Annotated in this window: 53 protein-coding genes (2 of these 53 only partly in view); 29 read left to right on the top strand and 24 right to left on the bottom strand. The window is 61.9% G+C overall.

What is annotated here, in order from left to right:
• The 4 genes from dusB to B9Z52_RS06105 all read left to right on the top strand — a co-directional run.
• Positions 1–110, top strand: partial view of a tRNA dihydrouridine synthase DusB gene (gene dusB, locus B9Z52_RS06120; RefSeq protein ID WP_108412946.1) — the end only. Its footprint begins 922 nt before the window's first position; only the last 110 of its 1,032 coding nucleotides appear in the window; the start codon falls outside the window, past its left edge; its stop codon occupies positions 108–110.
• A complete protein-coding gene (locus B9Z52_RS06115; protein ID WP_108412945.1) occupies positions 107–346 on the top strand; it encodes a Fis family transcriptional regulator in 240 nt (79 codons plus the stop codon). Before dusB ends, B9Z52_RS06115 begins: the two co-directional genes overlap by 4 nt.
• Before the next feature lie 99 nt (positions 347–445).
• Positions 446–2,032, top strand: coding sequence for a bifunctional phosphoribosylaminoimidazolecarboxamide formyltransferase/IMP cyclohydrolase (purH, locus tag B9Z52_RS06110; protein WP_108412944.1), 1,587 nt, complete (start codon positions 446–448; stop codon positions 2,030–2,032).
• A 90-nt stretch (positions 2,033–2,122) separates the two neighbouring features.
• Positions 2,123–2,770, top strand: coding sequence for an HAD family phosphatase (locus B9Z52_RS06105; RefSeq protein ID WP_108412943.1), 648 nt, complete (start codon positions 2,123–2,125; stop codon positions 2,768–2,770).
• 9 nt (positions 2,771–2,779) lie between these two features.
• Here the strand turns inward: B9Z52_RS06105 and B9Z52_RS06100 are convergent, their stop codons facing one another.
• Positions 2,780–3,682, bottom strand: a complete 903-nt coding sequence (locus B9Z52_RS06100; protein WP_108412942.1) for a LysR family transcriptional regulator — start codon at positions 3,680–3,682, stop codon at positions 2,780–2,782.
• A 94-nt stretch (positions 3,683–3,776) separates the two neighbouring features.
• On the opposite strand from B9Z52_RS06100, the gene B9Z52_RS06095 reads away from it, so the two are divergent.
• Complete coding sequence (locus tag B9Z52_RS06095; protein ID WP_108412941.1) at positions 3,777–4,751, top strand: sodium-dependent bicarbonate transport family permease; 975 nt, start codon at positions 3,777–3,779, stop codon at positions 4,749–4,751.
• A 34-nt stretch (positions 4,752–4,785) separates the two neighbouring features.
• Here B9Z52_RS06095 and B9Z52_RS06090 read toward each other — a convergent pair whose 3' ends face one another.
• On the bottom strand, positions 4,786–5,064 hold the full coding sequence (locus tag B9Z52_RS06090; RefSeq protein WP_108412940.1) for a hypothetical protein: 279 nt from the start codon (positions 5,062–5,064) through the stop codon (positions 4,786–4,788).
• Between the two features lie 178 nt (positions 5,065–5,242).
• Between B9Z52_RS06090 and B9Z52_RS06085 the strand changes: the two genes are divergently transcribed.
• Both B9Z52_RS06085 and B9Z52_RS06080 read left to right on the top strand, forming a co-directional pair.
• Positions 5,243–6,805, top strand: coding sequence for a multicopper oxidase family protein (locus tag B9Z52_RS06085; protein ID WP_108412939.1), 1,563 nt, complete (start codon positions 5,243–5,245; stop codon positions 6,803–6,805).
• Positions 6,806–8,035, top strand: a complete 1,230-nt coding sequence (locus B9Z52_RS06080; RefSeq protein WP_108412938.1) for a YHYH protein — start codon at positions 6,806–6,808, stop codon at positions 8,033–8,035.
• Here B9Z52_RS06080 and B9Z52_RS17830 read toward each other — a convergent pair.
• On the bottom strand, positions 8,023–8,832 hold the full coding sequence (locus B9Z52_RS17830; RefSeq protein ID WP_158270512.1) for a MipA/OmpV family protein: 810 nt from the start codon (positions 8,830–8,832) through the stop codon (positions 8,023–8,025). The two genes, B9Z52_RS06080 and B9Z52_RS17830, sit on opposite strands and share 13 nt — an antisense overlap.
• 168 nt (positions 8,833–9,000) lie before the next feature.
• Between B9Z52_RS17830 and B9Z52_RS06070 the strand changes: the two genes are divergently transcribed.
• Positions 9,001–10,485: an ATP-binding protein gene (locus tag B9Z52_RS06070; protein WP_108412937.1), complete on the top strand. Its 1,485-nt coding sequence runs from the start codon at positions 9,001–9,003 to the stop codon at positions 10,483–10,485.
• Complete coding sequence (locus B9Z52_RS06065; RefSeq protein WP_108412936.1) at positions 10,482–11,165, top strand: response regulator; 684 nt, start codon at positions 10,482–10,484, stop codon at positions 11,163–11,165. Before B9Z52_RS06070 ends, B9Z52_RS06065 begins: the two co-directional genes overlap by 4 nt.
• 19 nt (positions 11,166–11,184) lie before the next feature.
• Here the strand turns inward: B9Z52_RS06065 and B9Z52_RS06060 are convergent, their stop codons facing one another.
• Genes B9Z52_RS06060 through B9Z52_RS06045 form a run of 4 tightly spaced genes read right to left on the bottom strand, consistent with a single transcriptional unit; the run spans position 11,185 to position 15,852 of the window.
• Positions 11,185–12,723 carry a cryptochrome/photolyase family protein gene (locus B9Z52_RS06060; RefSeq protein WP_108412935.1) on the bottom strand — a complete coding sequence of 513 codons (1,539 nt, stop codon included), beginning with the start codon at positions 12,721–12,723 and terminating at the stop codon, positions 11,185–11,187.
• A gap of 1 nt (position 12,724) precedes the next feature.
• Positions 12,725–14,278 (bottom strand): cryptochrome/deoxyribodipyrimidine photo-lyase family protein, encoded by a 1,554-nt coding sequence (locus B9Z52_RS06055; protein WP_108413012.1) that lies wholly within the window; start codon positions 14,276–14,278, stop codon positions 12,725–12,727.
• A 1-nt stretch (position 14,279) separates the two neighbouring features.
• Complete coding sequence (locus B9Z52_RS06050; protein WP_146182797.1) at positions 14,280–14,816, bottom strand: hypothetical protein; 537 nt, start codon at positions 14,814–14,816, stop codon at positions 14,280–14,282.
• Between the two features lie 34 nt (positions 14,817–14,850).
• Entirely contained in the window at positions 14,851–15,852 is a 1,002-nt protein-coding gene (locus B9Z52_RS06045; RefSeq protein WP_108412933.1) for a MerR family transcriptional regulator, read from the bottom strand.
• A 114-nt stretch (positions 15,853–15,966) separates the two neighbouring features.
• Here B9Z52_RS06045 and B9Z52_RS06040 point away from each other — a divergent pair, with 114 nt between their 5' ends.
• Both B9Z52_RS06040 and B9Z52_RS06035 read left to right on the top strand, forming a co-directional pair.
• Positions 15,967–16,491: an Rrf2 family transcriptional regulator gene (locus B9Z52_RS06040; protein ID WP_108412932.1), complete on the top strand. Its 525-nt coding sequence runs from the start codon at positions 15,967–15,969 to the stop codon at positions 16,489–16,491.
• Positions 16,492–16,497: 6 nt separating this feature from the next.
• Entirely contained in the window at positions 16,498–16,668 is a 171-nt protein-coding gene (locus tag B9Z52_RS06035) for a DUF2256 domain-containing protein (protein ID WP_108412931.1), read from the top strand.
• 60 nt (positions 16,669–16,728) lie between these two features.
• Here the strand turns inward: B9Z52_RS06035 and B9Z52_RS06030 are convergent, their stop codons facing one another.
• From B9Z52_RS06030 to B9Z52_RS06020, 3 genes are all read right to left on the bottom strand, one after another.
• Positions 16,729–18,405: a cation acetate symporter gene (locus tag B9Z52_RS06030; protein ID WP_108412930.1), complete on the bottom strand. Its 1,677-nt coding sequence runs from the start codon at positions 18,403–18,405 to the stop codon at positions 16,729–16,731.
• Positions 18,402–18,710, bottom strand: coding sequence for a DUF485 domain-containing protein (locus B9Z52_RS06025; protein ID WP_108412929.1), 309 nt, complete (start codon positions 18,708–18,710; stop codon positions 18,402–18,404). Before B9Z52_RS06025 ends, B9Z52_RS06030 begins: the two co-directional genes overlap by 4 nt.
• A 148-nt stretch (positions 18,711–18,858) precedes the next feature.
• The gene (locus B9Z52_RS06020; RefSeq protein ID WP_108412928.1) at positions 18,859–19,872 is read right to left on the bottom strand and encodes an AraC family transcriptional regulator; all 1,014 of its coding nucleotides are present in this window, start codon (positions 19,870–19,872) and stop codon (positions 18,859–18,861) included.
• Between the two features lie 98 nt (positions 19,873–19,970).
• On the opposite strand from B9Z52_RS06020, the gene B9Z52_RS06015 reads away from it, so the two are divergent.
• The 10 genes from B9Z52_RS06015 (at position 19,971) to B9Z52_RS05970 (ending at position 30,232) form a co-directional block, all read left to right on the top strand.
• A complete protein-coding gene (locus B9Z52_RS06015) occupies positions 19,971–21,578 on the top strand; it encodes a carboxyl transferase domain-containing protein (RefSeq protein WP_108412927.1) in 1,608 nt (535 codons plus the stop codon).
• Between the two features lie 10 nt (positions 21,579–21,588).
• A complete protein-coding gene (locus tag B9Z52_RS06010; RefSeq protein ID WP_108412926.1) occupies positions 21,589–22,371 on the top strand; it encodes an enoyl-CoA hydratase/isomerase family protein in 783 nt (260 codons plus the stop codon).
• 89 nt (positions 22,372–22,460) lie between these two features.
• Entirely contained in the window at positions 22,461–24,458 is a 1,998-nt protein-coding gene (locus tag B9Z52_RS06005; RefSeq protein ID WP_108412925.1) for an acetyl/propionyl/methylcrotonyl-CoA carboxylase subunit alpha, read from the top strand.
• Positions 24,459–24,607: 149 nt separating this feature from the next.
• Positions 24,608–25,528: a glyoxylate/hydroxypyruvate reductase A gene (locus B9Z52_RS06000; RefSeq protein WP_108412924.1), complete on the top strand. Its 921-nt coding sequence runs from the start codon at positions 24,608–24,610 to the stop codon at positions 25,526–25,528.
• A gap of 9 nt (positions 25,529–25,537) precedes the next feature.
• A complete protein-coding gene (locus B9Z52_RS05995; protein ID WP_108412923.1) occupies positions 25,538–26,446 on the top strand; it encodes a hydroxymethylglutaryl-CoA lyase in 909 nt (302 codons plus the stop codon).
• Positions 26,447–26,449: 3 nt separating this feature from the next.
• Entirely contained in the window at positions 26,450–26,962 is a 513-nt protein-coding gene (locus B9Z52_RS05990; RefSeq protein ID WP_108412922.1) for a YbaK/EbsC family protein, read from the top strand.
• Positions 26,959–27,216 carry a DUF1289 domain-containing protein gene (locus tag B9Z52_RS05985; protein ID WP_108412921.1) on the top strand — a complete coding sequence of 86 codons (258 nt, stop codon included), beginning with the start codon at positions 26,959–26,961 and terminating at the stop codon, positions 27,214–27,216. The genes B9Z52_RS05990 and B9Z52_RS05985 overlap by 4 nt, the downstream gene beginning before the upstream one ends.
• A 35-nt stretch (positions 27,217–27,251) precedes the next feature.
• A complete protein-coding gene (locus tag B9Z52_RS05980) occupies positions 27,252–27,893 on the top strand; it encodes a 2-hydroxychromene-2-carboxylate isomerase (protein ID WP_108412920.1) in 642 nt (213 codons plus the stop codon).
• Positions 27,894–28,031: 138 nt separating this feature from the next.
• Positions 28,032–28,790, top strand: coding sequence for a metallophosphoesterase (locus tag B9Z52_RS05975; RefSeq protein WP_108413011.1), 759 nt, complete (start codon positions 28,032–28,034; stop codon positions 28,788–28,790).
• Positions 28,787–30,232 carry a bifunctional serine/threonine-protein kinase/universal stress protein gene (locus B9Z52_RS05970; protein ID WP_108412919.1) on the top strand — a complete coding sequence of 482 codons (1,446 nt, stop codon included), beginning with the start codon at positions 28,787–28,789 and terminating at the stop codon, positions 30,230–30,232. Before B9Z52_RS05975 ends, B9Z52_RS05970 begins: the two co-directional genes overlap by 4 nt.
• 6 nt (positions 30,233–30,238) lie before the next feature.
• Here B9Z52_RS05970 and B9Z52_RS05965 read toward each other — a convergent pair whose 3' ends face one another.
• Entirely contained in the window at positions 30,239–30,511 is a 273-nt protein-coding gene (locus B9Z52_RS05965) for a sodium/substrate symporter small subunit (RefSeq protein ID WP_108412918.1), read from the bottom strand.
• Between the two features lie 225 nt (positions 30,512–30,736).
• On the opposite strand from B9Z52_RS05965, the gene B9Z52_RS05960 reads away from it, so the two are divergent.
• From B9Z52_RS05960 to B9Z52_RS05945, 4 genes are all read left to right on the top strand, one after another.
• Entirely contained in the window at positions 30,737–32,497 is a 1,761-nt protein-coding gene (locus B9Z52_RS05960; RefSeq protein WP_108412917.1) for an MFS transporter, read from the top strand.
• A 90-nt stretch (positions 32,498–32,587) separates the two neighbouring features.
• Positions 32,588–32,776 (top strand): hypothetical protein, encoded by a 189-nt coding sequence (locus B9Z52_RS05955; protein WP_108412916.1) that lies wholly within the window; start codon positions 32,588–32,590, stop codon positions 32,774–32,776.
• A gap of 201 nt (positions 32,777–32,977) precedes the next feature.
• Entirely contained in the window at positions 32,978–39,127 is a 6,150-nt protein-coding gene (gene uvrA / locus B9Z52_RS05950) for an excinuclease ABC subunit UvrA (RefSeq protein ID WP_108413010.1), read from the top strand.
• A gap of 136 nt (positions 39,128–39,263) precedes the next feature.
• Positions 39,264–39,707 carry a transposase gene (locus B9Z52_RS05945; RefSeq protein WP_108412915.1) on the top strand — a complete coding sequence of 148 codons (444 nt, stop codon included), beginning with the start codon at positions 39,264–39,266 and terminating at the stop codon, positions 39,705–39,707.
• A 128-nt stretch (positions 39,708–39,835) separates the two neighbouring features.
• On the opposite strand, the gene B9Z52_RS05940 is transcribed toward B9Z52_RS05945, so the two are convergent.
• From B9Z52_RS05940 to B9Z52_RS05930, 3 genes are all read right to left on the bottom strand, one after another.
• Complete coding sequence (locus tag B9Z52_RS05940; protein ID WP_108412914.1) at positions 39,836–40,990, bottom strand: class I SAM-dependent methyltransferase; 1,155 nt, start codon at positions 40,988–40,990, stop codon at positions 39,836–39,838.
• The gene (locus B9Z52_RS05935) at positions 40,987–41,781 is read right to left on the bottom strand and encodes an HAD-IIB family hydrolase (protein ID WP_108412913.1); all 795 of its coding nucleotides are present in this window, start codon (positions 41,779–41,781) and stop codon (positions 40,987–40,989) included. The genes B9Z52_RS05940 and B9Z52_RS05935 overlap by 4 nt, the downstream gene beginning before the upstream one ends.
• A gap of 92 nt (positions 41,782–41,873) precedes the next feature.
• Positions 41,874–42,962 carry an SPOR domain-containing protein gene (locus B9Z52_RS05930; protein ID WP_108412912.1) on the bottom strand — a complete coding sequence of 363 codons (1,089 nt, stop codon included), beginning with the start codon at positions 42,960–42,962 and terminating at the stop codon, positions 41,874–41,876.
• Positions 42,963–43,128: 166 nt separating this feature from the next.
• Between B9Z52_RS05930 and B9Z52_RS05925 the strand changes: the two genes are divergently transcribed.
• Both B9Z52_RS05925 and B9Z52_RS05920 read left to right on the top strand, forming a co-directional pair.
• Positions 43,129–44,106, top strand: a complete 978-nt coding sequence (locus B9Z52_RS05925; protein ID WP_233251842.1) for a tripartite tricarboxylate transporter substrate binding protein — start codon at positions 43,129–43,131, stop codon at positions 44,104–44,106.
• Positions 44,106–45,035 carry an alpha/beta fold hydrolase gene (locus B9Z52_RS05920; RefSeq protein WP_108412911.1) on the top strand — a complete coding sequence of 310 codons (930 nt, stop codon included), beginning with the start codon at positions 44,106–44,108 and terminating at the stop codon, positions 45,033–45,035. The genes B9Z52_RS05925 and B9Z52_RS05920 overlap by 1 nt, the downstream gene beginning before the upstream one ends.
• A 12-nt stretch (positions 45,036–45,047) precedes the next feature.
• Here the strand turns inward: B9Z52_RS05920 and B9Z52_RS05915 are convergent, their stop codons facing one another.
• From B9Z52_RS05915 to argS, 9 genes are all read right to left on the bottom strand, one after another.
• On the bottom strand, positions 45,048–45,833 hold the full coding sequence (locus B9Z52_RS05915) for a YecA family protein (protein WP_108412910.1): 786 nt from the start codon (positions 45,831–45,833) through the stop codon (positions 45,048–45,050).
• A 15-nt stretch (positions 45,834–45,848) separates the two neighbouring features.
• A complete protein-coding gene (locus B9Z52_RS05910) occupies positions 45,849–46,319 on the bottom strand; it encodes a putative toxin-antitoxin system toxin component, PIN family (protein ID WP_369907856.1) in 471 nt (156 codons plus the stop codon).
• Complete coding sequence (locus B9Z52_RS05905; RefSeq protein WP_199222043.1) at positions 46,316–47,635, bottom strand: class I SAM-dependent RNA methyltransferase; 1,320 nt, start codon at positions 47,633–47,635, stop codon at positions 46,316–46,318. The genes B9Z52_RS05910 and B9Z52_RS05905 overlap by 4 nt, the downstream gene beginning before the upstream one ends.
• Positions 47,636–47,648: 13 nt before the next feature.
• Entirely contained in the window at positions 47,649–49,187 is a 1,539-nt protein-coding gene (locus B9Z52_RS05900; protein WP_108412908.1) for an RNA polymerase factor sigma-54, read from the bottom strand.
• A 37-nt stretch (positions 49,188–49,224) separates the two neighbouring features.
• Positions 49,225–49,983, bottom strand: a complete 759-nt coding sequence (gene lptB / locus B9Z52_RS05895; protein ID WP_108412907.1) for an LPS export ABC transporter ATP-binding protein — start codon at positions 49,981–49,983, stop codon at positions 49,225–49,227.
• Entirely contained in the window at positions 49,980–50,603 is a 624-nt protein-coding gene (gene lptA / locus B9Z52_RS05890) for a lipopolysaccharide transport periplasmic protein LptA (RefSeq protein WP_108412906.1), read from the bottom strand. The genes lptB and lptA overlap by 4 nt, the downstream gene beginning before the upstream one ends.
• A gap of 134 nt (positions 50,604–50,737) precedes the next feature.
• Positions 50,738–51,370, bottom strand: a complete 633-nt coding sequence (locus tag B9Z52_RS05885; protein WP_108412905.1) for a thiol:disulfide interchange protein DsbA/DsbL — start codon at positions 51,368–51,370, stop codon at positions 50,738–50,740.
• 36 nt (positions 51,371–51,406) lie between these two features.
• A complete protein-coding gene (locus tag B9Z52_RS05880) occupies positions 51,407–52,060 on the bottom strand; it encodes an SPOR domain-containing protein (RefSeq protein ID WP_108412904.1) in 654 nt (217 codons plus the stop codon).
• A gap of 6 nt (positions 52,061–52,066) precedes the next feature.
• Positions 52,067–53,764, bottom strand: coding sequence for an arginine--tRNA ligase (gene argS, locus B9Z52_RS05875; RefSeq protein WP_108412903.1), 1,698 nt, complete (start codon positions 53,762–53,764; stop codon positions 52,067–52,069).
• A 176-nt stretch (positions 53,765–53,940) separates the two neighbouring features.
• On the opposite strand from argS, the gene B9Z52_RS05870 reads away from it, so the two are divergent.
• Positions 53,941–54,237: a PsiF family protein gene (locus B9Z52_RS05870; RefSeq protein ID WP_108412902.1), complete on the top strand. Its 297-nt coding sequence runs from the start codon at positions 53,941–53,943 to the stop codon at positions 54,235–54,237.
• Positions 54,238–54,313: 76 nt separating this feature from the next.
• On the opposite strand, the gene B9Z52_RS05865 is transcribed toward B9Z52_RS05870, so the two are convergent.
• Positions 54,314–55,234 (bottom strand): LysR family transcriptional regulator, encoded by a 921-nt coding sequence (locus B9Z52_RS05865; protein ID WP_108412901.1) that lies wholly within the window; start codon positions 55,232–55,234, stop codon positions 54,314–54,316.
• 184 nt (positions 55,235–55,418) lie between these two features.
• On the opposite strand from B9Z52_RS05865, the gene B9Z52_RS05860 reads away from it, so the two are divergent.
• Positions 55,419–55,777 carry the 5' portion of a malate synthase G gene (locus tag B9Z52_RS05860; RefSeq protein ID WP_108412900.1) on the top strand. Its footprint extends 1,873 nt past the window's final position, so 359 of the gene's 2,232 nt are visible here — the first part of the coding sequence; it begins with the start codon at positions 55,419–55,421; its stop codon lies off the right edge, out of view.

Genomic DNA, 55,777 nt, shown 5'->3' with positions numbered 1-55,777 from the left:
CGGCACAACAGCAGCTGGATGCGGTGGCGAGCTTTCTGGATGGCCTGGCCAGCCAGATGGACCGCTTGCCCGTCATGGCAGCGCAGCGGGTTTTGGAGACATTGGCATGAGCGAACCACAATCGATTGAACACTGCATCCGGGGCAACCTGGAAACCTATTTCCGCGACTTGGACGGAACCGATCCGACCGGTCTGTACGACATGCTGGTCAAGCTGGTGGAAAAGCCCTTGCTCGACGTGGTGATGGCCCAATCTGGCCAGAACCAGTCGCGCGCCGCCGAATGGCTGGGCCTGAACCGCAACACTTTGCGCAAGAAATTGCTGGAGCACGACCTGCTCAAATGAATTCAGGCTGAGCGCATGCCCAGCCGCTGCACACCACAGGCCGAAACCGTGTACCTCGGCCACCCACTGCGTACCTTTTAAATTTTCAAGAAAGTCCCCATGAGAGCACTCATCTCTGTCTCTGACAAAACCGGCATCGTTGATCTGGCCAAAGCACTGCACGCTTTGGGCGTGGGCCTGATCTCCACCGGCGGCACCGCCAAGCTCTTGGCTGAACAAGGCTTGCCTGTGACCGAAGTGGCCGAAGTCACCGGTTTTCCAGAAATGCTGGACGGTCGTGTCAAAACCTTGCACCCCAAAGTGCACGGCGGCTTGCTGGCCCGGCGCGACACGCCCGAGCACATGGCCGCTTTGCAGGCGCATGGCATCGAGACCATCGACCTGCTCATCGTCAACCTCTACCCCTTTGAAGCCACCGTGGCCAAGCCCGGTTGCACACTGGCCGACGCCATTGAGAACATCGACATCGGCGGCCCCGCCATGGTGCGCTCTGCCGCCAAAAACTGGAAAGACGTGGGCATCGTCACCGACGCCAGCCAATACGCGGACGTGATTTCCGAGCTGAAGTCCAACGGCAAACTCAGCGACAAACTGCGCTTTGCTTTGTCCGTGGCCGCGTTCAACCGCATCAGCCAATACGACGGCGCGATCAGCAACTACCTGTCGAGTGTGAACTTTGAAGCTGAAAAACTCAGCGAAGACTACGTGCCCGAGCGTGCCCAGTTCTCAGGCCAGTTCAACGAGCAATACGTGAAAGTACAAGACCTGCGCTACGGCGAAAACAGCCACCAGCAAGCCGCCTGGTACCGCGACTTGGCACCTGCCGCTGGTTCGCTCGCCACCGGTGTGCAGCTGCAAGGCAAAGAACTCAGCTACAACAACATCGCCGACGCCGATGCGGCGTGGGAATGTGTGAAGAGCTTCGAGACCACAGCCTGCGTCATCGTCAAACACGCCAACCCCTGCGGCGTGGCCGTGGGTGCGAACCCGCTCGAGGCCTACAGCAAGGCCTTCCAAACCGACCCCACCAGCGCGTTTGGCGGCATCATCGCCTTCAACCGTCCCGTGGACAAAGCCGCCGCCGAAGCCGTGAGCAAGCAGTTCGTCGAAGTGCTGATGGCCCCTGACTTCAGCGCCGAAGCACTGGAAGTGTTCAAGAGCAAAGTGAATGTGCGCTTGATGAAAATCGCCTTGCCCGCCCACTACGGCAACGTGCGCAACGCTTTGGAAACCAAACGCGTGGGCTCAGGTCTGTTGCTGCAAAGCGCCGACAACCACGAGTTGGCTTTGGCAGATCTGAAGATCGTCACCGTCAAACAACCCACACCTGAAGAACTCAACGACCTGCTGTTCGCCTGGAAAGTGGCCAAATTCGTCAAATCCAACGCCATCGTGTTCTGCAAAAACGGCATGACCATGGGCGTGGGCGCAGGCCAAATGAGCCGCCTCGACTCCGCCCGCATCGCCAGCATCAAGGCCGAAGCCGCCAAGCTGAGTCTGCAACACACCGTGGTCGCGAGCGACGCCTTCTTCCCCTTCCGCGACGGCCTCGACGTGGTGGTGGACGCCGGCGCGACCTGCGTGGCCCAGCCCGGTGGCTCGATGCGCGACCAGGAAGTGATTGACGCGGCCAACGAGCGCGGTGTGGCGATGGTGTTCACCGGTGTGCGCCACTTCAGGCATTGATGGATGGGCTTGTTTTGAACCGATCCAGGCAAGGCGTGCATAAAGCCAGCCCTGCTGTTGGCACCTCAGCACAAACCTGATGATCCCCGCATGACATTTGAAGCCATTTTGTTCGACTGTGACGGCGTGCTGGTGGACAGCGAAGCCATCACCTGCGGCGTGCTGCGCGACATGTTCGAGGAGCAGGGTTGGCGCATGACGCTGGCCGAGTGCATGCAGCGCTTTGTGGGCCACACGGTCAAAAGCCAGCGCGTGACCATCGAGGCCAATACCGGCGAGCCGCTCACCGATGAATGGCTTCAAGCGTTTTTTGAGCGTCGCAATGTGCGCTTGCAAGAAAGCATCACCGCCATCGAAGGCGTGCACGAGGCCGTGGCGCATCTGCACGACCACTGCCAAGGCCGCATCGCGGTGGCGTCGGGTGCCGACCGTTTCAAGGTCGAGATGATGCTCAAGCAAGTGGGCTTGCACAGCTTTTTTGATGGCCGCATTTTCAGCGGCCACGAGATGCCCCGCAGCAAGCCGCACCCCGATGTGTACCTGGCTGCTGCTGCGCATTTGCAAGTCGACCCTGCGCGCTGTTTGGTGGTGGAAGACACCACGGTGGGCATCACGGCGGGTGTGGCCGCTGGCGCCACGGTGTGGGCTTATGCCGCACCACCAGCGGCGCACGAGCCGCTGCTGCAAGCTGGGGCTGCGCGGGTGTTCACGGGCATGCACGCCTTGCGCCTGCGCTGAAGGCAGGCTTCATTCCTTGGCCCACAGACGGGCTTGCTGCACCAAATGGGCTTGGAACACGGCGGCAATGGGCGAGATCTGTTTGGCCTTGGGGTAGACCAGATGCCATTGCGATGGGATCGGTGTCCCGTTCACGGGTAAGACGCAGAGTTCCTGACGCAGCTCGCTGTCTTTGAGTGCGTGCCTGGAAATGACCGCCACGCCCAAGTGACCTGCCACGGCTTCCTTGATGGCTTCGTTGCTGCCCAGCTCCAAACGAGAGGAGGGATCGAAGCCTTGTGCTTCAAAAAAGCGATCGGTCGCCAGCCGTGTGCCCGAGCCTTTTTCGCGCAAGAGGAAGCGCTCTTTTTGCAAAGCGCCCAGTGATAGACGTTTGCGAGTGGACAGGGCGTGCTCCCGAGGGGCAATCAGCACCAAGGGGTTGCTCATGAACACCTGGTCTTCCAGCGCCATGTCTGCGGGCGGTGTGCTCATCACATACAGATCATCGCGGTTCTCGCGCAAGCGCTGCACCACGCCATCGCGGTTGAGCACTTCCAGCGAAATGTCGATGTGGGGGTGGCTCTCGCAAAAGCGGCCCAGCAAACGCGGCACAAAGTACTTGGCGGTGCTGACCACCGCGACACGCAGCCGCCCTTGTGTCAGGCCTTGCATGGCGTGGATGGACTGTTCGAAGTTTTCCCATTCCCCCACGATGCTGCGCGCCGTCTGGGCCAAGCGGCACCCGGCATCGGTCAGGTGCAATTGGCGGCCGATGATGTCGTACAGCGGCATGCCAACCGATTCGCTGATCTCGCGCAACTGCATGGAGGCGGTCGGTTGCGTCACATGCATGGCCCGGGCTGCGGCGCTGACGCTGCCCGTTTCCGCCGTGGCCAGAAACAGGCGCAATTGACGGAAAGTGATGTTCATAGATTTTTATTGATGTATCTGTATTGAAGAATCGATTTTACCGAATGCATTCAAACCGACACAATCGCGGCCACTGTTGCATTGGAATGAAACGATGAACCCCTTGGTGGACCCGGCGATCTTGTTTTTTGTGTTCGGCGTCTTTGCCGGTTTGGTGAAATCGAACCTGGAGATCCCGCCGGCGATTTCCCGATTTCTGTCTTTGTATTTGCTGATGGCCTTGGGCCTCAAAGGCGGCTTTGCGCTGGCGCAGTCGGGGCTCACGCCGCAAGTGGCGGTGAGCCTGTCGCTGGCCGTGTTCTTGGCGGTGTTGGTGCCTTGGTTGAGTTACCAATGGCTGCGCCGCTTGCTCAGTGGTTTTGACGCAGCGGCGCTGGCAGCGACCTACGGCTCGGTCAGTGCGGTGACTTTCATCACCGCCATGAACCACCTGGAAACCCATGGCTTGGCTTATGGTGGGCACATGGCTGCGGCCATGGCCCTGATGGAGTCACCGGCCATCATTTTTGCGGTGCTCATGGCCAACCGTTTGCGCGGCCAGATGGCCCAGACCGCACCCGCCGGTGGGCCGCGCATGCCGATCGGCAAGGTGTTGCACGAATCGTTCACCGACGGTGCTCAGCTCTTGTTGTTGGGCGCGATGCTGATCGGCATGCTCAGTGGCGATGCCGGTCAGCGCGCCATGCAGCCGTTTTCGGGCGATCTGTTCAAAGGCATGCTGGCTTTCTTTCTGCTCGACATGGGGCTCATGGCGGCGCGCAACTTGCCGGGCTTGCGCGGCCAGTCGCTGTGGTTGATGGTCTATGGCCTGCTGGCGCCGCTGACCCATGCCAGCATGGCGCTGGCCTTGTGCTGGACGCTGGGTGTGCCCCAGGGGGATGCGGTCTTGCTGATGGTGCTGGCCGCCAGCGCGTCCTACATCGCCGTGCCTGCGGTGTTGCGTTATGCCTTGCCCGAGGCGAACCCGTCTTTGTATGTGGGCTTGTCCTTGGGGCTGACGTTTCCGTTCAACATCCTGCTGGGCATACCCCTGTATGCCCATGTGGCCTCGGTTGCGCTGGGCGGCTAAGAACGGCTAACCGCCAATGCCGCATTTGCTGCATTCACTGTTTGGGCGGCATGCGGCCTTCGGGGGGCGTGGCGGGTTTGCAGGCCAGGGGCTTGCCTTCGGGGGCCCAGCATGTGCCTTTGACCTGGCCTTGAGGGCTGTCAAAGCTGCAGTCCTGTCCGGACTTGGCCGCTTTGCAGGCGCTCAATGCTTCGGCGGGGGGCATGCGTGGCATGTCTTTGTTCATGGCGGGTTGCGCCAGGGCGGTAAGGCCAGTGAGTGCCAGTCCCAAAGACAGGGCCAGACGTGCGCAGAGCGTGGATGAAATGGGCATGGGAATCCTTGTTTGAAATCGGGCATCGCATGAAGCCCCGCCCGCCATTGTGCGCAAACAGTGTGTGGGAAATGTGAGCAAACCTTCGGCGCACATCCACCCACGTTTCCTGCTCCACATTTGCTCCACATTCGTGGGCCACACTGGCCGGGTTCATTCATGCGCAAAGGGAGGGGTCATGACAAAGTCATGGGGTCAGTCAGTGGATCTGGAAAAAAGAAAAAATCTCAAACTCATCGCCGGATCGGCGCTGGCCACGAGCAGCTTGCTTTATGCTTGCGGCGGCTCCAGCACCAGCGCAAGCACCGACAGCACCAGCAGCGGATCCAGCACGGTCACCTACAACGCTTTGTGGATTCCGCCCTTGCTCACGGGCACGACGGCCGATGGTGTCACCACATTTGACTTGACCTTGTCCAACGCATCGGTGTCATACCAATCAGGGGCCAAGACCAACACCTACGGGTACAACGGCGCAGGTTTTTGGGGGCCGACCTTGCTGATGAAAAAAGGTGCGCGCACGCGCATGCAGGTCAACAACCAGTTGAACGAAGCGACCACCACCCACTGGCATGGTTTGCTGGTGCCCGGCTCTGTAGACGGTGGACCACACCAGGTGGTGGCGGCCAACAGCACTTGGCTGACGGACACCTTCACCATGAAGAACAATGCCGCCACCTACTGGTACCACCCCCACATGCACGAGATGACGCAAAAGCAACTCACGCTGGGGGCGGGTGGTTTCATCATTGTGCAAGACGATGAGGAGTCGGCCTTGGCCTTGCCCCGCACCTATGGCACGGACGACATCCCGCTGGTGCTGACCAGCCGCCGTTTCACCACCACGAATGGCGTGGCCAACCAGTTCCTGTACACCACCACCGCTTATGGCGACTACTTGCTCAGCAATGGCGTGATGAACGCACAAGCGAGCTTGCCTCGGCAGCTGGTGCGTTTGCGCATCCTCAACGGCGAGATCGAGCGTGATTACAACCTGGGTGTCAGCGATGGGCGAAGCTTTTATGTCATCGGCAACGATGGCGGCTTGCTCAGCGCACCGGTGGCCGTGACGCGCTTGATTGTGGCGCCTGGCGAGCGCTATGAAATTTTGTTGGACCTCTCTGGCGATGCCATTGGCAAGGCGCTGGATTTGAACGCCTACAACGGTTCGGACGCCGGATTGAGCTTCGGTTTTGCAGGCCTAGAGCCGGCCAGCAGCGGTGAGTTTGGCAGCCTGATCAACAACAAGACTTTCAGCGTGTTGCGAATCCAGGTGGCTGCGACGACGGCCAATCCCATCACACAAGTGCCCTCAGCGCTGGTCAGCAACACTTACCCCACGGCTGCGCAAGCAACGCAGTCGCGCACTCTCAACATTACCGCTACCGGTCCTGGAGCCCCGTTCACCTTCAACAACGTGGGCTTCAACATGAACACCATCAACCAGACGGTGGCGGTGGGCAGCACCGAGGCGTGGACGGTCAATGGAGGCAATATTTTTGGGCACTCGTTTCACATCCACGGCGTGCAATTCAAAATCGTGTCCCGCAACGGCAGCGCCGCCGCTGTGAAAAATTACGAGCAAGGTTGGAAAGACACCTTCTACATCCCGCTCAATGAATCGCTCACTTTTGTGGCCAAGTTCGATGAAACGGCCGATGCCACCTACCCCTTCATGTACCACTGCCACATGGTCAATCACGAAGACTTGGGTCTGATGGGGCAATTCGTGGTGCAGTGAATGGCACGCATTCCCTTCGCTGCAGTCTGGTGTGGCGCGCTCGCTTTGCTGGCCGGGTGCGAGCGCAGTGCCTTGCCTGGTGCACCGCTGTTGTGGCGGGCCGAGCCCGGTCTGGCCAGCGTGCGCTTGTCTTGGCGTGCGCCGCTGAACGCGGGGCGCAGCCCTATTTCTGCTTACACCGCCAGCTGCAGCGGTGCCGGTGAGCGATTGACTGCGCAGGCCGCCAGTAGCCCGGTCACGGTGCATGGGCTGTCCGCAGGCACGCGCTACCAGTGCCAGGTCACTGCCAGCAATGCCTCGGGCACGGGGGCGCCATCTGGCGCGCAGGCAGTCATGTCGCAGGCATCGGCGGCGCAATCGCTGGCGGCCATTTACCGCGCCGCGCCTTGGGCGCGGGGCATGTCGGTGAGCTTCCCTTCCGAATGCACCATGACTGTGCTGCCTGCGCCCCGGCCTGTGCACGAGCTTGAGCCCGTCTATCTGGCACCGCTGCTTGTTCAGTCCGCCAGCACAGACCCAGCAGCCAAGTCCCTGGTGGTGACGAAAACCGCCATCAGCCAGATGCCGCTGGTCCTGCGCGCCTATGAGGGGCCGGCTGTGCACGAGCCTTTCAGCGTGAGCATTTGCCCGCGCAAGGCGCCAGTGGCCACCGCCACCAACAACGGGGTGATCGGCTGGATGATTTCTGGGGCGACCTTGTACAAGGCCGCTGAAATTGCCGGGCACCGTGCCACTGCTCTCAATGACCACGTGGTTCATCGCTACAAAGGTATCGATGGTCAGCCCACGCTTGCTGGTTTCCTGGACCGCTGCAGTGGCCATCCGACCCCGGCCAATGCGGGCAACAGCTACCACTACCACGGACATTCCGATTGCGTGACCGCCTTGGTGGACCGCCCGGATCAGCCGTCGCACTTGATTGGGGTGGCGCTCGACGGCTTTCCGATTTATGGCGATCGCGACATGCAGGGCCAAAGAATCGATCCGACCACGTTGGACGGCTGCAATGGCATCACCAGCCCCACCCCTGAATTCCCGCAAGGCATTTACCACTACGTGCTGCCCAGCGGCGTGGTGCAACACCACGCGGCCATGCGCTGCTATGCCGGGCATGTGCCCGCCCGGCAATGGGCTGCGGCCGAAGCGGCGGGCTTTTGCTACTCGCCAGATCAGGCCCGCAGTGCCGGGGCCATGGGCATGCCCATGACCGGGTCAGCTCAAAAACGGTAATGGGCAAACAGGCCGTAACTGGTCTGGTTTTTCTTGTCCACAGTGGGGCTGCTGGCCGCATCGCCCTGCAGTTGTGTCAGCCCCAACTTGGCCGACAGGCCCCATTCGCGTGTGAGTTGGTAGTCCGCACCGGCGCTGAGCCGCAGGGCGTTCAAACCGGCGCCCGCTTGGTAAGCGGCATAACCCGTGGTGGCACTTTGTTGGGCGCTCACGCCGTAGTAGGTGCTGGCGTAGCGGCTGTCCATCCAGGTCAGGCCGGGGCCCACGCTCAACGACAAGCGGTCTGTGGGCCGAGTTCGGTACACCACGTCCAGCATGGCGCGTGTGCCTTGCTGGTGTCCGCCTGCATCGCTCACAATGCTGGCGCTGGCGGCCACTGCACCCAGCGTGTAACTGCCCGATACCGAGCCCCAGGTGGTTTGTTCAATCGATCCCAATTTGGCAAAGCTGCTGCCATCGTTGGCGCCCCGTGATGGGCCCAAACCTGTGCCCACACCGACACCCAAACGCCAGGGGCCGTCCTGCACCAAGGTGTAGTTCACCCCCAGTGGCACACCGGCACCGGGGATGGCACCGATTTGCCAGCGGCCATGGCTGGCGCTGAATGTGGGCATTGCGCCCGTGCGGGTTTCACTGCTGCCAGGGTATTTGGCTTGCGACATGACACCCATACCGGCACTGAAATGCCAGGCCTCGTCATCTACGCCTTGCGCGTGTGAGGCGATCGCCAAACCGATGCAACTCCAAGCGAGCAAGAGCTTGGCGTGTGTGGGGCCAGGGGAGATGTGTGATGGCATGGAACCTCTTAAGGGAATGTCGCCGCAAGACAGTTGCGACGATCGGAGGCGATTGTGGGCAGCCCCAGTCAAGGCCATGTGCGGTGTGTGTAAAGTTCGTTGGTGGAAGGGGCACACAGTTCCTTCACATTGTTCGGCTTTACTCGGGCCTCCGATTCGATACCCACCATGCGCTTGCGGCTTGTACACAAACTTTCTTTGCTGATGCTCAGCTTTGCCCTGCTGGCGGTGCTTGCCTTGGGCGGACTGACCGCTTGGAATTTGCGGCATGGCTTTGGCGAATACCTGGCCGCCCGTGAAGTGGTTCAGCTGGAAGCGTTCAGGGACTATCTGGAAAGCCGACTCAACAGCAAGGTTCAGCCCGCTGTGCAGCTGCAAGACTTGTCGATGCACGCCTTGCTCAATGGGTTTCAGGGTTTGCCGCAGGATGCGCCCGCCCCCCATCGCGGGCCGCCACCGGGGCATGAGCCGCCCGGAGTTGGGGGAGCATGGCGCCCGCCGCCGCCCGCCCCGCCTGCGGCCTGGCCCGAGCGCCTGTCGGTGCGCGGACTCGATGGGCAACTTTTGTTGGGCCGCCAAGCGCGGTCATCGGCCGCCGGGCACGTGGACCGCCCGGTGCGTCAGGGCGATCTGCATGTGGCCTGGGTCCGGTTGGAGCGCAGCGATGAGGTCGACGCTGGGGGCTCCCACTTTTTGTACCAGCAATACGGCGTCATCGCGGGCGCATCGCTGGGGCTGGTGCTGCTGGCTTTGCTCAGTGCGGCCTGGTTGGCCAGGCGCTGGGTCAAGCCCCTGGAGGCGGTGGCCAAGACTTCTCGGCAGCTGGCCATGGGGGATTTTTCGGTGCGTCTGGACGCCAGCGTCGTGCACAAGGTCAACACCGATGAAATCGGCGACGTGGTGTTGCACATCAACCGCATGGCCGAGAGTTTGCAAACGCTGGAGCAATCGCGCAGGCGCTGGTTGGCCGACATTTCGCACGAGTTGCGTACCCCCTTGACGGTGATGCAAGGCGACATCGAAGCCCTGTGCGATGGGGTGCGCCCCCTGACGCCCGATGCGGTGCAAGTCTTGCGCAACGATGTTCGTCATTTGGGCAAATTGGTCAATGACTTGCACCTCCTGGCGGTGGCCGATTTGCAGGCCTTGCCTTGTGATTTCCAGTGGCTCGATCCCGCAGACATGCTGCGCCAGCTGGTGAGCCGTTATGCTGCACGCGCACATCAACAAGGCCTGGATTTGCAATTGGTCTTGGTGCATGACTTGGGGCGAGTTTGCTGGGATGCCGCGCGCATCGAGCAGCTGTGCGTGAACTTGCTCGAAAACAGCATCCGTTACACCCAGTCCCCAGGCCAGGTGGTGCTGAGCGTGCGTCTTGTGCAAGAGCGCGTGCATCTGGAAGTCGAGGACACCGCGCCCGGGGTGCCCGAGCAGGAGCTGCCGCGTTTGTGGGAGCCTTTGTACCGAAGCGACACGGCGCGCACGCGTGCCTTGGGGGGCAGTGGTTTGGGCTTGGCCATCGCGCAAGCGATTGCGCAAGCCCATGCAGGGCATATGCAAGCGCGTGCCTCGCACTTGGGCGGTTTGTGTGTGCACGTCGATTTACCCACCGCCCCAAAAGCGCATGTGCTGCGCAGTCAGGCGTCCGCATGAGCCCCGCGCATGTCCTGGTGGTGGAAGACGATCCGCGCATTGCTCAGCTCTTGCTCGACTACTTGCGCTGCGAAGGCCTGCAAGCCAGCACTGTGGCCGATGGCGCGGTGGCCTTGGCCGACATCCGCAAACACCGCCCCGATCTGGTCATCTTGGACGGCATGTTGCCTGGCATGGACGGCGTGAGCGTATGCCGCGCCGTGCGGCAGTTCAGCGATGTGCCCATCATGATGGTGACGGCCCGCGTCGATGAGATTGACCGCTTGTTGGGCTTGCAAACCGGTGCGGACGACTATGTGTGCAAACCTTTCAGTCCGCGCGAGGTGATGGCCCGCGTGCATGCCTTGTTGCGCCGCGCACAAGGCCGCACGATGTCCGCGCCCGAACAGCCGGTCTGGCAGATCGATGCAGATGCTCTGCGCATTTTTTGGCGCGCTCAAGTCCTGCCACTGACGCCCGTGGAGTACCGGATGCTGAGCTTGTTGATGGGGCGCCCCGGCCGGGTCTATTCGCGTGAGCAGTTGCTGTCGCACGCCCATGGCGACCTGCGCGAGGTGAGCGACCGCACCATCGATACCCATGTCAAAAACCTGCGCAAGAAAATCCAGCAGGTGGACGCTCAGGCCGATGTCCTGACCACCGTGTATGGCGTGGGCTACCGCTTTGATGCGCCTGAATGAGAGGCGACCCACGCTGGGTTCAATGGCTTTCGCGGTGGGCCTGCGCCTGGCTTTGGATCAGACTCAGCGCATCTTCCGTCAAACGGTGCAGGTTCTTGAGCTGCATGCCCATGCGCGGATTTTTCGCCAGCAGTGGTTGGTGGCGTTTTAAAAAATCCCAATACAGCGTGGTGTACGGGCAGGCCGTGGTTCCGGTGGATTGGCCGGGGTCAAACTTGCAGCCTTGGCAGTGGTTGCTCATGCGCTGGATGTATTTGCCGCTGGCCACATAGGGCTTGCTGGCCATCAGGCCGCCGTCGCCAAACTGCGACATGCCCAGCGTGTTGGGCAGTTCCACCCACTCTACCGCGTCCACATACACGCTCAAAAACCACGCGTGCATCTGCTGGGGCCGCACACCACGCAGCAAGCCATACAGGCCCAACACCATCAGGCGCTGGATGTGGTGCGCGTAGCCGTGCCGCAGTGTTTGCTGTAGCGCATCGCGCAGGCAGGCCATGTCGGTCTCGCCGGTCCAGAAGAATGCAGGCAGGTCTTCCTGGGCGTCCAGTGCATTGAGGTCGATGTAGCCGGGCATCTGCGTCCAGTAGATGCCGCGCACGTATTCGCGCCAGCCCAGAATCTGGCGCACAAACCCTTCCACCGCGGCCAGCGGTGCATGGCCTTGTCGCCAGGCGTCTTGTGCGGCCTGCACCACTTCGTGGGCCGACAGCAGCTTCAGGTTCATGCACACCGACAGCTGCGAGTGGTAGAGCCAGGGCTCGCCCGCCCACATGGCGTCTTCGTACTGGCCAAACAGCGGCAGGCGGTATTGGATGAAGTCCTGCAGAGCTTGCAGCGCTTGCGAGCGCGTGACGGGCCAGGCAAAGTCTTGCAGCTGCCCGGGTGCGTCGGCCAACAGCCGCGCCACCACACCGAGCACTGCTTGCGTGGTCTCGTCGGGCGCGAAGCGCTTGGGCGCAGGCAGGTTTTGCGGGCCTTTTTTGCCAAACGATTCGCGGTTGTCGGCATCAAAATTCCATTGCCCACCAACGGGCTGTTGGCCCTCCATCAGGATGCCAAAACGCTGTCGTTGTTCGCGGTACCAGTACTCCATGCGCAGCTGCTTGCGGCCTTTGGTGTGCGCTGCAAAGTCGCGCACCGTGGTGAAGAAGCTGGTGTCGTCGCGCAGCACCAGTGGCAAGTCATGGGCTTTGGCCACGGCCTTGATGGCTTGCAGTACGCGCCAGTCGCCCGGCGCGGTCATGAGCAGCGCAGCCGGGCGGTGGCGCTCAATGGCGCGGGTCAACTCGCCGTGCAACGTGCCACTGTTGCTCGGATCATCCAGTTCGCTGTAATCCACCGGCCAGTGCTTGTCGCGCAGCGTTTGCGCAAAGTGCCGCATGGCGCTCAGGAACACGGCGATGCGCTGTTTGGACGAAGGCACATGCGTGGACTCCTGCATGGCCTCGGCCATCCAGACCACATCTTGGGTCGGGTCAAAGTTGGCCAGTGCGCTGGCGTCTTCGGCGAGCTGATCGCCCAGCACGAGGACCAGATGGCGGATCTGTGCGTTCATGTCAAAAATCCCATTCGGTCTGTGCGGCGGGTGTGGCCGGGGTTGCGCGGCGGCGTGGGCTGGGCGCCTTCACGCGCCGCGAAGCGTGTTGTTCGACGATGGCCTGTTTGCCTTCGCGCACTTTGGGTGTGTTGCGGCGGGCGTGCAGCAGGGCTTTGGCCTGGCGTGTGGCTGCGGGCAGGTCCACCACCGGTTCGGGCCAGTGAGCGCCAATATGGGCGCCAACGTGGGTGCCGACCACCACACCGCATTGCGCCTGCACCGAGGGCGGCATCTTCCAGGGCTCGAACAGCCAGGTGTCGGGCACCTGGCGCAAGACCGGCAGCCAGCGCCGCACAAAGACGCCTTGCGGGTCGTGGTCTTGCGCTTGCTTGATCGGGTTGTACACGCGTGTGGTGTTGATGCCGGTGGTGCCCGACTGCATTTGCATCTGGCTCCAGTGGATGCCCGGCTCGTAGTCCACAAACTGCCCGGCCAGCCACTGACCGACTTCGCGCCAGTGCAGCCACAGCGGGTACGCCGCCACCGACACCAGCATGGCGCGCATGCGGAAATTGAGCCAGCCGGTTTGCTGCAGCATGGTCACGCAGGCGTCCACCAAGGGCCAGCCTGTGGTGGCTGTGCGCAAGCGTTCAAAGTGCGCCGCGTTCCAGTCGCCTTCGCGCAGACCGTCGTAGCCCCGGTGCATGTTGCGGTGCTCGATGGCGGGTTCGCTCTCGAGTTTTTGCATGAAGTGGCAATGCCAGTGCAAGCGGCTGGTGAACGCCACCAGGCCCTTGCGGGTCCACGGGTCAAGGTTGGGTTGGCTCAAGGTGTGGGCGGTGGCCTGCACCACTTCGCGCATGCTCAGGCACCCCCAGCTCAGGTAGGGCGACAGCCGCGAACAGGCGCTGGCGGCGCTCAACGGTGAAGAAATGCCGCCCCGGTATTGGCCGCTGCGCGAGTTCAAAAAACTCTGCAAGGTGTGCCAGGCCGCTGACCTGCCGCCGGTTTGCCGCTCGGGGGCCAAGTCAGGGGACAGCCCCCAGGCTTGCCAGTCGGGCCAGTGCTCGGCGGGCCAGGGCCAAGCGGCGGGCGTGATCACCGGCGTGCTCAGCTGGGGCGCTTGCATGCGCTGCGTCCACACATCGGTCCAGGTGTTGCGGCTTTGCAGTCTGCGCACCACGCCGTTTTGGGTGTGCTCTTGCCACTGCACGCCGTGTGTGGCGCACCACCGGGCCACGGCCTTGTCGCGCTCGAAGGTCATGCCGTTGCCAGTTTCTTCGTGCGCGTGCAGGTGGCTGAAGGCTTGGGCTTGGTGCAGACGGTCCAGCACGTCGGTCACTTCGCCAGTCACCACCTGCAGCCGCACACCGCAGGCTTTGAGCTGCACAAACAGGTCGCGCAGGCATTCACGCAAAAAATCAAACTGCCTTTGCGATGCGTCCGGGCTGCGCCAGTAAGACGGCTCCACGATGTACACACACATCACCGGCCCCAGCGCTGCGGCGCTGCTCAGGGCGGCGTTGTCGTGCACCCGCAAATCGCGTTTGAACCAAACCAGTTGTGTGCCCATGTCAATGCGGCCCGGCATCGGCTGGGGCGTGGCCGATCGCCTGGGGTTCAAAACAGCTGAGCAAAGTGGCTGGTGCGTTGGGCACCCGGCCTTGCAGATAGCTTCGGATCAAGGGGCCTGCGCGCCACGGATGGGTTTGCCCGCTCCACACGCCTTGCGGCACGACGGTCCATGTGCCATCGTGCGATTGCAACAGCACCACGGCAGGCAAGAGTTCGTCAAACTCGGCCTGGACCAGCAGCCATGGACCTGCCACCCAAGCGGCCGTGATGCGCGCTGTTCGTGAAGCGGGCGGGCTTTCTGCTTGGAGTGCGTGCAAGGCTGGGGCCAGCTGTGCATCTTGCGTGGGCAAGCGTTGCACCCGGGCGCAGTCGCGTTGCAGACCATTGAGGGTGTCGGACCACCAGCCCTGGACGTCCACAGGGCGTCCGTCCACATCCAGCAAAAAACCATGGTCGGTTGCTTGCACCTGGAGGTGGCTGAGGGTGACCCCGATGGCCGTGGCCAACAGCAGGGCGATGGCCATGCGTGGTTTCATGAAGCGTGACAGGTGTTGTTGTGCTCGGGGACGTTCAGGCCTGAGTGCGGGTCCATGCCGGTGTTTGCGGCAGCGGGATGTTTTCGTGCGCGGCCACCATCTCGAGTGCTTTTTCAAACAAGGCGCGCGCCGATCCCGAGACCGAGCTCAAGTAGGCATGCAGGTGCGCGTCCTCGGCGCTTTTGTTCAGGCACTCCTGGCTGTACTGCTCGAAGCTGGCCAGCTGCGAGATCAGTTCGGCCACGTGCCTTGGGCATTCGCACAGCAGCTGGTTGCTGGTGTTGGCCACTTGGTTCAGGGTTTCGTCACTGTATTTGCGCGGGGGCACCAGGCCGCCTTGCTGCACATCGTGGGCTTCCTGGGTGTGGCCCATCCACAAAACGGAGTTGATCAACTCCGCCAGTTCCGCGTTGGACACAGGTTCGCGGCGGACTTTGATGCCTGCCATTTTCAAAGCCGCGACAACGGGCTCTTGGCCAAAGTTGTAGAGCACGATCGCTTGTTGAAAGTGGTGGGCCTGTACCAGCCGCTGGATGTCTGCCCCGGCCAGGACGTGCAGCGAGTTCACGCGCACCAACAGCACTTGTGGGCGCGAGCGCATGCTGGCGGTGCTGGCTTCTTCCAGGTCTTGCAGGATTTCCGTGATTTGAAAAGGGCGATCGGGCAGGCCTGTGGCCCCCAGACCTGACGTTATGCGAGTGGCCATGCCCACACCCACCACGGCCATGGCCACGGGCGCTGTGCTGGATGCCGGTGCGCGTTGCAAACGGTGCGCGGTTTTTTGTTGCTGCAGCAGGCCATTGAGCTGCGCTGCTTGCAGCTGCGCGAGGGTGCTGATGCTGTGGCCCGACTCGGTCAGCTGCTTGATGAGCGAGGCGCGCAGAACATCTTCGTCCGAATACAGCCGGTGTCGGCCTTCGGACTTGGCCGGTGCAAAAGCCGCATGCCGCGTCTCCCACACCCGCAAAGTGGACACGGGTACGCCGCTCAGGGCCGAGACGGCGCCGATCCGGTGGTTGGCAATGGCTGTGGTCATGGCGCTTGTTTTGAGTAGGTATTGCGTTGAATTTATGGTTTATCTTAATGAGTGTGTAGATTTTGGAGGGGTTGATGTTAGATTTCCCCTGCATCACCACAGGGGAATCACCAAATGCTCAGTAAAAAAGCTATTCACGCCGTCAATGCGCTGGTGTTCATCGCTTCGCTGCCTGCGGGCGAAAGCGTCACCACGGCCGAGCTGGCCAGCCAGATCGGCTTGTCGGTGTCGTATGTGGAAAGCCTGCTCAAAATTTTGCGGGAAGGGGGTTTCATTCGTTCCACCCGTGGGCCCGGTGGTGGCTATGACTTGGCCATGTCGGCATCGCGCATCAGCGTGTGGTCGGTGGTGGCGGTGTTCGATCCGCACCCACAGCCACTGTCTGTGAATGGGCCGGACCAGATTGATCTGGAGGCCGCTTTGGGCATGGCTTTCGATGCGCAATTTGAGGCGGTGTTGTCGGCCACCTTCATCGCCGACCATGTGCAGGCGGTGCCCGATTTGCAGCGCAGCGGCAAGCCGCAAAACTGGAGCTTCGGCATCAAGCCGCTGGTGCCGCGCTGGATGCCCGAAGCCCCTAACTCAGTGTTTCAGTTGTCCCAGTTCGTGGCTGAACCGGCTGTGGCCTGGCATGCCTGATCGCCAATGAGCCAACCGTTCAAAGGCAACAAGTCCTTCTTGCCCAGCAAAATCTGTGAACACTGCCAGCGCGTAATGACCTGGCGAAAATCTTGGGCCAAGAATTGGGAGAGCATCAAATATTGCTCACAGGCTTGCCGCGATGCCGGCCGCCGATCGGCGGGCAGTTCGCGCTGAGGCGCGGGCACAAAAAAAGGGCGCCGAAGCGCCCTTAGGGTTTTCAGCCTGCGCTGAAAATCAATGGTCCGACGCTGCGGCAGCGCCGTAGCCGGTTTCGGAGCGCACTTGCTGGGCCGGGAAGGCTGCGCGTTCTTTTTTCGCTTGCTCGCTCTTGTCGAGGACCGAGAACAGCCAGATGCTCACAAAGCCGATGGTCATCGAGAACAAAGCAGGCGAGCTGTACTGGAACCAAGCCGAGCCCTTGGGATTGCCCAGGGTGACTTCCCACACGGCAGGCGACACCACCGTGAGGCCCACCGAAGAGATCAGGCCCAGGAACCCGCCCACGACCGCACCGCGTGTGGTGCAGTCTTTCCACAGCACCGACAGGAACAGCACCGGGAAGTTGGCCGAAGCCGCGATCGCAAAAGCCAGCGACACCATGAAGGCGATGTTCTGCTTTTCAAACGCGATGCCCAGGCCCACGGCAATCACGCCCAAAGCCACGGTGGTGATGCGCGAGACACGCAGCTCCGAGGCGCTGTCGGCTTGGCCCTTTTTGAACACGGTCGAGTACAGGTCGTGCGACACAGCCGATGCGCCCGACAAGGTCAGGCCCGCGACCACCGCCAGGATGGTGGCAAAAGCCACGGCCGAGATGAAGCCGTAAAACACATCGCCGCCCTTGATCACGCCCTTGGCGGTGTCGGCCAACTCGGGGTTGGTCAGCACCAAGGTGATCGCGCCAAAGCCGATGATGAAGATCAGGATGAAGAAGTAGCCCACCCAGGTGGTCGCCCAGAACACCGACTTGCGTGCTTCCTTGGCGTCAGGCACCGTGAAAAAGCGCATCAGCACGTGGGGCAAACCGGCGGTGCCGAACATCAGCGCCATGCCAAAAGAAATGGCCGAGATCGGGTCCTTGATGAAGCCGCCAGGGCCCATGATGGACAGACCGGCTTTGGCCGCTTCTTCGGGCGTCTTGCCGCTCGCCTCGGCGATGGCGGTTTTGACAGCCACGCCTTTGGCAAACAGCGCTTCAGGGCTGAAGCCAAACTGCGCCAACACCATGATGGCCATGAAGGTACCACCGCACAGCAGCAAGCAAGCCTTGATGATCTGCACCCAGGTGGTGGCGGTCATGCCGCCAAACAGCACGTACACCATCATGAGCGCACCCACGATGACCACGGCCATCCAGTACTCCAGGCCGAACAGCAGTTTGATCAGTTGACCGGCACCCACCATTTGGGCGATCAGGTAGAACGCCACCACGACCAGCGTGCCCGAAGCGGCAAACGCTCGGATGGGCGCTTGCTTGAAGCGGTAACCGGCCACGTCGGCAAAGGTGAACTTGCCCAAGTTGCGCAGACGCTCGGCCAGCAAGAAGGTGATCACAGGCCAGCCGACCAAAAAGCCGATGGAGTAGATCAAGCCGTCATAGCCCGAGGCCATCACGGCCGCCGAAATGCCCAGAAAGGACGCGGCCGACATGTAGTCGCCCGCAATGGCCAGGCCGTTTTGAAAACCGGTGATGCCGCCACCAGCGGTGTAGAAGTCAGCGGCGGATTTTGTTTTGGCCGCAGCCCATTTGGTGATCCACAAAGTGCCCAGCACAAAAGTGCCGAACATCAAGATGGCGGTCCAGTTGGTGGACTGCTTGGCGGCGTCGCCAATGTCAGCACCGGCAGCCAGAGCGGCGTTACCCGCGATCAGGGCCAAAGTGCCCAAGAAAAATTGCATCGCCTTGTTCATTTTGTGGCGTCCTTCAAGATGTCTTGCGTCAGCGCGTCATAGCGCTTGTTGGCGCGGTTGACGTAGATGCCGGTGATCACGATGGTGAACACAATCACGCCCATGCCGAGCGGAATGCCAATCGAGGTCACACCAGCGCCCAAAGGCTGTGCGAGAAAGGGCTTGTTGAAGGCGATCAGTGCGATGAAGCCGTAGTAAACGACCAGGGTCAACACGGTCAGGAGCCAGCCAAAAGTATTGCGCTGCTTGCGCAGCTGAGCGTACTTTGGGTGACTTTGGATCTTGGCGATCACGGGGTCAATCATTGTTATGTCCTGCTTTAAAAACAAAAAAGGCAGACCCCCAATTCACCCGATCTTTTGATCTGAGTAAGTTGTTTGTCTGCCTGGTGGTTAATGTCGCAGAGGCGACTGACCTTTTGCTTACTTCGAGCAACCGGTGCCGGGCTTGTTGTCAGATGTTTTGACGAAACGCCTCGGGTGTTTGGCCCGTCCAGCCCTTGAAAGCCCGCATGAAACTCTTTTCGTTTTGAAAGCCCGCTTCCGCCGCGATCTGTTTGATGGGGCGTGAGGTGCGCAGCAGCAAGTCCACCGCCGTGTCGCGGCGCACGCTGTCCTTGAGGGCTTGCAAGCTGGCCCCTTCTTCTTTGAGTTGTCGGTGCAGTGTGCGCGGCGACAGGTTGAGCCAAGCGGCCAGGTCGCCCGCGTTGCGGCTGTGCTCGGGGTGCTCGGCCAGGGTCTGGCGGACTTTTTCGACCAGCAGGCGGTCGCGCCGGTAGGGCCGCACCGTCAGCAGCAAGGCGCGTTGCAGCATGCGCTGCAGCGCGGCTTCGTCGCGGCGCAGGGGCAGCTGCAGGTAGCCCGCGTCAAAACTCAGGCGGCTGTGCGGCGCGTTGAACTGGCAGGGCCCGTCAAACAGAACGCGGTAACTGTCGGCGTGCGGTGGCGGTGCAAAGTGCAGCTCGGTGGCGGCCAGCGGGATGCGCGAGTCGGTCAGCCAGCAGGCCACGCCCAGTGCATTGCGCAAGACCGACACCGTGCAAAACTCGCGCAGCCCTTTCAGGTCGTGCAATTCATGCAGTTCGATGTGGGCCAGGCCTTCGGTCTGCGTCAGCGCCAGACGAATGTCGTCGGTCAGCAGGTTGTGGTGACGGCACCAACGGGAAAGCGCCACACCCAAAGTGGGCGCGGTCAGAGATGCGCGCACCAGCATGCCGTAACTGCCCCAAGGCAGACGGCGGCGAAACCAGCCCAGCGCCTCATCGTCCAGCTCGCGCATGGCGGCCTCGCTCATCCACTCCATCTGCAGCGCCGTCACGCGTGCGTCGCTGCGATTCAAAAGTTTTGGCGCAATTTGTGCCTTTTCTAAAGCCTCGGTGGGGTCCATGCCGCGCAAAGCATAGGCATCCACCATGGCTTTGATGAAGGCAATGGGGGTCTCTGCGCGCGAGGTGGGGGTGGTGACCATAAGCGGTGTATTTTGGCAGCATTTGCAACCTGCTTGGCATCCCCATGTGCAGGCGGCCCCGTATGCTGACGGCTACAAGCGAATCCACTGGAAACACCATGACCGTTTTGCAAACCCAACTCAATCCCCGATCGGCCGAATTTGCGGCCAATGCCGCCGCCATGCAGGCCGTGGTCGATGACCTGCGCGCCCATCTGGAGCGTGTGGCCCAAGGCGGTGGCGAAGCCGCCCGCGCCAAGCACACCGCCCGAGGCAAGCTGCTGCCCCGAGACCGTGTGCAGATGCTGCTCGACCCTGGCACGCCTTTCCTCGAAGTCGCGCCCTTGGCCGCACTCAACATGTACAACAACGACGCGCCCAGCTCCGGCGTGATCGTGGGCATCGGCCGCGTGAGTGGCGTGGACTGCATGATCGTGTGCAACGACGCCACGGTGAAGGGCGGCACCTATTACCCGATGACGGTGAAAAAGCATTTGCGGGCGCAAGAGATCGCGCAGCAAAACAAGCTGCCTTGCATCTATCTGGTGGATTCGGGTGGTGCCAACTTGCCCAACCAAGACGAGGTCTTCCCCGACCGCGACCACTTCGGCCGCATCTTCTTCAACCAGGCCAACATGAGTGCGCAGGGCATCGCGCAGATCGCGGTCGTCATGGGCTCGTGCACGGCCGGTGGTGCCTACGTGCCCGCCATGAGTGACGAAACCATCATTGTTAAAAACCAGGGCACCATCTTTTTGGGCGGCCCGCCCTTGGTGAAAGCCGCGACGGGCGAGGTGGTGAGCGCCGAAGATTTGGGCGGCGGTGATGTGCACACGCGCCTCTCGGGTGTAGCCGACCACTTGGCACAAAACGATGTGCACGCGCTGTCCTTGGCGCGTCAGGCGGTCAAAAACCTGAACGCGCAAAAAGCTCCCAACATCGCCACGCACGCGCCTGTGCCGCCCAAGTACGAGGCCAAAGAGTTGTACGGGGTGATCCCGACCGACACCCGCAAGCCTTTTGATGTGCGCGAGATCATCGCCCGCATCGTCGACGGCTCCGAGTTCGACGAATTCAAATCGCGTTTTGGCACCACCTTGATTTGTGGTTTTGCCCGCATCGAAGGCATGCCCGTGGGCATCATCGCCAACAACGGCATTCTGTTCAGCGAGTCAGCGCTCAAGGGCGCGCACTTCATCGAGCTGTGCTGCCAGCGCAAGATTCCGCTGGTGTTTTTGCAAAACATCACCGGCTTCATGGTGGGCCGCAAATACGAAAACGAAGGCATCGCCCGCAACGGCGCGAAGATGGTCACGGCCGTGGCGACTGCCGCAGTGCCCAAGTTCACCATCATCATTGGCGGCAGCTTTGGCGCGGGCAACTACGGCATGTGCGGCCGCGCCTACAGCCCCCGCTTTTTGTGGATGTGGCCCAACGCCCGCATCTCCGTCATGGGCGGAGAGCAGGCGGCCAGCGTCTTGGCCACCGTCAAGCGCGATGGCATCGAAGGCAAGGGTGGCCAGTGGAGCGCAGACGAAGAAGCCGCGTTCAAGGCCCCCATCAAAGAACAGTACGAGGTGCAGGGCCACCCCTACTACGCCACCGCCCGCATCTGGGACGACGGCGTGATCGACCCGGCCGACACGCGCCGTGTGCTGGCGCTGGGTTTGAGTGCATCGCTGAATGCGCCGATTCCTGAGACGAAGTTTGGCCTGTTCCGCATGTAAGGAGTTCACCATGTACCAAACCCTTGAAATCGAACGCCACAACCGCGTCGCCACCGTGTGGATGAACCGCCCGGATGTGCACAACGCTTTTGACGAAAACCTGATCGCCGAACTCACTGCTGCGTGCGAAGCGCTGGACCAAGATGCCAGCGTGCGTGTGGTGGTGCTGGCTGGGCGCGGCAAGAGCTTTTCAGCAGGTGCTGACCTGAACTGGATGAAACGCGCCGCGCAAAACGGCGTGGAAGACAACCTGCGCGATGCGCGCGCTCTGGCCCGCATGCTGCGCGTGTTGGCCGAGATGAAAAAGCCCACCATTGCCCGCGTGCAAGGTGCCGCGCTGGGCGGTGGCACGGGCCTGACGGCCGCATGCGACATTGCCGTCGCTTCGACCAAGGCCGTGTTCGCCACGTCCGAAGTCAAGTTCGGCATCATCCCGGCCGCCATCAGCCCTTATGTGGTGCGGGCCATCGGTGCGCGCCAGAGTTATCGTTACTTCCAGTCGGCCGAGCGCATCGATGCGCTGCGTGCGCGCGAACTGGGCCTGGTGCACGAGGCGGTCGAGCCCGAGCAGCTGGACGCCAAGGTGCAGGACATCGTGGACGCGCTGATCCAGGGTGGCCCGCTCTCGCAAGCCGCTGCCAAAGACCTGATTCGCGCCGTGGACAACAAGCCCATCAACGACGCCGTGGTGGAAGACACCGCGCAACGCATCGCAGGGCTGCGCGCCACCCCTGAAGCACAGGACGGCCTCTCGGCCTTCCTCGACAAACGTCAGCCGGGCTGGTTGGCTTGATGCTGTAGGAGCGATGCCCTCGTCGCGAAAAGAATGCCCTATCGCCGCGAGGGCGCGGCTCCCACACCAAACACTGAATGAGGTTTTCCATGTTCAAAAAAATCCTGATCGCCAACCGTGGCGAAATCGCTTGCCGCGTGGCGGCCACCGCCCGCCGCTTGGGGTTAAAGACCGTGGCGGTTTATTCCGATGCCGACGCCAGCGCCAAGCATGTGCAGGCCTGCGACGAAGCCGTGCATGTGGGCGGCTCGGCCCCCAAAGACAGCTATCTGCGCTGGGAGCGCATTTTGCAAGCGGCCAAAGACACCGGCGCTGAGGCGGTGCACCCCGGCTACGGGTTTCTGAGCGAGAACGAAGACTTCGCCAAGGCCTGCGCCGCAGCGGGTCTGGTGTTCATCGGTCCGCCTGCCTCGGCGATTTTGGCGATGGGCCTCAAGGCCGAGTCCAAGCGCTTGATGGAATCTGCCGGTGTGCCCCTGGTGCCCGGCTACCACGGTGCTGACCAAGACCCTGCATTGCTGCAGCGCGAAGCTGACCGCATCGGCTACCCCGCCCTCATCAAGGCCAGCGCAGGCGGTGGCGGCAAGGGCATGCGCGTGGTCGAGAAGTCTGAAGACTTTGCCGCAGCGCTGGCCAGCTGCCAACGCGAAGCCATCAACAGCTTTGGCAGCGATGCGGTGTTGATCGAAAAGTACGTGCAGCGCCCACGCCACATCGAGATCCAGGTGTTTGGCGACACCCAAGGCAACTGCGTTTACCTGTTTGAGCGCGACTGCTCGGTGCAGCGCCGCCACCAAAAAGTGCTCGAAGAAGCCCCGGCCCCCGGCATGACCGAGGCCTTGCGTGCGCAAATGGGCGCAGCCGCTGTGGCGGCGGCCAAGGCGGTGAACTATGTGGGTGCCGGTACGGTGGAATTCATCGTCGAGCAAACGGCTTATGACCAGCCCGAGTCGATGAAGTTCTTCTTCATGGAGATGAACACCCGCCTGCAGGTGGAGCACCCGGTCACCGAAGCCATCACCGGCCTGGACTTGGTGGAGTGGCAACTGCGTGTGGCCAGTGGCGAGCCGCTGCCGCTGCGTCAGGACGAGTTGCGCATCCAGGGTCACGCCATCGAAGCGCGCATCTGCGCCGAAAACCCCGACAACAACTTTTTGCCCGCGACAGGCACTTTACAGGTCTACCGCAAGCCACAAGCGACCAGCTTTGAACGCAGCACCACCCGCATCGACGACGGTGTGCGCGAGGGCGACACCATCAGCCCGTTTTACGACTCGATGGTCGCCAAGCTCATCGTGCACGGCGACACCCGCGAGCAGGCGCTGGCGCGTCTGGACACTGCGCTGGCGCAGACCCACATCGTGGGCCTGAACACCAATGTGCAGTTCTTGCGCCATGTGGTGCGCTCGCCCGCATTTGCCAAGGCCCAGCTCGACACTGCGCTGATCCAGCGCGAAAGCGCTGTGCTGTTCAAGCAAGATCCGGTGGGCCTGCAGGCTGCTGCCGCTGCCGTGATCGCCGACGCCTTGCGCTCGGAATCCGCTGCGCAAGGCGCTGACCCGTTCAGCCGCCGCGACGGCTGGCAGTCGCACGGCACCACACGCCGCCGTTTTGAGCTGGAGTACGACGGCCAGCCCGTGCGCGCCGTCTTGACCTATGGCCCGCAGCTGTTGTTGCAAGTGGGGGAGGGGGCCGAAGCTGCGCTGCAGTTCACGCCCCAGGGCGATGGTTTGTGGGTTCAGTTCAACGGTGCGCGCATCCACAGCACGGTGCACGCACAAGGCGAAACCCGTCATGTGTTTACCCCTCAAGGCGCCACCCGCATCGGCCTGCTCGATCCGCTGGCCCATGCCGGCGAAGCCGCGCAAGAAGGCGGCCGCCTGACGGCCCCCATGCCCGGCAAGGTCGTGTCGTTTGCCGTCAAGGCGGGTGACAAGGTCAAAGCCGGTCAGCCGCTGGCGGTGATGGAAGCCATGAAGATGGAACACACCATCAGCGCGCCCAAAGACGGCACGGTGGCCGAACTGCTTTACGCGCCGGGCGACCAGGTGACCGAGGGGGCGGAGTTGCTCAAGCTGGCGGCGTAGTCTGCCGTGACTGCTCTGTGTGGGAGCGGCGCCCCCGCCGCGATGGAGCGCCCGCAGTCCACAGGCATTCGCCCCGAGGGCGGGGCTCCCACAATGGCTGCCTAACCCATGCGACAGAAGGGCCGGTACCTTGCTGACAAAATCTGCCCATGAACATCACCATCTGCTTTGAAAAGCTGGACCCGACGCCCTGGGTGCAGGGCTTGCAGCAAGCCTTCCCTGAGGCCTCTGTGTCCGCCTGGGCACCCGGCGCAGCGCCCGCCGACCACGCCATCGTCTGGGCGCCGCCCCAGCAGTTCATCGACGAGCAGCCTGGCCTGCAAACCCTGTTCAACATCGGTGCGGGCGTGGACGCCTTGCTCCAGCTCAAGCTGCCGCCAAGCCTCAAGGTGGTGCGCCTGGACGACGCGGGCATGTCGGTGCAGATGGCCGAGTTCGTTTGCCATGCGGTCATTCGCCACTTTCGCGAGTTCGATGGCTACGACGCCGACACCCAAGCGGGCAAATGGTCCTACCGCAAGCCGCGCAGCCGCGCCGACTTTGCTGTGGGCGTCATGGGCCTGGGCGTGTTGGGCGAGCGTGTGGCCAAAGCCCTGCAGGTGTTCGAGTTTCCCGTCAACGGCTACAGCCGCAGCGCCAAAGACTTGCCGGGCATTCGCTGCTTCAGCGGGGCGCAGGGCTTGTCTGATTTTCTGCAAGCCACGCGCGTGCTGGTCAACCTGATGCCGCTCACGCCAGAGACCGAGAACATCCTGAACAAAAACACGCTCGCGCAACTGCAGACGGGCGGCTACGTCATCAACGTGGCCCGCGGCAAGCACCTGGTCGAAGAAGACCTGATCGCCTTGCTGGACAAGGGCCACCTGGCCGGGGCCACGCTCGACGTGTTCCGCGCCGAGCCCCTGCCTGCCGAACACCCTTTTTGGCGTCATCCCAAAATCACCGTCACGCCACACACCTCCGCCCGCACACTGCGCGAAGAAAGCATCGCGCAAATCGTCGGCAAAATCCAAGCCTTGCAGCGCGGGGAGCCGATCAAGGGCGTGGTTGACCCCCAGCGCGGTTATTGAAAGCACACCATGACACTTCCCTCACGCGTTCAACTCATCGACGTCGGCCCCCGCGATGGCCTGCAAAACGAAAAGCAGCCCGTGCCCGCTGCGGTCAAGATCGAGCTGGTGCACCGCCTGCAAGCTGCAGGCCTGACCGAGATCGAAGTCACCAGTTTTGTGTCCCCCAAATGGGTGCCGCAAATGGCCGACAACGCCGAGGTCATGAACGGCATCCAACGCCAAGCGGGTGTGCGCTACTCGGTGCTCACACCCAATGCGCAAGGTTTTGAAGCGGCCCTCAAAACACGGCCCGACGAGATCGTGGTGTTTGGCGCCGCCAGCGAAGCCTTCAGCCACAAAAACATCAATTGTTCGATCGCCGAGAGCATCGAGCGTTTCGCGCCCGTGGTCCAAGCCGCGCTGGCGGCGGGCATTGCGGTGCGCGGTGCCATGAGCTGCACCGTGGCCTGCCCTTACGAGGGCGATGTCGCGCCCGAGCGCGTGGCCTACCTGGCGGGCCTCATGAAGCAGATCGGTGTGCAGCGTGTGGATGTGGCCGACACCATTGGCGCAGGCACACCGCTCAAGGTACAAAAAGCCATCGAGGCCACCTTGCCGTACTTCGATGTGGACCACATCTGCGGCCACTTCCATGACACCTATGGCCAGGCGCTGGCCAACACCCTGGCCGCGCTGCAAATGGGGGTGTGGAACTTCCAGTCTTCCGTTGCGGGCTTGGGCGGCTGTCCTTATGCCAAAGGCGCCACGGGCAATGTGTCCACCGAAGACGTGGTCTACATGCTGCACGGCATGGGCATCGACACCGGCATTGACCTCGACAAGCTGGTCGACGCGGGCGCGTTCATCAGCGGTTTTTTGGGGCGTCCACCCAACTCGAACGTGGCCAAAGCCATCCTCAACAAACGCTTGGGCTGAAGCATGTGCGGCGCTGAACTCCATGCCCTGCCCGAAGGTGTGCAACGCGTGGCCAGGGTTTTGCAAGATGCGAACCACCCGCACACGCCGCTCATGCTGGATGGCGCCGCCCGCACCGCGCAAGAGGCCGCCCACGGCCTGGGCGTGCAACTGGGGCAGATCGCCAAGAGCGTGATCTTCAAGCGCAAGCAAGACGGCCTGGCCGTGCTGGTGGTGGCCTCGGGCGATCGTCGGGTGGATGAGAAAAAAGTCTCGGCCTTGGTCGGCAAAATCGGCCGCGCCGATGCCGACTTTGTCAAAGCGCAGACCGGCTTTGCCATCGGCGGTGTCTCGCCCGTGGCCCACCTGTTCCCGCCCGTGACCCTGCTCGACCAGGACCTGTGGCGCTTTGAAGAGATTTGGGCCGCAGCTGGCCATCCGCACGCGGTCTTTCGCTTGCGGCCTGACGACCTGAAACCCCTGACCGGCGCAGCTGTGGCCGATGTGGTGCAATCGGCACCCGAGGTCTCCGCATGAACAAGCATTACTGGAAAAAACTCAGCGCCCTGGCCGAGCAAGTGCTGGCCCAGCCCACACCGCCTGCGCCCAACTCGTTGCCTTCGCCTTGCGTGTCGCTGTGCCTGATGCACCCCAGCGGCGGCTGGTGCGAAGGTTGCCTGCGCACGCTGCCCGAGATCGGCGGCTGGAGCCGCGCCACCGACGCCGAAAAGCTGTCCGTCTGGCAGGCCATTCCACAGCGCCTGCGCGAGCACCAAGCCAGCGACCTCTGAGCCCCATCATTGACACCACAGGCCCAGGCCCGACCATGAAAACCATCTACTTCTATCTGGACTTCATCTCGCCCTACGCTTGGCTGGCTTTTGATACCTTGCCCCAAGCGCTGGAGGGCATCAGCCACCGCGTGGTGTTCAAGCCGGTGGTGTTTGGCGCCATGCTCAAGCACCACGGCCAGTTGGGCCCGGCCGAGATCCCGGCCAAGCGCGACTGGACTTACCGCCAAGTGCAGTGGCAAGCGCGCTCGCAAGGCACGCCTTTGCAATTGCCCGCCAGCCACCCCTTCAATTCGCTGGCCTTGCTGCGCTTGGCCACCGCGTGCGATGCGGACGGCACGCCCAACCGCTTTGTGTGCGACAAAATCTTCCGCCACGTGTGGTGCACCGGCCAAGAAGCGGCCGATGCCGAGCGCCTGGCGGCCTTGAACGCTGACCTGAAACCCGCAGGCGATGCGGCCAGCGACACCGTCAAGCAACAACTCAAAGCCCACACCGACGAGGCCATCGCCCTGAACCTGTTTGGCGTGCCCAGCCTCGTGGTCGATGGCCAGGTGTTCTGGGGCAACGACGCACTGCCCATGCTGCGGGCGTATTTGCAGGGCGATCCGTGGTTCCAGTCGCCCGACTGGACCGGCGTGGCCCAGCTGCCCGTGGGTGTGCAGCGCAAGGCCTGATGCCTCAAAGGCTGCGAAGCACCAGCCTCGGCATTTCGAATTTTTGTCATCGCGATCGAAGCGTGGCGATCCAGTGAAGTTTGATCTGCTGCAAGCTGCGCATCAGGCAGTCCTGCCATCATGGGGCAGGAGGCAAACATGCGACTGGCCCTGATTTCGGACATCCACGCCAACCGACAAGCTTTGCAGGCTTGCTTGGCGCACGCCCGTCAACAAGGCTTTGACCAGTTGGCTTTTCTGGGCGACTTGGTGGGCTACGGGGGCGAGCCCGTCGCGGTGCTCGATCAGGTGATGGACTTGGCCGCCCAAGGTGCCTGGGTCTTGAAAGGCAACCACGATGAGATGGCCCTCAGCCCGCCCACCGCCCAAGGCAGCGAAGCCACCCAAGGCGGCCAGGGCGCGCCATGGACGCACGCGCAGCTCAGTGCCGAGCACAAGGCCTTTTTGTCCGATTTGCCCCTGACGGTCCAGCGCGAGACCTTGTTGCTGGTGCACGCCAGCGCCGACAAGCCCGAGGCTTGGCGTTATGTAGACAGCGAGCGTGCCGCAGGCCATTGCCTGGATGCGGCGATGGCACAAGGCGCTTCGCACGTGTTGGTGGGGCATGTGCACCACCAGACCTTGTATTACCAAGGCGCAGGCCGCTTGTTGATGCGGTTCGAGCCCAAGCCGGGTCTGGCGGTCCCCGTGTCTGCGCACCGGCCTTGGGTGGCTTGCGTTGGCTCTTGCGGTCAGCCGCGCGATGGGGACCCTCGGGCCATGTACACCGTGTACGACCGGGCTGTGCGCAAGCTCACTTTTCACCGTGTGCCCTACAACCACACCGAGGCAGCGCAGGCCATCCGGCTGGCGCAGCTGCCAGAATTTTTTGCACAACGACTGGAGCGAGGACGTTGAAACTCCTGAACCCCGGACACGCCATCGACGGCTTCGAAATTGAATCCTGCATGCACGCAGGCGGCATGGCCCATGTGTACAAGGTGCTGTATGCGCCCGCCGCCGATGGCAGCCGCCGCATCAGCGAGTTCCCCATGGCCATGAAGATCCCGCGCATGACGGCGGGCGATGGCGCGGAAAACATCATCAGCTTCGAGGTCGAGCTGCAAATCCTCTCCGAGCTCAAGGGCAGCCATGTGCCGCGCTTTGTAGCGGCGGGCGATTTGTCGCGGGTGCCTTATCTGGTGATGGAGTATGTCCAAGGCCAGACCTTGCAGCACTGGCTGGATGCCCCGCAGCCGCTGCCGGTGCGAGAGATCGCGTCGCTGGGCGCGGTCATGGCGCGTGCGGTGCACAGCTTGCACCAGCAAAACGTGTGTCACCTCGATTTGAAACCCGCCAATGTGCTGATCCGAGCCGACGGCACTGCGGTGATGCTGGACTTTGGCTTGTCGTGCCATGCGAATTACCCCGATCTGCTGGCCGAGGAAATGCGCAAGGCCGTGGGCTCACCGGTCTGGATTTCGCCAGAGCAGGTGGTGGGTGTGCGCGGGGACCCGCGCAGCGACATCTTTGCCATCGGCGTCATGCTGTACGAACTGGCCACCGGCGAGTTGCCCTTTGGTGAGCCGGCCACGCCAGGCGGTTTGCGCCAGCGTTTGTGGATGGACCCGGTGCCGCCGCGCAAGCTCCGCGCTGATTTGCCCGAGTGGTTGCAAGAGGTGATCTTGCGCTGCCTGGAGCCGGTGGCCGACCAACGCTACCCCTCGGCCTCGCATCTGGCGTTTGACTTGACCCACCCAGATCAGGTCAAGGTGACCGATCGCGGTCGAAAGACCGAAGGCACGGGCTTCTGGACCCACTTCAAACGTTGGGTGCGTGCCGCAGGTTTGTCTTACCAGCCCAGCCCAGTGCCGGTTCAGCAGATCGAGCAGGTGCCCATCATCATGGTGGCGGTGCCGCACCTGGACGTGAGCGATGCCACCTTGTATTCGCTGCGCGAAGCGGTGGCGCGATCGCTGGGCATCAGGCCCGGGGCAAGGCTGGCTTGCGTGACGGTGATCTCGCCCGGGCAGACCAGCAGCACCGAGTCTGAAAAAGGGGAAACCCAAGTCCACCGCTGGCACCTGAGCCGCCTGCAGCAATGGGCGCAGCCGCTGGACCTGAACGACCATCAGACCTCGTACCACGTGCTCGAATCGGGCGATGTGGCCGGTGCTTTGCTCGCGTATGCCCACGGCAATCAGGTCAACATGGTCATCATGGGTGCGGCAACGCATGGTTTGCAGATGCAGCGCTTTGTGGCCACGGTGCCCATCAAGGTGGCGATGGAGGCGGCCTGCACGGTGATCCTGGTCAAGCAAAGCTTGCCGTTTGAACACTTGGCTGCAGCCTCAGCCTGAGGCGCGTCAGTCGGTGGAGGCTTCGGGCGCAGGGTCCGGTGCCTGCAATTCTTTTTCCCAGCGGTTGACCAACCAGGCGTTCACGACGGTCAACAGCAAAAACACCAGCACGCTGCCTTGCGCGGCCATCCAGAAGTTGAACTTCAGGGTGAAGAAGCTGAAGTTCAGATGGCGTGCAAACGGCACCCAGGCAAAACCTACCACCAGCCAAATGGCCAGCAACACCCCTGTGGTGTAGCGAATTCTTTGGCGCAAAACACGGGCGCGGGTGGGGTTCACGGGTAAATGGGGCTGGTTGGAGGCTCAAGTGATGAAGATTATGAAGGGAAAGATCACTAGGGATTACCCGCGAAAAGCCGTCATATTTCACGATAAGAAATGAAATCAAAGGGTTTGCACTCGGGTTGTAAGCCCATGTTGGCAAGTTGTCAGAAGACGGAAAGTGCACACGCCAAGAATCGCCTGAAGTTTCCCTTTTGGAGACTCTTTTTTGGAGACAGCTCTATGGCTACAACAGCAAACCGCCCGATGTCGGCGGAAGAGAAGAAGGTGATTTTTGCCTCTTCTCTGGGTACCGTTTTTGAATGGTATGACTTCTACCTGTATGGATCGCTCGCCGCCATCATCGCCAAGCAATTCTTCAGCGGTCTGGACGAAGGCTCCGCCTTCATCTTCGCGCTGTTGGCTTTTGCTGCCGGTTTCATCGTGCGTCCTTTCGGCGCGCTGGTGTTCGGCCGTCTGGGTGACATGATCGGCCGCAAGTACACCTTCCTGGTGACCATCTTGATCATGGGCGCATCGACTTTCATCGTCGGTATCTTGCCCAACTACGCCAGCATTGGCGTTGCCGCTCCCGTCATCCTGATCGGTCTGCGCTTGTTGCAAGGCTTGGCACTGGGTGGCGAGTACGGTGGTGCCGCCACTTATGTGGCCGAGCACGCACCTGCTGGCAAGCGCGGTGCCTACACCGCCTGGATCCAGACCACTGCAACACTGGGCCTGTTCCTGTCGCTGATGGTGATCTTGGGCACACGCATCGCCATCGGTGAAGACGCCTTCGCCGAGTGGGGCTGGCGCGTTCCTTTCATCGTCTCGATCCTGTTGTTGGCTGTTTCGGTCTACATCCGTTTGAGCATGAACGAGTCGCCTGCTTTCGTGAAAATGAAGGCCGAAGGCAAGACCTCCAAAGCACCTCTGACCGAAGCTTTCGGCCAGTGGAAAAACCTGAAGATCGTGATCTTGGCCTTGGTCGGTTTGACCGCTGGTCAGGCCGTGGTCTGGTACTCCGGTCAGTTCTACGCTTTGTTCTTCTTGACCCAAGCGTTGAAAGTGGACGGCGCTACCGCCAACATCATGGTGGCTGTGTCCCTGATCATTGGTACACCGTTTTTCATCGTCTTCGGCTCGTTGTCGGACAAGATTGGTCGCAAGCCGATCATCTTGGCTGGTTGCTTGCTGGCTGTGGTGACTTACTTCCCAGTGTTCAAGGCATTGACCAAGGCTGCTAACCCAGACCTGGCCGCTGCACAAGCTGCCTCGCAAGTGGTGGTGATTGCCGATCCAGCCGAGTGCTCGTTCCAGTTCAACCCCACCGGCACCAAGAAGTTCACTTCTTCTTGCGACATCGCCAAGCAACGCCTGGCCAACGCTTCGGTGAGTTATGTCAACGAAGTGGCTGCAGCCGGTACGCCTGCCCTCATCAAAGTTGGCGCGACCACCGTGCAAGTCAAGTACTCGGCTGAAGACGTCGCTGCTGCCAAGGCCAAGGCCGAGGAAAAGCTGGCTGCCCTGAATGCGGCTGAACCCAAGGATGCCAAGGCCATCGAAGCTGCCACCAAGTCCGTGAAGGACCTGGGCAACGAGAAGACCGCTGGTGCAACCCTGTTGGGCGCCAACCTGGGTGCTGCCCTCAAGGCCGCTAACTACCCTGCCAAAGCCGACATGGCCAAGTTTGACAAAGTCAGCGTCATCGCCATCCTCACCTACTTGGTGATCCTGGTGACCATGGTGTACGGTCCTATCGCGGCCATGCTGGTCGAGATGTTCCCCACCCGCATCCGTTACACCTCCATGTCCTTGCCCTACCACATCGGTAACGGCTGGTTCGGCGGCTTGCTGCCCACCACCGCCTTTGCCATCGTGGCTCAGACCGGTGACATGTACAACGGTCTGTGGTACCCCATCATCATCGCGGGTGCGACGGTGGTGATCGGCGGCTTGTTCGTCAAAGAAACCAAAGACGTGGACATCTACGCCAACGACTGAACGTCGCTGTAAGCAAGCCGAGGTCACTCGGGTGCTAAATTCAAGGCCTTCCCTCTGCGGAGGGCCTTTTTCATTTCTGGAGTGATGACTATGTGGAAAATTGCAGTTGGATTCGTGATCTTTGCCGCTTTGGCTTTGTATGTGATCAGCAAGGGCGGTGATAGCCTGGACATGAGTGGTGAAAAGCACGGCGCTGACGCTGTGCACAGTGAGCCCGCCAAGGCCGACGCATCGGTGCCTGCTGCTGCGCCTGCTGCAGACGCCAGCGCTGCCAAGTAAGCCATCCACAGCGGCCTGCTGCGTTCCGCAGGAGCCCACCCCGTGGGCGATAGGGCCTGTGATGGTCCACCCAACGCTTGAACGCCCCTGTGTGGGGCGACCAGCACAAAGCCACGCACCAGCGTGGCTTTTCTTTTGGGCGCCTGAATTGTCACGGTCCGCGCCCTAGAATGCTTGGCCTCCACCCCAAAAAGCCAAGCCATGTCCCAAGGTCTCATCCGCATCCGTGGCGCCCGCCAGCACAACCTCAAGAACATCGATCTGGACATCCGCACCGGTGAGTTGACGGTGGTCACCGGCCCCAGCGGCTCGGGCAAGTCGAGCCTGGTGTTTGACACGCTGTATGCCGAAGGCCAGCGCCGCTATGTGGAGACCTTCAGCGCTTACGCCCGGCAGTTCCTGGACCGCATGGACAAACCGGCAGTCGACAAGGTCGAAGGCGTGCCCCCGGCCATTGCGATCGACCAGACCAACCCTGTGCGCAGCTCGCGCTCCACCGTGGGCACCATGACCGAGTTGAACGACCACCTCAAGCTCTCGTTTGCGCGGCTGGGCCAGTTGTTCGACAAAGAGACGGCGCAGCCTGTGCGCCACGACACGCCCGAAACGGTGTATGCCGAGCTGGCGCTGCGCGCCGCCCAGGCGCAAGACCCGCGCTTGTACCTGACCTTCCCAGTCGAGCTGCCGGCCAACACCAGCGCCGAACAGGTCGAGCAATGGCTCTCGGCCAGCGGCTTCACCAAGGTGCAGGCCGAACGCGAAGTGGCCACCCCCACCGGCCCGCGCAAGGTGCTGGATGTGGTGGCTGACCGCTTCCGCTTGGGCAGCGCTGAAAAGATCCGCGTGATCGAGGCCATCGAAGTCGCCTTGAAGCGCGGCAGTGGCCGCCTCAATGTGTACGTGGATTTGCCTGTCATGGCGAGCGAAGCGCGGCAATCCAGTCTTGAACCGTCACGTGATGTCGTTCTTCGTGATGACATGGGGCCGATCATTTGGCGCTTTTCCACCGGCCTGCATTGCCCCGACAGCGACCAGCGCTACACAGACCCGATCCCGTCGATGTTCTCGTTCAACTCGGCCGTGGGCGCCTGCGAGACCTGCCGGGGCTTTGGCCGCGTGATCGGGGTGGACTACGGTTTGGTCATCCCCAATGACAAACTCACCTTGCGCGCTGGGGCCATCAAGACCATCCAGACCCCCGCTTGGAAAGAGTGCCAGGACGACCTGATGCGCCATGCCGAGACCGAAGGCATCCCGCGCGACACCGCCTGGGCGCAGTTGTCTGAGGAACACAAGCACTGGGTCATCCACGGTTCGCCCTTGTGGAAAGGCAAGTGGAACCAGCAGTGGTACGGCATCAAGCGCTTCTTTGAATACCTGGAGAGCAAGGCCTACAAGATGCACATCCGCGTGCTCTTGTCCAAGTACCGCAGCTACACCGAATGCCCGACCTGCAACGGCGCACGCCTGAAGACCGAGAGCCTGCTCTGGCGCATGGGCTCTGCTGACGATGCCAACGCCGTGCTGCCACTGGCCCAGCGCTTCATGCCCGCAGGCGTGAAGTGGACACGTGCCCAGCTCGAAGCCCTGCCGGGCCTGAGCCTGCACGACATGATGATCATGCCGATCGACCAGCTGCGCCGCTTCTTTGACCGCATGAGCGCCACGGCCGTGGCCGAGGCCTCGCAAGACGCCGAAGCGCAAGCCCTCAAATTGCTGCTCGAAGAAATCACCACCCGCCTCAAATACCTGTGCGACGTGGGCATTGGCTACCTCACACTCGACCGCCAAAGCCGCACGCTCAGCGGCGGCGAGGTGCAGCGCATCAACCTGACCACCGCTTTGGGCACCAGCCTGGTCAACACCTTGTTCGTGCTGGACGAGCCCAGCATCGGCCTGCACCCGCGTGACATGAACCGCATCACCCAGGCCATGCACCGCCTGCGCGATGCGGGCAACACCTTGGTGGTGGTCGAGCACGACCCGGCCGTGATGCTGGCCGCTGACCGCATGATCGACATGGGCCCCGGGCCTGGCGAGCGCGGCGGCCAGATCGTGTTCGACGGCAGCACCGCCGACCTGCGCAACGCCGATACCCTGACGGGCGCCTATTTGGGCGGCCGCAAGCAAGTGGGCCTGGGCTTCAAGCGCATGGTGACCGACAGCACACCGCGTTTGATTTTGGAAGGCGCACGCGAGCACAACCTGCAAAACATCAGCGTGGATTTTCCGCTGCAGCGTCTGGTCACCATCACCGGCGTCAGTGGCTCGGGCAAGTCGAGTTTGATCCAGGACGTGTTGGCCCCAGCACTCATGCGCCACTTTGGCAAAGCCACCGAAACCCCTGGCGCACACGACCGCCTGCTGGGCGCCGACCACCTGAGTGATGTGGTGTTTGTCGACCAATCACCGATCGGCAAGACGGCCCGCTCCAACCCGGTGAGCTATGTGGGCGCGTGGGACGCGATCCGCGAAATCTTTGCCACCGCGCCCCCGTCGCGCCAGCGTGGCTACACCGCCAGCAAGTTCAGCTTCAACAGCGGCGACGGCCGTTGCCCCACCTGCGGCGGCTCGGGGTTTGAGCACGTCGAGATGCAGTTCTTGAGCGATGTGTACCTGCGCTGCCCCGATTGCGATGGCAAACGCTACCGCCCCGAAATTCTGGAGATCACCATCGAGCGCCAGGCCATCGGTGGCCAGCCCCGCCTGCTGAATGTGGCCGACATCCTGGACCTCACCGTGAGCGAAGCCGCTGCCTTGTTCGCACAAGACCGCGACGTGATCCGCGCCCTGCAACCCATCGTGGACGTGGGCCTGGAATACGTGCGCCTGGGCCAGCCCGTGCCCACCCTGTCGGGCGGCGAGGCGCAGCGCCTCAAGCTTGCGGGCTTTTTGGCTGAAGCCGCCAAAAGCGCTTCCAAAAGCCGCCAGAGTCTGGCGCGCAAGGGCACGTTGTTTTTGTTTGATGAGCCGACCACCGGCCTGCACTTTGACGACATCGCCAAGCTCATGCGCGCTTTGCGCAAGCTGCTCGAAGCGGGGCATTCGCTCATCGTCATCGAGCACAACCTGGATGTGATCCGCGCCAGCGATTGGCTGATCGACCTGGGGCCTGAAGGCGGCTATGCCGGAGGCTTGATCGTGGCCCAGGGCACGCCTGAAGACGTGCGGCAACACGCCAGCTCGCACACCGGCTTGGCGCTGCTTGAGTACGCGGAGTCCATGGGTGAGGTGGGGGTGGTGTCTGAGCGTTTGAGTGTCTATGGGGGCGAGGCTGCGGTGTCAGAGGGCTCCTCATACGGCGGGGGTACGCCAAAATCGTCACCCTCTGACACCACAGCTTCGCTGTCGAAAGTTCGAGGCAGGCCTGGTGTTAGCTCAGTTGCCCCAGCAGCTCGGCGTGCCCCTGTGTTGAACAACAACATCCAGATCGTCAACGCCAAAGAGCACAACCTCAAAAACCTGAGCGTCAACATCCCACGCGGCCAATTCAACGTGGTCACTGGCGTCAGCGGCTCGGGCAAATCCACGTTGGCGTTTGACATCCTGTTCAACGAAGGCCAGCGCCGCTACTTGGAAAGCCTGAACGCCTACGCGCGCAGTATCGTGCAGCCCGCAGGCCGCCCCGAGGTCGATGCGGTGTACGGCATACCGCCCACCGTGGCGATCGAGCAGCGCCTCTCGCGCGGTGGCCGCAAATCCACCGTGGGCACCACCACCGAGGTTTGGCACTTCTTGCGGCTCTTGTACGTCAAGCTGGGCATCCAGCATTGCGTGCACGACGACACGCCGGTGCAGCCGCAAACGCCCGACAGCATTGCCGCGCAGCTGATGACCCAGTTCAAGGGCCAGCACATCGGGCTGCTGGCACCGCTGGTGGTCAACCGCAAGGGCGTTTACACCGAGTTGGCCGACTGGGCGCGCCCACGTGGCTACACACACCTGCGGGTGGATGGCGAGTTTTTACCCACCACGGGCTTCCCGCGCATTGACCGTTTCAAGGAGCACAACATCGAATTGCCGGTGGCCAGTCTGGATGTGTTGCCCTCGCAAGAAACGGCGCTGCGCAAAGCGTTGACCACGGCCCTCGAGCATGGCAAGGGCGTGATGCATGTGCTGAGCGATTTGGGCGACTTGCGCGAAGCCATGTTCAATGGCGAGCCCACTGCCCGCATCGGCCAGCACCGCGTGTTCTCGACGCTGCGCGCCTGCCCGGCGTGTGACACGTCGTATGCCGAACTCGACCCGCGCTTGTTCTCGTACAACAGCAAACACGGCTGGTGCCCCGACTGCGTGGGCACGGGTGTCAAGCTCAGCAAGGACGAGCGCAAAGTGTTCGACGACTCGGTGCGCGACGACAAAGAAAAGGGCCGCGAACAAACCTTTGCCGAGCCCGAGATCGAAGACCTGGCCGATGTGGCCTGCCCCACATGCGAAGGCACGCGCCTGAACGCCACGGCCCGCGCTGTGCGCTTGAGCGCGGCCAATGGCCAGGCCTGGCGCATCACCGACATCGCCAGCCTGTCGGTCAGCGATGTGCGGCTGTGGGTTGAGCAATTGCAGCTCGTGGGCCGCGATGCCGACATCGCCCGCGACCTGGTGCCCGAAATCAAGAGCCGCTTGGAATTTTTGGAAGAAGTGGGCCTGGGCTACCTCACGCTCGACCGGGGGGCGCCTACCTTGTCCGGTGGTGAGGCGCAACGCATCCGTCTGGCCGCGCAACTGGGCAGCAACCTGCAAGGCGTGTGCTATGTGCTGGACGAGCCCACCATTGGCCTGCATGCGCGTGACAACCAGATCTTGCTCAATGCCCTGCACAAGCTGGGCGACAAAGGCAACACCTTGGTGGTGGTGGAGCACGACGAGGACACCATCCGCCGCGCCGACCACATCATCGATATCGGCCCGAGTGCGGGCAAACGCGGTGGCCGTCTGGTGGCTGAAGGTTCGGTGGCTGACATCACCGCCGCTGCCGATTCGCAGACCGGGCGTTACTTGTTGCACGCGATGAAGCATCCGATGCAAGCTCGCAGGTCGGTGGTGGATGCTTCTGCGCGGGGCAATGCCGTGGGCTCCTCATACGGCGGGGGTACGCCAAAATCGTCACCCACGCCATTGCCCCACGCAGAACCAGCGGGTGCTGAGCCCAATCAATTGGGGTCAGATCCCAATTCTTTTCAAGCCGCAAACGCCAGCGCCGTCGATACTGCGACGGCATCCGCCAAAGTGAAGGGCAAAAAGAAAGCCGCCTCACCCGTCGTGGATGCAACGCCCGAAGACCCCACGCCCCAGTGGCTCACTCTGACCGGTGCCAACCTGCACAACCTGCGCCAGGTCGATGTGCAAGTGCCGCTCAAGCGCTTGGTCGCCGTCACCGGCGTCAGTGGCTCCGGTAAGTCCACGCTGGCCCGTGACGTCTTGCTGGCCAACGTGCAGGCGCTGGTCAGCCAGCGTTCCACCTTCGCAGGTCGCACCGCGCAAGACGCAGGCCAACGTGTGGCCTTGTCCGCTTGCGCCGATGTGCAAGGCTTTGAGACGATTGACCGCGTGCTCGAAGTGGATCAGACCCCGATTGGCAAAACGCCGCGCTCGTGCCCCGCGACCTACATCGGCTTTTGGGACACCATCCGCAAACTGTTTGCCGAAACACTCGAGGCCAAAGCCCGAGGCTACGCCGCAGGGCGCTTCAGCTTCAACACCGGCGAAGGCCGATGCCCCAGCTGCGAAGGGCAGGGCCTGCGCACCATCGAGATGAGCTTTTTGCCCGATGTGAAAGTGCCCTGCGAAACCTGCCGAGGCGCCCGTTTCAGCCCCGAGACCCTGGCCGTCACCTGGCGTGGCAAAAGCATTGGCGACGTGCTGCAGATGGAAGTGGACGAAGCGGTGGAATTCTTCGCCACCATGCCCAGCATCGCGCACCCTTTGCAGTTGCTCAAAGACGTGGGCCTGGGCTACCTCACGCTGGGCCAGCCTTCACCCACGCTCAGCGGTGGCGAGGCCCAGCGCATCAAGCTGGTGACCGAACTCACCAAGGTGCGGGACGAAGTGGGCAAGCGCGGCAACAAGGTGCCGCACACGCTCTATGTGCTGGACGAACCCACCGTGGGCCTGCACATGGCCGACGTGGACAAGCTCATCAGTGTGCTCCACCGTTTGGTGAACGCGGGCCACAGCGTGATCGTGATCGAACACGATCTGGACGTGATCGCCGAAGCCGATTGGGTGATTGACCTGGGCCCCGAAGGCGGCAACGCAGGCGGCCGCATCGTGGCCGCCACCACGCCCGAGGCCTTGGTCATCCTGGGCACCCACACCGGCAAGGCCCTGGGCCCCGTGCTCGCCCGCGTGTAGGAGCGGCGCCCCCGCCGCGATGGGGCGCTCGCAGTCCTCAAGCCATCGCCCCGAGGGCGGGGCTCCCACAAAAGGCATTTCGCCTCTTGTGGGAGCGGCGCCCTCGCCGCGATAATTCCCGTAAGGAGGCCCGAAGATGGCGGATCAACCCCACTCGCACAGCTTGCGCACGGGGCGCCACACGCAAGCGGGGCAAATTTACCTGCTGACCACTGTGACTGCAGATCGTCAGCCGGTTTTTGTCGACTTCCAGGCGGCCCGTTGCCTGATCCGGTGTTTGCAGCAAGCAGCCCTTTTGCGGCAAGCGGACACATTGGCTTTTGTGGTCATGCCCGACCACCTGCATTGGCTCATGCAGTTGGGTGAGGGCATTGACTTGTCCCGATGCATGGGGAGTGTCAAATCCATCACTGCGCGCCAACTTGGCATACCTTTTTGGCAGAAGGGTTTTCATGACCATGCCGTCCGCAAAGAAGAGGATTTACCAGCGGTGGCCCGCTATGTGGTTTCCAATCCTGTGCGGGCCGGCTTGGTCAAGCGTGTTGGTGAATATCCGCACTGGGATGCCATTTGGCTGTGACCAGCCATCGCCCCGAGGGCGGGGCTCCTACAGAATCATCCGTAGGAGCGGAGCCCCCGCCGCGATGGGGCGCTCGCAGTCCTCAAGCCATCGCCCCGAGGGCGGGGCTCCCACAAATCATTGGGCGATTACACACCCAAACGCCACAGCGATGTGACCTCCGCCGCTCGCGCTGCATGCAGCGGGTCGGTGGCGTCTTGGGCTTTGCCGTGCACCGGCTTCACGTCCGTGCGGCCCAGCACTTGCAGACCGGCGTCTTGAATCCAGCCCAGCAAGGCCTCGCGGGTGCGCAGGCCCAGGAGTTCGGCCAGGTCCGACAGGATCAGCCAGCCTTCGCCGCCTTCGCACAGGTGCGCTTTCAAGCCACCCAGAAAACCTTTGAGCATCTGGCTGCCTTCGTCATACACCGCTTGCTCCAGAACCGATGTAGGGCGTGCGGGCAGCCACGGCGGGTTGCACACCACCAGCGCGGCTTGGCCAGGCGGAAACAAATCGGCTTGCAGCAGCTGCACCTGGTTTTGCAGGCCCAGACGTTGCAGGTTGTCGCGGGCGCAGACCAGTGCACGCTCGGCCATGTCGGTGGCCACCACTTGGCTTGCACCACGCCGTGCCAGCACGGCCGACAGCACGCCGGTGCCCACACCAATGTCAAAAGCCACCGAGTGTTCTTTCAAGGCCGCAGGCAATGGTGCCTTGGCCACCAAGCCCACATATTCGCCACGCACCGGCGAGAACACGCCGTAATGCGGGTGGATGCGCAGGTCTTCGCCCAATGCGGGCACTTCGACGCCGTTCTTGCGCCATTCAAAAGCGCCGATCACGCCTTGCAAGGCGCGCAGCGAGATCACCGAAGTCTGTCCGTCGGCCGCACCAAAGGCTTGCGTGCAAGCTTGTTTGGCGTCGGGGGCGCGGCGCAGCGTGATGCCGTAGTCGCCGTTCAGCTCGATCAGGATCTGGCTCAGCACACGCGTGCGCTGGGCTTGCGCCTGGCGGTGGGTGTGAAAGGCCGCACCGGGCACCGGCGCGGTTGCATCGGCTTTTTTGCGCTTGACCTTTTGTGGTTTGTCGATGCGGCGTGCCATCGCTTGCAGCAGTTGGCGGGCGTTGTGAAAGTCGCCGCGCCACAGCAAGCCCGTGCCCTCGCAGGCCAAGCGGTAAGCCGCATCGGCGGTCAGGGTGTCGTCGGCCAGCACCACGCGGGCGGGCAAGTTTTGGTCAGAGCGCCACAGGGCCGAGCGTTCGGTGTCTTTTTCAGACCAGGTCAAAAGGGTGGGGATGTTCATGTGTGTGCCATGCCGTTCAGCAGGTGTTGTGCCAATTCGGCAAAGCCCGCGCCACGTTCACTGGGTGTGATGTAGCGGGGAGGGTGTATGAGTTGCGCTTCAAAGCGCCGGATGTTGGCCACGCCCACACTGTGCGGGAAGCGCTCGAACATCACCTGATCGTTGGTCGAGTCTCCCACATAAACCCAGCGCCCGATCTCGGCGTCCAGATCGCGGCCCCACAGCGCGCGCACGATCCAGCGCGCGCCCGAGAGTTTGCTGTGTTCGCCAAACCAGCCGTTGATGTGGATGCTGCTCACGGTGGCCGTCATGCCTTCGCTTTGCATGATGCGCACCACCGCATCGATGGCCTCAGACGACAAGTGCGTGAACTCGCTGTGGTCAATCGCGATGTCGGTTTCGCGGCCCGCATGGTCTTGCGACAGTTGCGCGCCCGGCACCTCGCGCAGCACGCGTTGGCCAACAGCCTGCATGCGAGCAAAGTTGCGCTCACGTGTAGCGGCGTTTTGCTGGTAAATCTTGCGCAGTCCATGCGCCGGGGTGGGCAGCAAACCCACAGCGCCGTTCTCGGCCACGATGGCGTCCACGGGCCAGCGGTTCACAAAAGGCTCACTCCAGCCCACAGGCCGACCAGTGATCGGCACCACGCAAAGACCTGCCGCTTTCAGATTGGCCAGGGCCTGCAGGGCATCGGGCGTGATGGCGCCCTCGGTGGTCAGGGTGTCGTCGATGTCGGTGAAAACGCCGATGGGGCGCAGGCTGCGCGTGGGCAGTGAATCGAGTTTCAGCATGTTGAAAGCTTCAGGTCAGGCCCCGGTGTGAGGCCGGCCCGGGTTGATTGGATGGCGCTGCTGAAGCGCCGGTCCATTTTGCCTGAATGCGTTCAGGGCGACGAGACCGCCAGGGGCTTGAGTTTGTCGGTGTTGCGGATGCGCGTGCTCGCGCGCCAGTCCAGGCGCGATACATACCTTTTGGCGCGATCTTCGGACCGGAAGTGGCCGGTGACCACGGTGTATTGCCAGTTCAGAGCCTCTGGCGTTTTGCGCACTGCAAGGACATGGGCCATGTCGAGCTCTTTGTGTTTGGACTGGAACTTCTGGGCTTGTTCCAGCGTGTTGAACGCGCCGTGTTCAACCACATGACTGTCTGCAGGCAGTGATTTGAGCCAGCGTTCACCTGCCCTGACAATTGCAGGCAACGGCAGCTCGTCTTGGGAGGTTGATCGCGGCTCGTTTTGGGTCGACCCGGACGATGGTCCGGCTATTTTGACAGGGGCGCTCACTTCAACGGAAGTCGCGGCATCGCTGGCCTGATTTCGTGCGGGCGCGTTGGCTGCTGGACTGGGGGTGTTGCGGGTGGGGGCGGCGGACGGGGCAAATGAAGTCATCCACACCCATGAGCCCAAGAGCGCGGTTCCCGCCAGTGCGATGCCCATGTTCAACGGCTTGTCAAAAGGCATGCCGGACCGTGGTGTGGTGTTCGTGGGGACTGCTGCGTCCAGATCCAGGACGATGCGATCAAACCCATCAGGGTTTTGCCATTCAGAAGGGGCCTGACTGCTCAGCCAGATCACCCGAAAAGGCAATGCCGGGAATGATTCCATGAGCCGACAAATGAGCGACTGTTGCGCAGCCGAAAGTCGCTCGGCATCGTGGATGATCCAAATATGCACCGCCGATGGTGACGTCCTTGCTTGCTCGTGCGCATGCAGCCGGGCAGCGACTTCCTGATTCAGTCGGCCGATCATGGGCAAAAAATCGCGGCCGTTGTACTCGTTGATCACCGTTTCTGGTGCCATAGACAGGATGCTCGTCACCATACGTTCGCAAAATTGCGTCAAGTTGGCGTGAGTTCGGCTGATGAGCATCAAATTCCGAATGTCGCCCATCAGAGAGAGCGCCAGATCAGACGGTGAACAGAGGGTGTTCATGCTGGAGGTGTCCCTTGCGTGAGATGGCATCATAAGATTCATGGCATTCGATTGTAGGGTTTACAAAAGAAGTATTTTTGGATGAAGAACATGCTCGCAATCCCTGATGAAAGGCCATCGCACCGGTGACAGTTTTTTGGGCCTGGCATGGCATCATGGGCAGGTAACCCTGATGTTGGAGACGCACATGACCCCTTTCACTCGCCGTATGTTATGGAACACAGCCGCCTTGGCGTTGTCGTTGATCGGCGTGTCTGCTGGGGCCCAGACCCCCTGGCCGACCAAGCCCGTCAAGATCTTGGTGCCCTTCACACCCGGCGGCACCACCGACATCCTGGCCCGAGCCGTTGCACCGGAGTTGTCCAAGGCATTTGGCCAGCAGTTCGTGGTCGAAAACAAAGGCGGCGCGGGCGGCAACCTGGGCACTGAAATCGTGGCCAAGTCGCCCGGTGACGGCTACACCCTGCTCATGGGCACCGTGGGCACGCACGGCATCAACAAGGCCCTGTACCCCAAGCTGCCCTATGACCCCTTCAAGGACTTTGCACCCATCACCCTGGTGGCCGGTGTGCCCAATGTGATGGTGGTCAACGTGGACAAAGCTGCGGCCAACAAGATCAACAACGTGAACGACTTCATCAAGTACGCCAAAGCCAATCCGGGCAAGCTCAACATGGCTTCCAGCGGCAATGGCACTTCCATACACCTGGCGGGCGAGTTGTTCAAAAGCAAGACCGGCATCTTCATGGCGCACATTCCCTACCGTGGTTCGGGCCCGGCCTTGCTCGACCTGGCTGCCGGCAACATGGACGTGATGTTCGACAACCTGCCCTCGGCCATGCAGCTCATCAAGGGCGGCAAGATCAAGGCCTTGGCTGTGACCAGCGCCCAGCGCTCGGCGGCTTTGCCCGATGTGCCCACGGTTGAGGAAGCTGCGGGCCTCAAAGGCTTTGAAGCGAGCAGCTGGTTTGGCCTGCTGGCACCCGCAGGCACACCGCCCGATGTGGTCAGCCGCATCCAGCAAGAAGTGGCCAAGTCCCTGGCCACACCCGCCATGAAAGAGCGCTTGGCCACCTTGGGTGCCATTCCCAGCGGCAACACGCCCGCGCAATTCACCGCCCTCATCGACAGCGAACACAAAAAGTGGGCCGAAGTCGTCAAGGCCTCAGGTGCCAAGGTGGACTGATGGCCTGGTTTGACGGATTTGAACGCAAGTGTCTGAACGTTCAGGGTTTGCCCGTGGCCTTTCGGCAATCATCGGACTGGTCTGCGCAAGCGCACCTGCCGGTGCTGGTCTTGCTGCATGGCTTTCCACAAACCCATGTGATGTGGCATCGCGTGGCCCAGCTGCTGCGGGGGCGCTACCGCCTGGTCATGCCCGACCTGCGTGGTTACGGCGACTCGTCACACGCGGTGGGCGATGCCGAGCATGCCCATTACAGCAAGCGGGCCATGGCGCAAGAGGTGATTGGTTTGCTCGATGCTTTGGGCGTGGACGATTTTTATCTGTGCGGCCACGACCGTGGCGGCCGTGTGGCCCATCGGCTGGCGCTGGACCATGCCGCGCGCGTAAAAAAGCTGTGTGTGATCGACATTGCGCCCACCCTCGATATGTACGCCCGCACCGACATGGACTTCGCCCGAGCGTATTACCACTGGTTTCACCTGATCCAGCCCGCACCTTTGCCCGAGTTCATGATCGCAGGCAACGCTCAGTCATATCTGCACGCCAAGCTGGGCGGCTGGGGCAGCCAAGGCCTGGGCTACATCGAGCCCGAAGCCTTGGCCCAATACGAACGCTGTTTCTGCCATCCTGCGCTCAATGCCAATGGCCAGCCTGCCGCCATCCACAGTGCCTGCGAAGACTACCGTGCCAGCGCAGGCATTGACCTGGAGCACGACCGCGAAAGCCGTGCACAAGGACACAAGATTGCCTGCGACACCTTGGTGCTCTGGGGTGAGCGTGGGGTGGTCAACCGCCTCTTCAAACCGCTTGAGCTTTGGCAAGCCCAATGCGCAGGGCGTGTCTCGGGCCAGGCCATGCCTGCGGGCCACTTCATTCCCGAAGAATTGCCCGAGGCGACCAGCGAAGCACTGACTGGTTTTTTCTACTGAGTCAGCAGGCGCTCAAGCCCCGCAGCACTTCTTGTATTTCTTGCCGCTGCCACACGAGCAAGGATCGTTGCGACCGGGGGTGGCTGCCTTGATGACTTGTTCGACGCGGGGGCCGATGTTGCGCCAGATTTCGCGCAGGTCGTACACGGCCCACAGTGCTTCGCCGTAGGCGTTCAGTCGGTTCTCGCTCACGCTGGGCGGGCCGTCTTCGGACAAGGCTGACAAAGTGGGCGTGTCGGCATCGTCTTCGGTCAGGGCCACGATGGCTTCGAGCGACAGGTCGTGCCACTTGGCGGCTTCTTTGTCTTTGGGGGCGGCCCATTCGTCGGCCCAGTTTTCGACCGCGAACATGAAGCCCAGCGCCCAGACTTGTGCGAAGGAGGGGATTTCGTTGTCGTCGATTTCGGCGCGTTCTTCTTCGGGCAGTGTGGCGATCGCACCGCGCACGTCCATCACCTCGGGGGCGTAGGCTTTGTCGTCGTCCAGCGCTTCCACCGGGGTGTCGAGCGACAGCTTGATTTCGTCAAAGCGGCGCTGCCACAGTGACAGGAATTGCGCACGCTGTGCATCGTCGGCAAAGCTGCCGCCGTCCTCACCTGCATCTGTCCCTTCGTCCACGCCCAACAGCATGGGCAGCCATTCGCTCTCTGGGATGGGGCGGCGGCTGCACACCATGGCGGCCATGAAGCCTTCGCAGAACTCCCATTGCGGCGTTTCTTCAAAACGCTCGCGCAGGTCGTCGAGGATGTTGTCCAGGGTGTCGAAGTCTTCGGCTTGCAAGCCAGCGGTGGTGTTCATGGTGTGTTCCTGTATTCAGGCGAGGATTGTAGGGTTGAGCGCCACGCCGCAGCGCTCCAGGCGCTTGCGCATGCACAGCACTTGCGCGTCTTTGCTGTGCAAGGCGGCGGTGTGTTGCACGGCCAGGTCGATGAACTTTTGGTCGTCCGGGTCTTTGCAGGCGTATTCGGCTTTGGGGGCATCGGGCTGCAATTGCGCCAAGCGGTCAAAGTGGCCGAGCACGGTGCTGGCGGTCAAGCAGCGGTGCGTCAGGCGTTTGGCGATTTGCGGGTAGGCCAGCACGCGGGCCAGCTCTTCGCGCATGGCGGCGGTGGCCAGCCACTGCGTGCTGCCGCTCTCAACGCTGGTGCGAAGTGCCTCGGCCTTGGGTTCGTCAAACACCCACAGGTCGAGCACGATGTTGGTGTCCAGCACGCGGCGCACCGGGGTTTTCGCCCCGTCTGTACCCAGACCTTCCAGCAGAGCCGCGCCCAGCTCCATGCTCATGGTGCAGACGATCCCGAGGCGTCGGGGCCGGGCGTGCCCGCTGGGCTGTTGGTGCCGTCGCCAGGCACGCGCTTCAAGCTGCCCTTGACCATGTCAAAGCGGAACAAGCGGCATTCGATCGGGCCGTTCCACATGGGCACGCGGCGCGATTCTTTCAGGCGCATTTTGCTGGGCAGCTTCAGGTCGGGCGTGAGCATCCAGGCGCTCCAGCCGCTGTAGTTCTTCTTCCAGTGGCTGGCCAATTGGGCAAAAAAGTCGCCACCGTCGTCGGTTTGGGCGGTTTCGCGGTGGTGGCTCTGGTCTGCTGCACGCGAACTGGCCAGGGCTCCCGGCTGGAAGTTGTCGCGCCCACGCCCAGCCACACCGGCGGCGGCAATGCGCTCGCCATAAGGTGGGTTGAGCAGCATCACGCCGGGGGCCTCGCTGGGCGGCATGCGCTGCAGGGCATCACCACCCCGAAACTCGATCACACCGGACACGCCCGCCCGCTCGGCATTGCGCTCCGAAAAATCCACCATCCGGAAGGCCACATCGCTGCCAAACACCGGCGCGGTAGGTTCGTGTTCCAGGTCACGGGCCTCTTCGATCAGGCCTTGCCACACGTGGTTCTGGAAGGGCAGCAGCTTTTCAAAGCCAAAGCGGCGCTGCAAGCCGGGCGCGATGCCGCAGGCGATTTGAGCCGCCTCGATCGGGATGGTGCCGCTGCCGCAGCAAGGGTCGTACAAAGGCACGGTGGCGTCCCAGCCACTGGCGGCGATCATGGCGGCGGCCAGGGTTTCTTTCAGGGGCGCGTCGCCCTTGTCGGTGCGCCAGCCGCGCTTGAACAAAGGCTCGCCCGAGGTGTCGATGTACAGGTTGAGTGTTTCCGGCGTCACGTGCGCGTAGATGCGCACGTCGGGCCAGGTGGTGTCCACGCTGGGGCGCTCGCCGCGCTTGGCGCGAAAGCGGTCGGCCACCGCGTCTTTGATCTTGAGCGCTGCAAAGTTCAGGCTGGTCAGCGGGCTGTGTTGCGCGGTGATCTCGATCTTGAAGGTCTGTTTGGGCGTGAACCAAATCTCCCAGGCCACCGCGCTGGCGGCTTGGTACAGGTCGTTTTCGTTGCGGTAGGGCGTCTCGGACAGCTGCACCAGCACGCGCTGGGTCAGGCGGCTGTGCAGGTTGATGCGCTGGGCATCGCGCCACGAAGCGCGTGCCATCACGCCGCCGCGAGCGGTGAGCAGGTCTTGGCCCGTCAGGCCGGTGATCTGGTGGATTTCGTCGGCCAGAAAGCCTTCAACGCCGGCGGCGCAGGGCATGAAAAGTTGGAGTGAGTTCACGGCAGCAGGTTTCTCAAAGTGTTTTGCGCAGATTGGCGGGCGCGATCTTCAGGGCTTCGCGGTATTTGGCCACGGTGCGGCGGGCGCAGTCGATGCCTTGCTCCTTGAGCATTTCCGAGATCTGGTTGTCCGACAGGGGTTTGGCCGGGCTTTCGGCGGCCACCAGTTGTTTGATCAAGGCGCGCACCGCGGTGCTCGACGCCGCATTGCCGCTGTCGGTCCCCAAGCCCGAGCCAAAGAAGTATTTCAGCTCAAAGGTGCCTTGTGGCGTGGACATGTATTTGGCCGTGGTCACGCGGCTGATGGTGGACTCGTGCATGCCCAGCTCGTCGGCGATCTCGCGCAGCACCAGCGGGCGCATGGCCAGCTCGCCTTGCACCAGGAAGTTCTTTTGTCGCTCCACGATGGCTGAGGACACGCGCAAGATGGTGTCAAAGCGCTGCTGGATGTTCTTGATGAACCAACGCGCTTCTTGCAGGCGTTGCTGAAGGCCTGCGTGCGACTCGCCCTTGCCACCGCGCAAGGCGTTGGCATAGATGTCGTGCACGCGCAGCTTGGGCATCACATCGGGGTTGAGCTGGATGCGGAACTTGGGCGCGCCGGTTTTGCGCAGGTTGGTCACGATCACGTCGGGCACGATGATGTTTTGCTCGGCTTGCACAAAGGGGCGTCCAGGCTTGGGTTCGAGCCGGGCAATGAAGGGGATGGCCGCTTTGATCAGCGCCTCGCTGTCACCGGTCAGCACAGCCAGACGCTTGAAGTCGCGCTTGGCCAGCAATTCCATGGGCTGGCCACACACTTTGAGCGCGGCTTGCATGGTCGCGTGGGTCGGGTCGTCTTGCAGCAAGGCCTTGATCTGGATGCGCAGGCATTCGGCCAGGTCTCGTGCGCCCACGCCCACGGGTTCGAGCGATTGCAACAAGCCCAGTGCCACCGTGAAGCGGTGCACCAACTCGTCGAGTTGTTCAAAGTCATCTGTGCCCGCCAGGCTGGCGGCCAGCTCGGGCAGGGTGTCGGTCAGGTAGCCATCGTCATTGAGCGACTCGATCAGAAAGCGCAGCGCGGCACGGTCGATTTCGGACAGGCGCAGGGACAGGGCTTGGCGGTGCAAAAAGTCGGTGAGCGAGCCGACGCTGCGGGCCAGCTCGGTGGCGTCGGCGGTGTCTTCGCCCTTGTTTTGGCGCGATCCGGCTTCGCCCCCCCATTCGCTGTCGTCGGGACGCATCTCGACGCTGCCGTCGCCGTCCCAGCTCTCGGCCACATCTGCAACCGCTTCGCCCGTGACTTCGCTGGGCCCATCGTCGTGGCTGGATTCGGTGGCGCTTTCGCTCACCCGGTCTCCCAGGCTCACGCGGCTGTCGGCCTGCTCTAGGCCGAAGGCCTCTTGCGGGGCCTCTTCATCGCTGCGTTCTAGAAACGGGTTTTCGTCGAGCATTTGCTCAACTTCTTGCGTCAACTCCAGCGTGGACAACTGAAGCAGGCGGATCGATTGTTGCAACTGGGGCGTGAGCGCCAGGTGCTGCGACATGCGCAGCGACAGACCCGGTTTCACGCTGCGGCTTTCATGTCAGGGTTCAAAGCAGGGCGCATCACATTCGGAAGTGTTCGCCCAGATAGACGCGCCGCACATCGGCGTTGGCCACAATCTCTTCGGGGGTGCCTTGGGCCAGCACATGACCGTCGCTGATGATGAAGGCGTGGTCGCAAATGCCCAAGGTCTCGCGCACGTTGTGGTCGGTGATCAGCACACCAATGCCGCGCTGCTTGAGGAAGGCGATGATGCGCTGGATCTCGATCACGGCGATCGGATCGATACCCGCAAACGGTTCGTCCAGCAAGATGAAGCGCGGGTCGGTGGCCAGGGCACGGGCAATTTCCACCCGGCGGCGCTCGCCGCCCGATAAGGCCACGGCGGGCGAGTCGCGCAGGTGGTCCACGCGCAAATCGCTGAGCAGTTCGTTCAGTTTCGATTCAACGTCCGCACGGCTCAAGGCATGCCCATGGGCATCGGTTTGCAATTCCAGGATGGCGCGGACGTTGTCGGCCACTGAAAGCTTGCGGAAAATTGAGGCTTCTTGCGGCAGGTAGGACAGACCCATGCGCGCGCGCTTGTGAATGGGCATGCGCGTGACGTCCTGCCCGTCGATCAGGATCTGTCCGCCATCGGCGCGCACCAAGCCGACGATCATGTAAAACGAAGTGGTCTTGCCTGCGCCATTGGGGCCGAGCAGGCCGACGACCTCGCCTTTGGCCACTTGCACTGACACGTCGTGCACCACCTTGCGGCTGCCATAGGCCTTTTTCAGGTGCCGCGCTTGCAGTCGGCTGCCGACGGAGGTATCGCTCATGGTTTCTTGCTTTCGCCAAGATCTGGGCTGGTGCGCAGCATCGGGGTGCTTGAGGCGGCGGGTGCTGCACCGTCTTTGCGGGGCGTCAGTACGGCGCGCACGCGTTCTGTGCGCCCGCTGGGGTTGAGTCCTTTGGCTTGTCCATCCACGCTCATCACTTCGGTGGTGTTGTTGTAGACGATCTTTTGGCCGGTGACTTGGTTGCTCACTTCGGTGCCACGCAAGACGCGGGCTTCAGCACGTTGGATCAGGGTCATCACATCCGACTGCTTGTCGTAGATGGCCATCTCGGCCTCGCCCTCTGTGTATTCGTTCAGACCATCGCGTTTTTGGCGAAAGAAAATCCGCTCTTTGGGGGCAGCCCAGAAGTAGGCGATTTGTTGACCCTGGTCGTTTTCTTGAACTTCCATGCGGGCCGCACGCATGACCATGGTGCCTTTGACGGCGACCACATTGCCCGTGAACTGGCTTGTTTTTTTGGCCTCATCGTGGCGCATATTGTCCGCCTCGATGTTCATGGGTTTGTCTTTGTCGGCTTTTTCGGCAAGCGCGGGCCCGCCGAGCAGCGTCAGACTAAGGGTTATGAAGGCGGTGAAGCGGGAAAAGGCTTTAAAAGGCATGAATCTTGCTGGTGATCACTTTTTGATTGTAGGCGCAAGCGTTGCCCGATCTGGACTGTCCATAAAAAAAGCCCGCCTGGGGTTTCCTTGGCGGGCTTTGCACCAAATGGATGTGACAGGTGCAGTCGGTCGTGTCAGCGGTTTTGCGCGATCAGGGATTCGGCCACCTTGATGGCGCGCTCCATGCTGCCTGCGATTGAGCCATCCGTGTAGAAACGCCCGGCAATGCCAAAAGAAGGCACGCCCTCGACCTTGTAATCGTTTTGCAGTTGTACCGCACGCTTGAGCTTGCTGGCCACGCCGAACGATTTGTAGGTCTCGGTGAATTTGATTTTGTCAACGCCGTGTTTGGAGACCCAGTCTGCAATGGCTGTCTCGGTGTTGAGGGCTTGCTTTTCCACATGGATGGCAGCGAATACTTTGGCATGCAAGCTCTCGAGCAAGCCCATGGCCTCGAGGGCGTAGAAGAGGCGTTGCTGGGGTGCGAAGTCATCTCGAAAAGCCACAGGCACGCGGCGGACGACCACATCTTTGGGTGCGGTCTTGATCCACTGCGCAAATGTGGGCTCGAAGGCGTTGCAATGGGGGCAGCTGTACCAGAAGAACTCGATCAGCTCAATCTTGCCCTTGTCGACATCGGTGGCCACAGGGCGTTCGAGCGGGTAATAATCTTTGCCCGCTTTGAACAAAGCTTGCGCCCAAGCAGTTGATTGGCTGACCCAAGCCGACGTGGCCAGCAATGCGGAAGAGAAATGACGACGTTTCATGAAGGCTCCTGAAGCGGTTGGATGGTTTGTAGAGGCTCAGCGCTGAACGCGCACCAAGGTGTTCTCGATGCTGTTGGTTTCCAGTCGGGTGCGAATTTTTTCGGCGCTTGTTTTGTCGGCAAAGGGTCCCAAGCGCACGCGGTAAACCGTGCGCCCACCTTGGTCGCGTTCAGACACCTTGGCGTCCATGCCCATCAGTGCCAGTTTGGCTTTTTGGGCATCTGCGTCAGCGGTGCTGCGAAAGGCCCCAACCTGAATGACGTAATCAAAAGGGTCTGATCCGGTGGGCGTGGGTGCAGCGGTGGTTAATCCTGACTTGGCTTTGGTCAAGTCGCCCAGCGGGTCAGCCGTGACGGTGGGTCGGCTTTCGACTTTTGCAGGCTCTGATTTGACGGTTTCGGCGGTGGGCTTGTTGACAGGGGCGTCGACCGGTTTGGCCGGCGCATCGTTAACAGCTGTTGCAGGCCCTTCGGCGGGGGCTTTGGGCTGGAAAATGTTATTGGGGTTCCAATCTTTGTTTTTCTGACTTTCGGCGCTGTCCTGTTCAGATGACCTTGGTTGGTTCTTGTTGGAAAAGGGGGTGGGCACCTTGGTCACATAAATTGCAACCGCCAGTGAGCTGGCCAAACCCACCACCAAACCCATGATGAAGCCAATGAATGTGCCGCCGTGTTGAGATTTTTTAACCATCTTGATTCACATTTTTTGAGGTGCTGAAACGCCCAGAACTTTCAGACCGTTGTGCAGCACTTGCGCGGTGGCAGCGACCAATGCCAAACGGGCCTTTTTGACTGCTTCGTCATCCACCAGAATACGCTCAGCATCGTAGTAGCTGTGGTACAGCGAAGCCAAGTCGCGCAAATAGAAGGTCACGTCGTGCGGCGCGAAGTCGTTGGCCGCAGAGGTCAGCATCTCAGGGTACTTGGCCAGGGCCAGCATCAGCGCGTGGGCCTGTGGGCTTTGCAGAGGCGACAGTTCGGCGTGCGTCAGGCTGGCCTTGTCGCCACCCCAAGCCGCCAGCACCGAGCAAATACGGGCATGGGCGTACTGAACGTAGTACACCGGGTTGTCGTTGTTTTGGGCCAGCGCCAAGTCGATGTCGAAGATGTATTCGGTGTCCGGCTTGCGCGACAGCAAGAAGAAACGCACCGCGTCTTTGCTGGTCCATTCGATCAGGTCGCGCAAGGTCACGTAACTGCCTGCGCGCTTGGAAATTTTGACCTCTTCACCGCCACGCATCACGCGCACCATGGTGTGCAGCACGTAATCGGGGTAGCCCTCGGGAATGCCGACATTGGCCGCCTGCAGGCCCGCACGCACGCGGGCAATCGTGCCGTGGTGGTCGGTGCCCTGGATGTTGACCACGCGGGTGAAGCCGCGTTCCCACTTGGTGATGTGGTAGGCCACATCGGGCACAAAGTAGGTGTAGGTGCCGTCGCCTTTGCGCATGACGCGGTCTTTGTCGTCGCCGTAATCGGTCGATTTGAGCCACAGCGCGCCGTCTTGCTCGTAGGTCTTGCCTGCGTCTTTGAGCTTTTGCACGGCGGCGTCGACCTTGCCGCTGGTGTACAGGCTGGACTCCAGGTAGTAGTTGTCGAACTTGACGTCAAAGGCCTTCAGGTCCAGGTCTTGCTCGTGGCGCAAATAAGCCACAGCAAACTGGCGCATGCCGTCCAAGTCATTCACATCGCCACTGGCGGTGAACTCGCGGTCATCGGACTTGACGGTCTTTTTGGCCAGAAAGTCGTTGGCGATGTCCTGGATGTAGTCGCCGTTGTAGAACGCCTTGCTTTCGGGGTTCTCGGGGTCGGTTGGCCAGCGATCGTCGCCCGGCTTGACACCCAAGGCGCGCATGTGGGTGCTTTTGGCCAGGGTGCCAATTTGCACGCCCGCATCGTTGTAATAGAACTCGCGGTAGACCTGCTGGCCTTGTGTGGCCAGCAAATTGCAGATCGCGTCGCCCAAAGCCGCTTGGCGGCCGTGGCCCACGTGCAGCGGGCCTGTGGGGTTGGCCGAGACGAACTCGACCAGCACCTTGTTGGCTTGCGCAGGCTGGTCGCCAAAGCACTCGGCCGCTTGCAGCACTTCGTGAATGATGGCTTGCTTGGCCGCGTCTTTCAGTCTGATGTTGATGAAGCCCGGGCCAGCCAGCTCGATGGCGTCCACCCAGCGCTCAAAAGCGGGGGTGGCCAGCAAGGCGGTGCGCAGGGCTTCGCCCAGTTGCCGGGGGTTTTGTTTCAGGGCTTTGGCCAGCTGCATGGCGGCTGTGCAAGCCAAGTCGCCATGGGCGGCGACCTTGGGGGATTCAAAGGCAGCACGGCTACCGGCGCCGGGCTGGAGTTTGTCGAGCTCGGCGGCCAAGGCCGCGAGCAAATGTTGTTTGGCAGAAAGCATGGGTGGATTTTACGGGGCGTGGCCTGGTCTGAATGGATGAACGCTTTTGTGTGTGTGTTCATTTACAGTTGATTACAAGCCCAAGCTGGACAAATCGCCTGCCCAAATGCCCTAATGCACGTGGCGTTGGAATGCATGTCGCGCCACCATCCATCTTCACCATCAGGGAGTTTCATATGCGTCACGGTTTCACAGTTCTGGCTTTGGGTTTGGCATTGGCTTCGGGTTGGGCGCAGGCCGCAGACCCGGCCCCCGCTGAAAAAACACCCCAGCAAAGCAAAATGGCCACCTGCAACAAGGATGCCGACGGCAAAAAAGGCGATGAGCGCAAGGCCTTCATGAAAGAGTGCCTGAGCGCCAACAAAAAAGAAACTCAGCAAAACAAGATGAAAACTTGCAACGCTGAAGCCAAGGAAACCGGCAAGAAGGGCGACGAGCGCAAAGCCTTCATGTCCGAATGCCTGAAAAAGTGATGAGCGCAGCGGGGCGCCTGCCCCGTTGACCGCCTGACCCAGCCTGACCTTTGTCAGGCTTTTTTATGGCCCGTGTTCACAGGCTGGTGCCTTGCCAGAACTCGGTTTGACCGTAGTGCAGCTTCAGGTGATCGATCCACAGGCGCACCCGCAAAGGCAAATGCTTGCGCTGCGGAAACACCACAAAAATCCCATTGGGTGGCGCGGCATAGTCTTCCAGCACCGCCACCAACTGGCCAGCCTGAATTTCGGCCTCGACCTCCCAGGTGCTGCGCCAGGCGATGCCGTAACCGGCCAGACACCAGTCGTGCAGCACTTGACCGTCCGAGCAGTCCAAGGGGCCACCGGGGCGCAGATGAATCACATCGCTGCTGTCCGGTGTGCGAAAGGCCCAGCCCCGCGTCTGCGAAGCATCGCTCGACAAGGTCAGGCAGTCGTGCTGCAGCAAATCGGACGGTTGCTCAGGTGTGCCGCGCCGGGCCAGGTAGGCCGGTGTGGCCACACACAAGCGGCGGTTGTCGGCCATGCGCACGCTTACCAAAGACGAGTCGGGCAAATCGCCCACGCGCACCGCGCAGTCAAAGCCCTCGCCCGCCAGGTCCACCACACGGTCTGACAGGTTCAGCGAGATGGTCACATCGGGGTGCAGTTCGCGGAATTTGGGCACCAGTGGTGCGACATGGCGGCGCCCAAAACCGGCGGGTGCCGTGATGCGCAAATGCCCGCTGGCCTTGACGCCGCCTGCAGACACGCTGGCTTCTGCGTTGGCCACATCGGAGAGCAAGCGCTGACAATCTTCTAAAAAGGCGCTGCCTTCGTGGGTGAGCGTGATGCGCCGCGTGGTGCGCACCAGCAGCTTCACGCCCAGGTGCTCTTCCAGCGCGTCCAGCCTGCGCCCGATGATGGCCGGGGCCACGCCCTCGCCACGGGCAGCGGCCGTCAGGCTGCCCTTGGTGGCAACCGAGACAAAGGTGTCGAAAGCTTTGAGCTTGTCCATGACGGCAATTATGCTGATTTGCCGTGTATTTGTGCAAAAAAGTCATGGGTTAATGAATTTTTGTCGTCTTTATCCGCATCGAAACTTAGAATAAAGTCCTTTCCAAGCTGCAAAGTGTTCCGCACCGCAAGGCGTGTGGGCTGGCAGAGTGTCCGTATTCCTTTTTCCAACATCCGAGGTTCCCATGACCGAACGCACCGCGATCCACCAGCTGCAAGTGGCCAACCCTTTGCTGAGCTTCATCAACGACACCCTTTTGCCCGCCACCGGCGTGGACAAGGACAAGTTCTGGGCTGGCTTTGACAGCATCGTGGCCGATCTGGCCCCCAAGAACATCGCCTTGCTGGCCGAACGTGACCGCATCCAGACCGCCATGGACCAGTGGCACACCGCCAACCCCGGCCCTGTGGCCGAAGGCAAGGCCATGAAGGCCTACCGCAAGTTCCTGAGTCAGATCGGTTACCTGGTGCCCGAGCCCCGCAATGCCCAAGCCACCACCGCCAACGTGGACGCCGAACTGGCCAAGCTGGCGGGTCCTCAGCT

It is taken from the genome of Limnohabitans sp. Jir72 (genome assembly GCF_003063575.1).
Lineage (GTDB): Bacteria > Pseudomonadota > Gammaproteobacteria > Burkholderiales > Burkholderiaceae_C > Limnohabitans_A.
Note: the sequence above shows the minus strand (reverse complement) of the source record. Positions and strands in the feature narration are given on the sequence as shown.

Bases quoted from the DNA above. Each gene is read 5' to 3' on its own strand.
- B9Z52_RS06020 (WP_108412928.1), bottom strand. From the start codon at position 19,872: ATGGTCACCACCCCCACCTCGCGCGCAGAGACCCCCATTGCCTTCATC.
- B9Z52_RS06035 (WP_108412931.1), top strand. From the start codon at position 16,498: ATGAGCCAACCGTTCAAAGGCAACAAGTCCTTCTTGCCCAGCAAAATC.
- B9Z52_RS06095 (WP_108412941.1), top strand. From the start codon at position 3,777: ATGAACCCCTTGGTGGACCCGGCGATCTTGTTTTTTGTGTTCGGCGTC.
- B9Z52_RS05915 (WP_108412910.1), bottom strand. From the start codon at position 45,833: ATGAACACCACCGCTGGCTTGCAAGCCGAAGACTTCGACACCCTGGAC.
- B9Z52_RS06070 (WP_108412937.1), top strand. From the start codon at position 9,001: ATGCGCTTGCGGCTTGTACACAAACTTTCTTTGCTGATGCTCAGCTTT.
- B9Z52_RS06105 (WP_108412943.1), top strand. From the start codon at position 2,123: ATGACATTTGAAGCCATTTTGTTCGACTGTGACGGCGTGCTGGTGGAC.
- B9Z52_RS05910 (WP_369907856.1), bottom strand. From the start codon at position 46,319: ATGAGCATGGAGCTGGGCGCGGCTCTGCTGGAAGGTCTGGGTACAGAC.
- B9Z52_RS05995 (WP_108412923.1), top strand. From the start codon at position 25,538: ATGACACTTCCCTCACGCGTTCAACTCATCGACGTCGGCCCCCGCGAT.
- purH (WP_108412944.1), top strand. From the start codon at position 446: ATGAGAGCACTCATCTCTGTCTCTGACAAAACCGGCATCGTTGATCTG.
- B9Z52_RS06025 (WP_108412929.1), bottom strand. From the start codon at position 18,710: ATGATTGACCCCGTGATCGCCAAGATCCAAAGTCACCCAAAGTACGCT.
- B9Z52_RS06005 (WP_108412925.1), top strand. From the start codon at position 22,461: ATGTTCAAAAAAATCCTGATCGCCAACCGTGGCGAAATCGCTTGCCGC.
- B9Z52_RS06030 (WP_108412930.1), bottom strand. From the start codon at position 18,405: ATGAACAAGGCGATGCAATTTTTCTTGGGCACTTTGGCCCTGATCGCG.
- B9Z52_RS05990 (WP_108412922.1), top strand. From the start codon at position 26,450: ATGTGCGGCGCTGAACTCCATGCCCTGCCCGAAGGTGTGCAACGCGTG.
- B9Z52_RS06055 (WP_108413012.1), bottom strand. From the start codon at position 14,278: ATGGGCACACAACTGGTTTGGTTCAAACGCGATTTGCGGGTGCACGAC.
- B9Z52_RS05885 (WP_108412905.1), bottom strand. From the start codon at position 51,370: ATGAAACGTCGTCATTTCTCTTCCGCATTGCTGGCCACGTCGGCTTGG.
- B9Z52_RS06000 (WP_108412924.1), top strand. From the start codon at position 24,608: ATGAACATCACCATCTGCTTTGAAAAGCTGGACCCGACGCCCTGGGTG.
- argS (WP_108412903.1), bottom strand. From the start codon at position 53,764: ATGCTTTCTGCCAAACAACATTTGCTCGCGGCCTTGGCCGCCGAGCTC.
- B9Z52_RS06015 (WP_108412927.1), top strand. From the start codon at position 19,971: ATGACCGTTTTGCAAACCCAACTCAATCCCCGATCGGCCGAATTTGCG.
- B9Z52_RS05985 (WP_108412921.1), top strand. From the start codon at position 26,959: ATGAACAAGCATTACTGGAAAAAACTCAGCGCCCTGGCCGAGCAAGTG.
- B9Z52_RS05930 (WP_108412912.1), bottom strand. From the start codon at position 42,962: ATGAATCTTATGATGCCATCTCACGCAAGGGACACCTCCAGCATGAAC.
- B9Z52_RS05980 (WP_108412920.1), top strand. From the start codon at position 27,252: ATGAAAACCATCTACTTCTATCTGGACTTCATCTCGCCCTACGCTTGG.
- B9Z52_RS06040 (WP_108412932.1), top strand. From the start codon at position 15,967: ATGCTCAGTAAAAAAGCTATTCACGCCGTCAATGCGCTGGTGTTCATC.
- B9Z52_RS06050 (WP_146182797.1), bottom strand. From the start codon at position 14,816: ATGAAACCACGCATGGCCATCGCCCTGCTGTTGGCCACGGCCATCGGG.
- B9Z52_RS05945 (WP_108412915.1), top strand. From the start codon at position 39,264: ATGGCGGATCAACCCCACTCGCACAGCTTGCGCACGGGGCGCCACACG.
- B9Z52_RS06080 (WP_108412938.1), top strand. From the start codon at position 6,806: ATGGCACGCATTCCCTTCGCTGCAGTCTGGTGTGGCGCGCTCGCTTTG.
- lptB (WP_108412907.1), bottom strand. From the start codon at position 49,983: ATGAGCGATACCTCCGTCGGCAGCCGACTGCAAGCGCGGCACCTGAAA.
- B9Z52_RS05960 (WP_108412917.1), top strand. From the start codon at position 30,737: ATGGCTACAACAGCAAACCGCCCGATGTCGGCGGAAGAGAAGAAGGTG.
- B9Z52_RS06100 (WP_108412942.1), bottom strand. From the start codon at position 3,682: ATGAACATCACTTTCCGTCAATTGCGCCTGTTTCTGGCCACGGCGGAA.
- B9Z52_RS05940 (WP_108412914.1), bottom strand. From the start codon at position 40,990: ATGAACATCCCCACCCTTTTGACCTGGTCTGAAAAAGACACCGAACGC.
- lptA (WP_108412906.1), bottom strand. From the start codon at position 50,603: ATGCCTTTTAAAGCCTTTTCCCGCTTCACCGCCTTCATAACCCTTAGT.
- B9Z52_RS17830 (WP_158270512.1), bottom strand. From the start codon at position 8,832: ATGCCATCACACATCTCCCCTGGCCCCACACACGCCAAGCTCTTGCTC.
- B9Z52_RS06065 (WP_108412936.1), top strand. From the start codon at position 10,482: ATGAGCCCCGCGCATGTCCTGGTGGTGGAAGACGATCCGCGCATTGCT.
- B9Z52_RS05925 (WP_233251842.1), top strand. From the start codon at position 43,129: ATGTTATGGAACACAGCCGCCTTGGCGTTGTCGTTGATCGGCGTGTCT.
- B9Z52_RS05870 (WP_108412902.1), top strand. From the start codon at position 53,941: ATGCGTCACGGTTTCACAGTTCTGGCTTTGGGTTTGGCATTGGCTTCG.
- B9Z52_RS05975 (WP_108413011.1), top strand. From the start codon at position 28,032: ATGCGACTGGCCCTGATTTCGGACATCCACGCCAACCGACAAGCTTTG.
- B9Z52_RS06085 (WP_108412939.1), top strand. From the start codon at position 5,243: ATGACAAAGTCATGGGGTCAGTCAGTGGATCTGGAAAAAAGAAAAAAT.
- B9Z52_RS06060 (WP_108412935.1), bottom strand. From the start codon at position 12,723: ATGAACGCACAGATCCGCCATCTGGTCCTCGTGCTGGGCGATCAGCTC.
- B9Z52_RS05955 (WP_108412916.1), top strand. From the start codon at position 32,588: ATGTGGAAAATTGCAGTTGGATTCGTGATCTTTGCCGCTTTGGCTTTG.
- B9Z52_RS05865 (WP_108412901.1), bottom strand. From the start codon at position 55,234: ATGGACAAGCTCAAAGCTTTCGACACCTTTGTCTCGGTTGCCACCAAG.
- B9Z52_RS06045 (WP_108412933.1), bottom strand. From the start codon at position 15,852: ATGACCACAGCCATTGCCAACCACCGGATCGGCGCCGTCTCGGCCCTG.
- B9Z52_RS05920 (WP_108412911.1), top strand. From the start codon at position 44,106: ATGGCCTGGTTTGACGGATTTGAACGCAAGTGTCTGAACGTTCAGGGT.
- B9Z52_RS06090 (WP_108412940.1), bottom strand. From the start codon at position 5,064: ATGCCCATTTCATCCACGCTCTGCGCACGTCTGGCCCTGTCTTTGGGA.
- B9Z52_RS06010 (WP_108412926.1), top strand. From the start codon at position 21,589: ATGTACCAAACCCTTGAAATCGAACGCCACAACCGCGTCGCCACCGTG.
- B9Z52_RS05935 (WP_108412913.1), bottom strand. From the start codon at position 41,781: ATGCTGAAACTCGATTCACTGCCCACGCGCAGCCTGCGCCCCATCGGC.
- B9Z52_RS06115 (WP_108412945.1), top strand. From the start codon at position 107: ATGAGCGAACCACAATCGATTGAACACTGCATCCGGGGCAACCTGGAA.
- uvrA (WP_108413010.1), top strand. From the start codon at position 32,978: ATGTCCCAAGGTCTCATCCGCATCCGTGGCGCCCGCCAGCACAACCTC.
- B9Z52_RS05880 (WP_108412904.1), bottom strand. From the start codon at position 52,060: ATGGTTAAAAAATCTCAACACGGCGGCACATTCATTGGCTTCATCATG.